General features: G+C 73.9%; 52 protein-coding genes, 1 tRNA gene and 2 pseudogenes (1 of these 55 only partly in view). 30 read left to right on the forward strand and 25 right to left on the reverse strand.

Annotated elements, in window-relative coordinates:
* Nucleotides 1–122 (reverse strand): annotated as a pseudogene (locus tag Ae505Ps2_RS33560) (IS5/IS1182 family transposase); the annotation flags it as partial.
* A 190-nt stretch (nt 123–312) separates the two neighbouring features.
* Here Ae505Ps2_RS33560 and Ae505Ps2_RS19455 point away from each other — a divergent pair.
* Entirely contained in the window at nt 313–1,089 is a 777-nt protein-coding gene (locus Ae505Ps2_RS19455) for an alpha/beta hydrolase (protein WP_212567649.1), read from the forward strand.
* 60 nt (nt 1,090–1,149) lie between these two features.
* Here the strand turns inward: Ae505Ps2_RS19455 and Ae505Ps2_RS19460 are convergent.
* A pseudogene (locus tag Ae505Ps2_RS19460) lies at nt 1,150–2,610 on the reverse strand (RNA polymerase sigma factor); the annotation flags it as partial.
* Nucleotides 2,611–2,840: 230 nt separating this feature from the next.
* On the opposite strand from Ae505Ps2_RS19460, the gene Ae505Ps2_RS19465 reads away from it, so the two are divergent.
* Nucleotides 2,841–3,671: an inositol monophosphatase family protein gene (locus Ae505Ps2_RS19465; RefSeq protein ID WP_075334219.1), complete on the forward strand. Its 831-nt coding sequence runs from the start codon at nt 2,841–2,843 to the stop codon at nt 3,669–3,671.
* An 18-nt stretch (nt 3,672–3,689) separates the two neighbouring features.
* Here the strand turns inward: Ae505Ps2_RS19465 and cei are convergent, their stop codons facing one another.
* A complete protein-coding gene (cei, locus tag Ae505Ps2_RS19470) occupies nt 3,690–4,319 on the reverse strand; it encodes an envelope integrity protein Cei (RefSeq protein ID WP_075305789.1) in 630 nt (209 codons plus the stop codon).
* Nucleotides 4,319–5,404, reverse strand: coding sequence for a phosphotransferase family protein (locus tag Ae505Ps2_RS19475; protein ID WP_075305790.1), 1,086 nt, complete (start codon nt 5,402–5,404; stop codon nt 4,319–4,321). Before Ae505Ps2_RS19475 ends, cei begins: the two co-directional genes overlap by 1 nt.
* Before the next feature lie 314 nt (nt 5,405–5,718).
* Here Ae505Ps2_RS19475 and Ae505Ps2_RS19480 point away from each other — a divergent pair, with 314 nt between their 5' ends.
* Nucleotides 5,719–6,021: a DUF4193 domain-containing protein gene (locus Ae505Ps2_RS19480; protein ID WP_020626973.1), complete on the forward strand. Its 303-nt coding sequence runs from the start codon at nt 5,719–5,721 to the stop codon at nt 6,019–6,021.
* Between the two features lie 146 nt (nt 6,022–6,167).
* Here Ae505Ps2_RS19480 and Ae505Ps2_RS19485 read toward each other — a convergent pair whose 3' ends face one another.
* A complete protein-coding gene (locus Ae505Ps2_RS19485; RefSeq protein ID WP_075305791.1) occupies nt 6,168–6,671 on the reverse strand; it encodes a DUF3093 domain-containing protein in 504 nt (167 codons plus the stop codon).
* Nucleotides 6,672–6,696: 25 nt separating this feature from the next.
* Here Ae505Ps2_RS19485 and dut point away from each other — a divergent pair, with 25 nt between their 5' ends.
* The 4 genes from dut to Ae505Ps2_RS19505 all read left to right on the forward strand — a co-directional run bounded on the left by dut (nt 6,697) and on the right by Ae505Ps2_RS19505 (nt 12,168).
* A complete protein-coding gene (gene dut, locus Ae505Ps2_RS19490; protein ID WP_083696037.1) occupies nt 6,697–7,212 on the forward strand; it encodes a dUTP diphosphatase in 516 nt (171 codons plus the stop codon).
* Nucleotides 7,213–10,725, forward strand: a complete 3,513-nt coding sequence (locus Ae505Ps2_RS19495) for a DUF3710 domain-containing protein (RefSeq protein WP_139320193.1) — start codon at nt 7,213–7,215, stop codon at nt 10,723–10,725. It begins immediately after the preceding gene.
* Nucleotides 10,726–10,974: 249 nt separating this feature from the next.
* Entirely contained in the window at nt 10,975–11,352 is a 378-nt protein-coding gene (locus Ae505Ps2_RS19500; RefSeq protein WP_020622832.1) for an OB-fold nucleic acid binding domain-containing protein, read from the forward strand.
* Between the two features lie 48 nt (nt 11,353–11,400).
* Nucleotides 11,401–12,168, forward strand: coding sequence for a DUF3159 domain-containing protein (locus tag Ae505Ps2_RS19505; RefSeq protein ID WP_020622833.1), 768 nt, complete (start codon nt 11,401–11,403; stop codon nt 12,166–12,168).
* A 60-nt stretch (nt 12,169–12,228) separates the two neighbouring features.
* Here Ae505Ps2_RS19505 and Ae505Ps2_RS19510 read toward each other — a convergent pair whose 3' ends face one another.
* Both Ae505Ps2_RS19510 and Ae505Ps2_RS19515 read right to left on the reverse strand, forming a co-directional pair.
* Nucleotides 12,229–12,882 carry a TrkA family potassium uptake protein gene (locus Ae505Ps2_RS19510; protein ID WP_020622834.1) on the reverse strand — a complete coding sequence of 218 codons (654 nt, stop codon included), beginning with the start codon at nt 12,880–12,882 and terminating at the stop codon, nt 12,229–12,231.
* Entirely contained in the window at nt 12,882–13,544 is a 663-nt protein-coding gene (locus Ae505Ps2_RS19515) for an NAD-binding protein (protein WP_020622835.1), read from the reverse strand. The genes Ae505Ps2_RS19510 and Ae505Ps2_RS19515 overlap by 1 nt, the downstream gene beginning before the upstream one ends.
* A 141-nt stretch (nt 13,545–13,685) precedes the next feature.
* Between Ae505Ps2_RS19515 and Ae505Ps2_RS19520 the strand changes: the two genes are divergently transcribed.
* The 5 genes from Ae505Ps2_RS19520 (at nt 13,686) to Ae505Ps2_RS19540 (ending at nt 18,123) form a co-directional block, all read left to right on the forward strand.
* Nucleotides 13,686–15,767, forward strand: a complete 2,082-nt coding sequence (locus Ae505Ps2_RS19520) for an APC family permease (RefSeq protein WP_075553844.1) — start codon at nt 13,686–13,688, stop codon at nt 15,765–15,767.
* A 32-nt stretch (nt 15,768–15,799) separates the two neighbouring features.
* A complete protein-coding gene (locus tag Ae505Ps2_RS19525) occupies nt 15,800–16,960 on the forward strand; it encodes a class I SAM-dependent RNA methyltransferase (RefSeq protein WP_043277099.1) in 1,161 nt (386 codons plus the stop codon).
* Nucleotides 16,957–17,667, forward strand: coding sequence for a metallophosphoesterase (locus Ae505Ps2_RS19530; protein ID WP_075305797.1), 711 nt, complete (start codon nt 16,957–16,959; stop codon nt 17,665–17,667). Before Ae505Ps2_RS19525 ends, Ae505Ps2_RS19530 begins: the two co-directional genes overlap by 4 nt.
* Before the next feature lie 73 nt (nt 17,668–17,740).
* A tRNA-Leu gene (locus Ae505Ps2_RS19535) sits at nt 17,741–17,817 on the forward strand.
* A gap of 39 nt (nt 17,818–17,856) precedes the next feature.
* Nucleotides 17,857–18,123: a hypothetical protein gene (locus tag Ae505Ps2_RS19540; protein ID WP_075305799.1), complete on the forward strand. Its 267-nt coding sequence runs from the start codon at nt 17,857–17,859 to the stop codon at nt 18,121–18,123.
* 36 nt (nt 18,124–18,159) lie between these two features.
* Here Ae505Ps2_RS19540 and Ae505Ps2_RS19545 read toward each other — a convergent pair whose 3' ends face one another.
* Nucleotides 18,160–18,984: a transposase family protein gene (locus tag Ae505Ps2_RS19545; protein ID WP_075553845.1), complete on the reverse strand. Its 825-nt coding sequence runs from the start codon at nt 18,982–18,984 to the stop codon at nt 18,160–18,162.
* 90 nt (nt 18,985–19,074) lie between these two features.
* Between Ae505Ps2_RS19545 and Ae505Ps2_RS31315 the strand changes: the two genes are divergently transcribed.
* The 3 genes from Ae505Ps2_RS31315 to Ae505Ps2_RS19560 all read left to right on the forward strand — a co-directional run bounded on the left by Ae505Ps2_RS31315 (nt 19,075) and on the right by Ae505Ps2_RS19560 (nt 22,085).
* On the forward strand, nt 19,075–19,617 hold the full coding sequence (locus tag Ae505Ps2_RS31315; protein ID WP_139318698.1) for a helix-turn-helix domain-containing protein: 543 nt from the start codon (nt 19,075–19,077) through the stop codon (nt 19,615–19,617).
* A 157-nt stretch (nt 19,618–19,774) separates the two neighbouring features.
* Nucleotides 19,775–20,407, forward strand: a complete 633-nt coding sequence (locus Ae505Ps2_RS19555; RefSeq protein ID WP_075305803.1) for a response regulator — start codon at nt 19,775–19,777, stop codon at nt 20,405–20,407.
* Between the two features lie 352 nt (nt 20,408–20,759).
* A complete protein-coding gene (locus Ae505Ps2_RS19560; protein ID WP_075553846.1) occupies nt 20,760–22,085 on the forward strand; it encodes an ABC transporter substrate-binding protein in 1,326 nt (441 codons plus the stop codon).
* 80 nt (nt 22,086–22,165) lie between these two features.
* Here the strand turns inward: Ae505Ps2_RS19560 and Ae505Ps2_RS19565 are convergent, their stop codons facing one another.
* From Ae505Ps2_RS19565 to Ae505Ps2_RS19585, 5 genes are all read right to left on the reverse strand, one after another.
* The gene (locus Ae505Ps2_RS19565; protein WP_020622842.1) at nt 22,166–22,981 is read right to left on the reverse strand and encodes an ABC transporter ATP-binding protein; all 816 of its coding nucleotides are present in this window, start codon (nt 22,979–22,981) and stop codon (nt 22,166–22,168) included.
* Complete coding sequence (locus Ae505Ps2_RS19570; RefSeq protein WP_083696035.1) at nt 22,978–23,973, reverse strand: ABC transporter ATP-binding protein; 996 nt, start codon at nt 23,971–23,973, stop codon at nt 22,978–22,980. The genes Ae505Ps2_RS19565 and Ae505Ps2_RS19570 overlap by 4 nt, the downstream gene beginning before the upstream one ends.
* Entirely contained in the window at nt 23,963–24,958 is a 996-nt protein-coding gene (locus Ae505Ps2_RS19575) for a branched-chain amino acid ABC transporter permease (RefSeq protein WP_020622844.1), read from the reverse strand. The genes Ae505Ps2_RS19570 and Ae505Ps2_RS19575 overlap by 11 nt, the downstream gene beginning before the upstream one ends.
* A 10-nt stretch (nt 24,959–24,968) precedes the next feature.
* Nucleotides 24,969–26,378, reverse strand: a complete 1,410-nt coding sequence (locus tag Ae505Ps2_RS19580) for a branched-chain amino acid ABC transporter permease (RefSeq protein ID WP_249265305.1) — start codon at nt 26,376–26,378, stop codon at nt 24,969–24,971.
* 169 nt (nt 26,379–26,547) lie between these two features.
* Nucleotides 26,548–26,976, reverse strand: coding sequence for a hotdog fold thioesterase (locus Ae505Ps2_RS19585; RefSeq protein WP_020622846.1), 429 nt, complete (start codon nt 26,974–26,976; stop codon nt 26,548–26,550).
* A gap of 186 nt (nt 26,977–27,162) precedes the next feature.
* Here Ae505Ps2_RS19585 and Ae505Ps2_RS19590 point away from each other — a divergent pair, with 186 nt between their 5' ends.
* Complete coding sequence (locus tag Ae505Ps2_RS19590) at nt 27,163–27,756, forward strand: carbonic anhydrase (protein WP_020622847.1); 594 nt, start codon at nt 27,163–27,165, stop codon at nt 27,754–27,756.
* A gap of 44 nt (nt 27,757–27,800) precedes the next feature.
* Here Ae505Ps2_RS19590 and Ae505Ps2_RS19595 read toward each other — a convergent pair whose 3' ends face one another.
* Nucleotides 27,801–28,649 carry a class I SAM-dependent methyltransferase gene (locus Ae505Ps2_RS19595; protein ID WP_075311654.1) on the reverse strand — a complete coding sequence of 283 codons (849 nt, stop codon included), beginning with the start codon at nt 28,647–28,649 and terminating at the stop codon, nt 27,801–27,803.
* Nucleotides 28,650–28,949: 300 nt separating this feature from the next.
* On the opposite strand from Ae505Ps2_RS19595, the gene rpsA reads away from it, so the two are divergent.
* From rpsA to Ae505Ps2_RS19620, 5 genes are all read left to right on the forward strand, one after another.
* Nucleotides 28,950–30,446, forward strand: a complete 1,497-nt coding sequence (rpsA, locus tag Ae505Ps2_RS19600) for a 30S ribosomal protein S1 (RefSeq protein ID WP_020622849.1) — start codon at nt 28,950–28,952, stop codon at nt 30,444–30,446.
* 239 nt (nt 30,447–30,685) lie between these two features.
* Nucleotides 30,686–31,489 carry a hypothetical protein gene (locus tag Ae505Ps2_RS19605; protein WP_075305807.1) on the forward strand — a complete coding sequence of 268 codons (804 nt, stop codon included), beginning with the start codon at nt 30,686–30,688 and terminating at the stop codon, nt 31,487–31,489.
* A gap of 42 nt (nt 31,490–31,531) precedes the next feature.
* Nucleotides 31,532–32,659 (forward strand): dephospho-CoA kinase, encoded by a 1,128-nt coding sequence (gene coaE / locus Ae505Ps2_RS19610; protein WP_075305809.1) that lies wholly within the window; start codon nt 31,532–31,534, stop codon nt 32,657–32,659.
* A 222-nt stretch (nt 32,660–32,881) separates the two neighbouring features.
* Nucleotides 32,882–33,679 (forward strand): sigma factor-like helix-turn-helix DNA-binding protein, encoded by a 798-nt coding sequence (locus tag Ae505Ps2_RS19615; RefSeq protein ID WP_075333257.1) that lies wholly within the window; start codon nt 32,882–32,884, stop codon nt 33,677–33,679.
* The gene (locus tag Ae505Ps2_RS19620) at nt 33,676–34,464 is read left to right on the forward strand and encodes a hypothetical protein (RefSeq protein WP_075333258.1); all 789 of its coding nucleotides are present in this window, start codon (nt 33,676–33,678) and stop codon (nt 34,462–34,464) included. The genes Ae505Ps2_RS19615 and Ae505Ps2_RS19620 overlap by 4 nt, the downstream gene beginning before the upstream one ends.
* A gap of 39 nt (nt 34,465–34,503) precedes the next feature.
* On the opposite strand, the gene Ae505Ps2_RS19625 is transcribed toward Ae505Ps2_RS19620, so the two are convergent.
* Nucleotides 34,504–35,028: a DUF402 domain-containing protein gene (locus Ae505Ps2_RS19625; protein WP_075553847.1), complete on the reverse strand. Its 525-nt coding sequence runs from the start codon at nt 35,026–35,028 to the stop codon at nt 34,504–34,506.
* 81 nt (nt 35,029–35,109) lie between these two features.
* Between Ae505Ps2_RS19625 and uvrB the strand changes: the two genes are divergently transcribed.
* The 4 genes from uvrB (at nt 35,110) to Ae505Ps2_RS19645 (ending at nt 40,643) form a co-directional block, all read left to right on the forward strand.
* Entirely contained in the window at nt 35,110–37,350 is a 2,241-nt protein-coding gene (uvrB, locus tag Ae505Ps2_RS19630; RefSeq protein ID WP_249265306.1) for an excinuclease ABC subunit UvrB, read from the forward strand.
* Nucleotides 37,351–37,489: 139 nt separating this feature from the next.
* Entirely contained in the window at nt 37,490–38,779 is a 1,290-nt protein-coding gene (locus tag Ae505Ps2_RS19635; RefSeq protein ID WP_075305816.1) for a glycosyltransferase 87 family protein, read from the forward strand.
* A gap of 86 nt (nt 38,780–38,865) precedes the next feature.
* The gene (locus tag Ae505Ps2_RS19640; protein ID WP_249265307.1) at nt 38,866–40,152 is read left to right on the forward strand and encodes a GAF domain-containing protein; all 1,287 of its coding nucleotides are present in this window, start codon (nt 38,866–38,868) and stop codon (nt 40,150–40,152) included.
* 200 nt (nt 40,153–40,352) lie between these two features.
* Nucleotides 40,353–40,643, forward strand: coding sequence for an SDR family NAD(P)-dependent oxidoreductase (locus tag Ae505Ps2_RS19645; RefSeq protein WP_233147513.1), 291 nt, complete (start codon nt 40,353–40,355; stop codon nt 40,641–40,643).
* Here Ae505Ps2_RS19645 and Ae505Ps2_RS19650 read toward each other — a convergent pair.
* Together Ae505Ps2_RS19650 and Ae505Ps2_RS19655 are read right to left on the reverse strand one after the other, a co-directional pair.
* Nucleotides 40,580–41,383, reverse strand: coding sequence for an ABC transporter permease (locus tag Ae505Ps2_RS19650; protein WP_233147748.1), 804 nt, complete (start codon nt 41,381–41,383; stop codon nt 40,580–40,582). The two genes, Ae505Ps2_RS19645 and Ae505Ps2_RS19650, sit on opposite strands and share 64 nt — an antisense overlap.
* An 89-nt stretch (nt 41,384–41,472) precedes the next feature.
* Nucleotides 41,473–44,631, reverse strand: a complete 3,159-nt coding sequence (locus Ae505Ps2_RS19655; RefSeq protein WP_083696030.1) for an alpha/beta fold hydrolase — start codon at nt 44,629–44,631, stop codon at nt 41,473–41,475.
* Nucleotides 44,632–44,865: 234 nt separating this feature from the next.
* Between Ae505Ps2_RS19655 and Ae505Ps2_RS19660 the strand changes: the two genes are divergently transcribed.
* The 4 genes from Ae505Ps2_RS19660 to Ae505Ps2_RS19675 all read left to right on the forward strand — a co-directional run bounded on the left by Ae505Ps2_RS19660 (nt 44,866) and on the right by Ae505Ps2_RS19675 (nt 49,458).
* Complete coding sequence (locus tag Ae505Ps2_RS19660; RefSeq protein ID WP_075305820.1) at nt 44,866–46,560, forward strand: metallophosphoesterase; 1,695 nt, start codon at nt 44,866–44,868, stop codon at nt 46,558–46,560.
* A gap of 260 nt (nt 46,561–46,820) precedes the next feature.
* Nucleotides 46,821–47,915, forward strand: coding sequence for a TerC family protein (locus tag Ae505Ps2_RS19665; RefSeq protein ID WP_020626757.1), 1,095 nt, complete (start codon nt 46,821–46,823; stop codon nt 47,913–47,915).
* Between the two features lie 192 nt (nt 47,916–48,107).
* A complete protein-coding gene (locus tag Ae505Ps2_RS19670; RefSeq protein ID WP_075553848.1) occupies nt 48,108–49,208 on the forward strand; it encodes a sodium:proton exchanger in 1,101 nt (366 codons plus the stop codon).
* Between the two features lie 19 nt (nt 49,209–49,227).
* Entirely contained in the window at nt 49,228–49,458 is a 231-nt protein-coding gene (locus Ae505Ps2_RS19675) for a hypothetical protein (protein WP_075305824.1), read from the forward strand.
* Between the two features lie 20 nt (nt 49,459–49,478).
* Here the strand turns inward: Ae505Ps2_RS19675 and Ae505Ps2_RS19680 are convergent, their stop codons facing one another.
* A complete protein-coding gene (locus tag Ae505Ps2_RS19680) occupies nt 49,479–49,982 on the reverse strand; it encodes a YfcE family phosphodiesterase (protein WP_075553849.1) in 504 nt (167 codons plus the stop codon).
* Nucleotides 49,979–50,356 (reverse strand): FKBP-type peptidyl-prolyl cis-trans isomerase, encoded by a 378-nt coding sequence (locus Ae505Ps2_RS19685; protein WP_020626759.1) that lies wholly within the window; start codon nt 50,354–50,356, stop codon nt 49,979–49,981. Before Ae505Ps2_RS19685 ends, Ae505Ps2_RS19680 begins: the two co-directional genes overlap by 4 nt.
* A gap of 119 nt (nt 50,357–50,475) precedes the next feature.
* On the opposite strand from Ae505Ps2_RS19685, the gene Ae505Ps2_RS19690 reads away from it, so the two are divergent.
* Nucleotides 50,476–51,132, forward strand: a complete 657-nt coding sequence (locus tag Ae505Ps2_RS19690) for an SMI1/KNR4 family protein (RefSeq protein WP_075305828.1) — start codon at nt 50,476–50,478, stop codon at nt 51,130–51,132.
* A gap of 11 nt (nt 51,133–51,143) precedes the next feature.
* Here the strand turns inward: Ae505Ps2_RS19690 and pqqE are convergent, their stop codons facing one another.
* The 6 genes from pqqE to Ae505Ps2_RS19720 form a co-directional block, all read right to left on the reverse strand.
* On the reverse strand, nt 51,144–52,226 hold the full coding sequence (gene pqqE / locus Ae505Ps2_RS19695; protein ID WP_075305830.1) for a pyrroloquinoline quinone biosynthesis protein PqqE: 1,083 nt from the start codon (nt 52,224–52,226) through the stop codon (nt 51,144–51,146).
* A complete protein-coding gene (pqqD, locus tag Ae505Ps2_RS19700; RefSeq protein WP_083696027.1) occupies nt 52,223–52,585 on the reverse strand; it encodes a pyrroloquinoline quinone biosynthesis peptide chaperone PqqD in 363 nt (120 codons plus the stop codon). The genes pqqE and pqqD overlap by 4 nt, the downstream gene beginning before the upstream one ends.
* Nucleotides 52,572–53,279: a pyrroloquinoline-quinone synthase PqqC gene (pqqC, locus tag Ae505Ps2_RS19705; protein WP_075305834.1), complete on the reverse strand. Its 708-nt coding sequence runs from the start codon at nt 53,277–53,279 to the stop codon at nt 52,572–52,574. The genes pqqD and pqqC overlap by 14 nt, the downstream gene beginning before the upstream one ends.
* Nucleotide 53,280: 1 nt before the next feature.
* On the reverse strand, nt 53,281–54,207 hold the full coding sequence (gene pqqB, locus Ae505Ps2_RS19710; RefSeq protein WP_075305836.1) for a pyrroloquinoline quinone biosynthesis protein PqqB: 927 nt from the start codon (nt 54,205–54,207) through the stop codon (nt 53,281–53,283).
* 67 nt (nt 54,208–54,274) lie between these two features.
* A complete protein-coding gene (pqqA, locus tag Ae505Ps2_RS19715; protein ID WP_075553850.1) occupies nt 54,275–54,367 on the reverse strand; it encodes a pyrroloquinoline quinone precursor peptide PqqA in 93 nt (30 codons plus the stop codon).
* Between the two features lie 49 nt (nt 54,368–54,416).
* Nucleotides 54,417–55,953, reverse strand: the 3' portion of a protein-coding gene (locus Ae505Ps2_RS19720; RefSeq protein WP_075553851.1) for a PQQ-dependent dehydrogenase, methanol/ethanol family. The gene runs 152 nt beyond the window's last position; 1,537 of the gene's 1,689 nt are visible here — the last part of the coding sequence; its start codon lies off the right edge, out of view; its stop codon occupies nt 54,417–54,419.

A 55,953-nucleotide genomic window follows, 5' to 3' on the forward strand; every position in this document is an offset into this window, starting at 1 on the left:
GGGGTCAACGCCCGCCGCCGGGTGCCACGTCGACGGCGTTGAAGGACCAGGAGCCGCGCCAGATAGGCCACGGTGCGCTCCCCGATCGGGAGGACAGCGGTGTAGGTGACAGGATCAGACATGCAGGACCTCGGTGACGGTGTCGATCTGTGCTGGACCGAACCGATCTACCGGGGTCCTGCCCCGTTCCCGCTCATCTCACCACCCTCGGCGTGTCGCCACGACCTGCCACCCCGCTACTGAGAACACCTCACTCTGTCGCCGTCCTCGGCCGGACACCTGCCGGTCAACGGCCTGGATCTGTACCACGAGGTGTACGGCGAGCTCGGGACCTCACCCCCGCTGCTCCTGCTGCCGGGCGCGTTCATGGCCACCGGCTCGATGGCGGCGTGGGTGGCCGGGTTCGCCGCCGACCGCACCGTCGTCGTCGCCGACATGCAGGGCCAGGGCCGGACCCCGGACGCGCCCCGTGCGCTGTCCTACGAGCAGTTCGCCGACGACGCCGCGGCGCTGCTCCGCGGCCTGGGCGTCGATCGGGCGGACGTGCTGGGCTACTCCCAGGGCGGTGGCGTGGCGCTGCAGCTCGCGCTCCGGCACCCGGACCTCGTCGGCAAGCTCGTCGTGATGGCCGCGACGTTCCGCCGCGACGGCTGGTACCCCGCCGTGCACTCCGCCGTCACGGGGATGGACGTGACGGTGCTGTCCGGCACGCCCGTCGAGACGGCGTTCCTGGAGCACACTCCGGACCCTGCCGCGTTCGCGGCGTGGGTGGAGAAGGTGAAGGTGCTCAACGCCGAGGACCAGCAGATCGACGACGCCCGGATGCGCGGCATCACCGCCCGCTCCATGGTGATCGTCGGGGACGCCGACGGCGTGCGACCCGAGCACGCGGTGGAGATGTTCCGGCTGCTCGGCGGCGGCAACGAACGGGCCGCCGCGACCGGGATGCTGCAGGAGGTCCCCCGGGCACGCCTGGTGGTGCTGCCCGCGACGTCGCACATCGGGCTGGTGGGGGAGACGGCGACCCTCGTGCCGGCGATCAGCGCGTTCCTCGACGACGCCGTGGCCCCCACCCCGACCCTGTTCTGACCGGACGACGAGGGCCCCGCCGGATGCTCCGGCGGGGCCCTCGTCGTGGAACGGTGGTGCTCAGTCCAGGTAGTCGCGCAGCACCTGGGACCGCGACGGGTGCCGCAGCTTCGACATCGTCTTCGACTCGATCTGGCGGATCCGCTCGCGGGTCACGCCGTAGACCTGGCCGATCTCGTCGAGGGTGCGCGGCTGGCCGTCGGTGAGACCGAAGCGCAGCCGGACGACGCCCGCCTCGCGCTCGGACAGCGTCGCCAGCACCGACTGCAGCTGGTCCTGCAGGAGGGTGAAGCTCACCGCGTCGACCGCGACGACCGCCTCGGAGTCCTCGATGAAGTCACCGAGCTGCGAGTCGCCCTCGTCGCCGATGGTCTGGTCCAGGGAGATGGGTTCCCGGGCGTACTGCTGGATCTCCAGCACCTTCTCCGGGGTGATGTCCATCTCCTTGGCGAGCTCCTCGGGAGTGGGCTCGCGCCCGAGATCCTGGAGCAGCTCACGCTGTATGCGGCCGAGCTTGTTGATGACCTCCACCATGTGCACCGGGATGCGGATGGTGCGGGCCTGGTCGGCCATCGCGCGGGTGATGGCCTGCCGGATCCACCACGTCGCGTAGGTCGAGAACTTGTAGCCCTTGGTGTAGTCGAACTTCTCGACCGCACGGATGAGGCCGAGGTTGCCCTCCTGGATCAGGTCCAGGAACGCCATGCCGCGGCCGGTGTAGCGCTTGGCCAGCGAGACCACGAGCCGGAGGTTCGCCTCGAGCAGGTGGTTCTTGGCGCGCTCGCCGTCCCGCACGATCCAGCGCAGGTCGCGCCGCATCTGCGGGGACAGCTTCTCGTTCGACTCGAAGACCTTGCGGATGCGCTCGGCGCCGTAGAGGCCGGCCTCGATGCGCTTCGCGAGCTCGACCTCCTCCTCGGCGTTGAGGAGCGCGACCTTGCCGATCTGCTTCAGGTACGCGCGGACCGAGTCGGCCGAGGCGGTGAGCTCGGCGTCCTTGCGCGCCTGGCGCAGGGCCTCGGACTCCTCCTCGTCCCAGACGAAGTCGGCCGACTTCTGCTGCGACGCCCGGGTGGTCGGCGCCACCCGGTTCTTGCCGGTGTTGGTCTCGTCCTCGGAGTCGTCGTCATCGTCGTCGTCGGACGAGTCGTCGGCGGTCTCCTCCTTCGCCGCCGCCTCGATGTCGGCCTCGACGTCCGAGGCGTCGATCTCGCCGTCCTCGAGGACGACCTCCTCGCCGTCGGCGTCCGGCTCGTCGCCGTCGGCCTTCTTGGTGGAGGCCTTCTTCGTGGCGGGCTTGCGCGGGCCGGTCTTCGGCGCGGCCTTGGTCGCCGTGCCACCCGCCGCGGCGGGCTTGCGGGTGCGTGCGGCCGGCTTCTTCACCGTGCCGGTCGCCGCCGACGCGGTGCTCGTGGTGCCGGAAGTACGGCGGCTGCGGGATGCGGTACCCGACGTCGGTTCGACGGTCGAGTCGCTGCGTGCTGCGGAGTCTGCGGCTGCCACCTGGGCCCTCTCGCTACGTGCGCTGGAGTCGTTACGCGGCCCGGTCGCGGCGCGCTCGTCGGGGGAGACGAGGCCACGACGGCCGGGATGTCCTGTCCTGCCACCGTCTCGGTCGCCGGCGTCGATGGTGGTCGCCGCGCGTCCCGGAGACGGGGTGTGCGTTCCATTGTAACTGCGTACCGGCCGGGGGGACGCACCTCACGCCGCCCCGCGCGTCCCGGCGGCTCCGCACGTGGTCGGATGGGGTGGTGAGCCCGCACGAGAGCAGCGATCCCGCCACCCTGCGCGCCGTCGCCGAGCAGGTCGCGGCCGAGGCCGCGGAGCACCTGCGCGGCCTGCCCGCCCCGCACGACGACGGCGTCACGACGAAGTCCTCGCCGACCGACGTCGTCACCGCCTCCGACGCCTCGGTGGAGCGGTTCGTCCGCGACCGGCTCGCGCAGCTGCGCCCCGGTGAGTCGGTGTACGGCGAGGAGGGCGCCGGCGACCCGGCTGTCGCGCGCTGGGTGGTCGACCCGATCGACGGCACCGTCAACTACCTCTACGGCCTGCCCTGGTACGGGATCTCGATCGCCGCCGTCGTCGACGGGGAGGGCGTGGCCGGTGCGGTGTCCGAGCCCGCCTCCGGGCGGCTCTGGTCGGCCGGACGCGGTCTCGGCGCGACCCTCGACGGGCGTCCGCTGTGGGCCGCGGCGACCACCGAACTCGGCCAGTCCCTGGTCGGCACCGGGTTCGCCTACCGCGCCGAACGGCGCGCCCGGCAGGCCGGGATGGTCGCGGCGATGCTCCCCGAGGTCCGCGACGTCCGGCGGGCCGGCGCGGCGTCGCTGGACCTGTGCGCCGTCGCGGCCGGCTGGCTCGACGGCTACCTCGAGCACGGCTGCAACTGGTGGGACTGGGCGGCCGGTGCGCTCATCGCGACCGAGGCCGGTGCCGTGGTGCACGTCTCGGGCAGCCCGGGCGTCCACGGCCTCGACGACGGCGACGCCCTGGGCGCCGACGTCACGCTCGCCGCCGCGCCCGGAGTCGCCGCCGCCCTCGCGGAACTGGCCCGCCGCAGCGGCGCCGACACCGTCTGAGCCGCCGGGGCGCTCCGCTCAGCAGGTCGCCGCGCGGGCCTGGGCCAGCAGGCCCGGGTCGGCCCGCGGACCGCCCTCGGTACCCGGCGCGGACAGCTGGTCCAGCACGTCGCGGGCCGCACGGCCCGGTGCGACGTCGGTGAACGCCGACCCGACGACGACGTCGACCACCGCCCCCTGACGATCGTCGCGGATCAGCTCGACGCAGGGCAGCGCCAGCGCGAGCGTCGACGCGGACGCCGCGCCGTCCGGGCCGAACCGCATCTGCCCGATGCAGTCCAGGTCGCCCTGCGGGAACGCGGGGTCGTTGCCCGGGGTCCCGGCCTCGCCGAACTGCAGGTCCTTGAGCTCGGCGGACACCAGGTTCGCCTGCCCGCGCTGACCGCCGGCGTTGAGGACGTGGAAGCGGACGTCGTCCGGGGCGGCCGGGGCGACCGAGGCCAGCTCGGCCCGGTCGATCTCGGTTCCGGCCAGGGCCCCCGACGACGGGGCCGGGCAGTTCGTCGACGCCGAGCCGTCCGAGGCGGTGCCGAGCACGACCGCCCACGTGGCGACGGCCAGCACGGCCAGCAACGCGGTGGTCACCAGGATCGGACGGGCCCGGCGCCGCTCGTAGGGGCGGTCGGTGCGGGTGCGGCCGGCCGGCATCAGATCGACCCTCCGTCCAGGACGTGGTGGCCCAGCGCGACGAGCGGGCCGACCGACCCGTCGAGGCCGTCGGCCATCTCCGCCGGCACCGACCCGGCCCGGGCCCGCGCCAGGATCCCCGCGAGCACGACGGCCAGCTTGAACGCGCCGAACCCGACGTACCAGGGCAGCGGTCCGGCGTCGAGGCCGGTGCGCGCGGTGTAGCCCTCGACGAGCTCGCGCCGCGTCGGGAAGCCGGGCAGGCCGGTCGGGCTCGCCAGCGGCTGGGCGGAGGACCAGACGGTGGCGTCGCCGTCCTGCTTCCAGTAGACGAGCAGCAGCCCGAGGTCGGCCAGCGGGTCGCCGAGGGTGGACATCTCCCAGTCCAGGACCGCGCGGATGCGGCCGGGGTCCCCGGCGTCGAAGACGCAGTTGTCGAGCCGGTAGTCGCCGTGCACCACGGTGTGGCGCTGCGCGGCCGGCACGTCGGCGGCCAGCCGCTCGGAGAGCCGGGTGAGCTCGGACTCGACCTCCGCGTCCACCGGGACGGGGTCGTCGCCGTCGCGGGCGGCTGCCCACTGCGTGCCCCAGCGCCGGATCTGGCGCTCCATGAAGCCCTCCGGGCGACCGAAGTCGCCCAGGCCCGCCGCGGCCGGGTCGACGGCGTGCAGCGCGGCCAGCACGTCCACCAGCTCCTCGCCCGCGGCGCGGCGCTGCTGCTCCGTGGCCGCCCAGCCCTCGGGCAGGTCGTCGAGCGGCACGACGCCGTCGACGAGCTCCATCACGAAGCAGGGGGCGCCGAGCACGTCGCCGTCGTCGGCGGCCAGCACCGCGGGGACGGGCACGGCGCTCGGCCCCAGCGCGGAGATCACCCGCTGCTCGCGGCCCATGTCGTGGGCGGTCGCGGCGACCTCGCCGACCGGCGGGCGACGCAGCACGACCGCCCCGGCGGGGGAGGAGACCCGGTAGGTCAGGTTGGACCGCCCGGCGCCGATCGGGGTGAGCCGCGCCTCGCGCCACCGTTCGTCGCCGAGGGCCGTGGACAGCCACGCGCCGACGGTGGCGGGGTCGGCACCGGGCGTGGGGGTGCGGGCGCTCGTCGTCACACCGGGCGACACTAGTGCGCCCGGCGGCGGTGGCGTCGGGGCGACACCCGGCATCATCGGGGGACTCGCTGCGACGCTCCGCGGACGCTGGGCTACCCTCCCCGCCGCCGGTGACGGATCGGCCGCGACAGGACTCACGACGGACGAGCCACCCGGTCCACCGGGCCAGGTGAGACCGGCGTCACTCATGGGGCCGGGCACAAACCCGCTCCCCGCGACGTTCTCCAGCGGCACGCGACGACCAACCGATGCGAAGTACCGCTGCTCGTGGGCCGGAATCGAGCAGCTCGGACGTAAGGCAAGGGTGAGACCTGATGGCGACCGACTACGACGCCCCGCGTCGCAATGAGGCCGACGAGATGGCCGAGGACTCGCTCGACGAGCTCAAGCAGCGCCGCAACGAGGCGCAGTCCGCGGTCGTCGACGTCGAGGAGACCGACACCGCGGAGAGCTACGAGCTCCCGGGCGCGGACCTGTCGGGCGAGGAACTGACGGTGAACGTCCTGCCGAAGCAGGCGGACGAGTTCACCTGTGCGAGCTGCTTCCTGGTGCACCACCGGAGCCGGCTCGCCAGCTCCTCGGGCGGACAGTTCCTCTGCCGCGACTGTGCCGCTTGATCGGGCAAGCCTGATCGGGCAGGCCTGACCGGGCGGGCCCGGCAGGGCCCGTCCGACGGGAGGACCACGACGGGGCCCCGGCGATCTCGCCGGGGCCCCGTCGTTTCTGCGCGTGGTTTCTGCGCGTGTCGGCGCTGTCAGTGCTGTCAGCGCTGCTGTTGCTGGGGGTGCGGCGCCTCGGCGGCGATCGCCGCCCGCAGCTCGTCGGGACGGCGCGTGCTGAGCACCCAGTAGGGCTCGTCGCGGCCGATCACCTGGACCCGTACCAGCGGCCCCACCCACGCCCGGTGCAGGACGTAGGCCTGCGGGTCGAGATCGGGGCCCATCGCCTGCTGCTTGTCGGCCCGCGCGACGGTGTCGGTGACGCCCGCCGCGGACAGCGGCAGCTCGCGGCCGTTCGAGACGAGCACGCCGTCGCGGACGGTGACGCGGCTGCGGCCCATCCACCACAGGACACCGACGCACAGCGGCACCATCGTCAGGTAGCCCAGCCACGCCCGCAGGCCGGGATAGCCCATGTGGATCTGCGCGCCCATCAGGACACCGAGCCCGACGGCGAGCAGGTACCACCACACCGGGACGGACAACCGCTCGTCGAACGCAGCAGGGCCAGCCGTCGCAGAGTCGGTCTCCGGATCCCGTTCGCTCACGAGGCCCAGGGTAGCGTCGCCCGCCGTGCCCGGTTCCGTGCCCGCTCCCCCGGACCAGCCGCCGGCAGCAGCGTCCGTCGACGTCCTGCTGACGCGGCTCGACCCCGACGTCCCCCCGCCCGCGTACGCGCGGCCCGGCGACGCCGGGGCCGACCTCGTGACGACCACCGACGTGGTCCTCCAGCCGGGGCGCCGGGCGCTCGTCGGGACCGGGGTGGCGATCGCGCTGCCCGAGGGCTACGCCGGGTTCGTGCACCCCCGGTCCGGCCTCGCGGCGCGGTGCGGGCTCTCGATCGTCAACGCACCCGGCACGATCGACGCCGGGTACCGCGGCGAGATCAAGGTCTGCCTGGTCAACACCGACCCGGACACGCCGGTGAAGCTGCACCGGGGGGACCGCATCGCGCAGCTGGTGGTGCAACGGGTCGAGACGGCCCGGTTCGTGGAGGTCACCGCGCTGCCCGCGTCGGTACGCGGCGCCGCCGGTCACGGCTCGACCGGCGGGAACGCCGCGCTCGTCGCCGGGGGAGGGGACCAGTAGATGCCCGGACGCACACGCGGTCGGATGTTCGACATCCGTCCGGAGGACGGGATCGAGGACACCGGGACAGGTGCCTACCCGGGCTATCCCGGCTACGGCGACTCCGACGTCGACGACTACGCCGACCACTACGCCGCGCAGGACGCCCGCCGCGGGGCGCCGCCGGCGAACGGCGTGGCCCCGCGCAACGGCTCCGGACCCGGTGCGCCGAACGGCAGGCCGCCCGCGCCGGGGCGCAACGGTTCCGCCCCCGCCACCGGCTCCCGCCCGGTGCCACCCGGCCCGCGGACCGGCGGCGCCGTCCCCGCACCCGCCGGCCCCGCCGCGGCGACGACGGCGGTGCGCGCGGTCGGCCGGGACACCACCGGCCGTGCCCCGGCCCCGGGCGCCTCCGGGCGCCTGCCCGCACCCGCACCCGCGGGGTACGACGACCGGGTCGCACCCGACGGCCGCTGGGACGACGAGGAGCCCCCGCTGCTGTCGCACCGCGTCGAGGACGACGAGCTCGCCTACGCCCGCGACCGCACCCCGCAGGGCTTCGACGGCGGCGACCCCGACGACCCGTCCTGGGGCCGGCGCCCGTCCCGGCCCGCCGGCGACGACCTCGACGACGAGCACGACGCCGAGTACGTCGGTGACCACGACGCCGAGTACGACGACGAGGCCGAGTACGACGCCGAGTACGACGAGGACGAGTACGGCGTCGGTGACGCCCCGCTGTCGGTCCCGCCGCCCGGCAGCGGCGGCCGCCCGCTGGGGCCGGCCGACGTCGAGGAGCTCGACCCGTCGATGACCGACGCGCTCGCCCGCGTCGACCTCGGTGCCCTGCAGGTCCCGGTGCCCTACGGTGCCGAGCTGAAGCTGGAGCCCGCCGGCGCCGAGCGTCCCCAGGCGGTGCACCTGCTGCTGGCCGAGGGCCGGATCGCGGTGAGTGCGCTCGCCGCGCCGCGGTCGTCCGGGCTGTGGGCGGACCTGTCCGCGGAGATCGAGCAGTCCCTGCGCACCGGCGGTGCCCGGGTCCGCAACGCCCGCGGCGACTGGGGCCGCGAGCTCCACGCCCGCACCGAGAACGCCGCATCGGTGTTCGTCGGCTGCGACGGCCCGCGCTGGATGGTCTACGGCGTGGCGACGGCGTCGCTGGAGACCGTCGAGGCCCTCGACGTGGAGCTCCGGCGCGTGCTGCGGGGGATCATCGTCGTCCGCGGGAAATCGCCGTACCCGCCGCGGACAGTCCTGCCCCTGGAGCTGCCCGAGCACCTGCGCGAGCGGCAGCCCGAGGCCGCGCCGCAGAAGCCCAGCATCACCGTGTCCGTCCCGGCCCCCGCCGGGGAGACGGGCGCGACCCCGGCGCCGTCCGGCCCCACGACCGGCGCCCGCCCGGTGCCGGCCGCCGCCTCCGCGGAACCGGCGACGCCGGTCGAGCCCGCCCGCCCGGCCCGCCCGCGCCGTACCGCGCCCGCCGCGGCGTCGGCGTCCGGGGTCCCGGCCGCGCGGCCCCCCGCGGGGCCGGTGGGCCCCCGCCCGTCCACCGACGACGCCGACTCGCGCACCCGCGCGCTGCCGCAGGTCCGCCGCCCCGCCGCGGCGGCCCCGGCCGATCCGGCCGCGGCGCGCACGCCGCTCGCCCCGGACGTGCGCACCGACGAGTCGCCCGCCGAGCGCACCGCGCTGACCGACGGTCCGCTGGTCGCCCCCGGGCCCGAGGCACGGCCCGGTCGCCGACGCGGGCGCCCGGCCCGGCCCGACCGGACCGGCGCGAACCGGCTCGGCGGCGCCCCGGCCGGTGCCACGACGTCCGCTGCCACACCGTCCGCTGCCACGCCCCTCGCCGCCCCACAGCCCGGGGGCATCCCCGGCAGTGCGACCCCGACCGGCGCGATCCCGACCGCGGGCGGCGTCGCCCCCGCGGCCGGGCCGGGCCGGGCCGGTCCCGACACCGGCGTGGGCCCGCTGCCCGGGCGCGGGTCGATCCACGCCCCGGCTCCGCTGCACGCCCCGGCTCCGCTGCACGCCCCGGCTCCGCTGCACGCGCCGGACCCGGCGCCGAGCGCGGTCGCCCCGCTCCGGGCCCCGGAGCCCGAATCGGCGGAGCCCCCGGCCCGCCGCGACCCGGCAGTGACCGCGCTGTCGGCCGCCGACCTGCTCGCCGGCGTCGAGGACGACCGGTCCGCGACCCCGCTCACCGGCTTCGGCCGGGGCGCGTCGGCCGGCGACATCCTGGACCGCAGCACCCCCGTCCCGGCCTCGGCCCTCGACCCCGGCACCGTGCTCGACGGCCCCGCGCTCGGGGACACCGCGCTCGGCGGCCCTGCGCTCGGGGACACCGCGCTCGACGGTACGGCGTTCGACGGCCGCACCGCCCTGGATCCCGGCACCGCTCCCGACGGCTCTGCCGACACCGCTGCCGACGGCTCTGTCGACGCTGCCGATGGCGCCGCCCACGGCCGGGACCCGTTCGGCACCCCGACCGCCTCCGGTGCCACGGCGGGGTCGACCCGGCCCGGCACCGGTGGGGCGGCGCGCCGCTCCCGGCGCGACCGCGCCGCCGACGCCGCCCGCGTCGACGCCGCGGACCTGCTCGCCGCGCGCACGCGGGACACCCCGGCCGGGCCGCCGGAGCCTGCGTCGCCGCCGACGGGGGCCATCGAGGACATCCCGTTGTCGGACGTGCCGCTCATGGAGGCCACGCTCGACCGGCTCCCGGCCCCGACCGAGCCCGCCGCACCGGCGTCCACCCGTCGTCGGCGGGGTGCCCGGCCCACCGCGGACGCGCCCGGCCACACGGCGCCCACCGACCCCACCCCGGACGACGACGGCTGGCTGTCCGCCGAGATCGCCGCCAGCCGCCGGTCCGGTCGGCACGGCGCCGGTGCGGGCACCTCGGTGGCGGACCTGCTCGCCGCCGTCGCCCTCGACGCCCCTGCAGGCGGTGGACGCCGCCGCGAACCCGGCGACGCGCCCTCCACGGGGAGCGGCACCGCCGGGAGCGACACCGCAGGTCCCGCGCCCACCGGCTCCACGTCGCGCGGCGTGGACCACGACCCGGCCCCGGCCGCGTACCCGGCGTCGCCGGGCCCGGGCGGGGACGATCTGTTCCGGGCCGCGGCCGATGCGGACCGCCCCTGGCACGGAGGCGGTCCCACCTCGGCCGACGAGGCACGCAGTGCCCTGCAGGACCTGCTGCGCAGCGCGTCGGCCGACCGCGGGCCGCACGCCGACGGACCGGGTGCCGACCGCACCAACGGGCACGGCGGTGTCACCGGGCTGGCGGACTACCGCGCGAGCCGGGCCGCCGCCGGACGGGCCGCGGCCCGCACCGACGACCCCGCGCCCGCGGACCCGGCCCGCACCGCGGGCGAGCGCACCGACGGCACCGACGACACCGAGGACGCCTCCGGCGGGCTCGACGCCGGGCGGGCAGCGGGCGGGTCCGGGCTCACCGGCCAGTGGCCCTCCGGTCGGCGCGCGGGCGGCACCGGTCCCCGCGACCTCGGACGGCACCGGCGGGACTGAGCGGCAGCGGGATGGGCACGGGTGTCCGGTACGCCCGGCCCGCACCCGCCCGTCGACCACCGGGCGCGGCCCGCGAGCCGGTCGCCGGGGCGGTGACCGGGAGGTCGGGGCCGCCGCGGGCACAAACCGGGGCATCCGCGCGTTACGCTCTCGGCGCCACCACGACACCCTGTCGTGTTGCCGCGCGAGTGCGGGTCACCGGAGGGTCCGGTGACCCCGGGCCGGTACCGGACACGGCCGAGGAGAGACATGGGCAGCACGGATGGCGGAGCGTTCCGCCGGATGCTCCGCAAACTCACCAGCGATGTCGACGAACTCGACGCGCGCGACCTCGCCGAGGACGTCGAGGAGACCGGTGCACGACCGGCCCGCGACTGTGCCTGCGGCGAAGAGGTCACGATGCTCGGCCGGATCCGCAGCGTCGACCTCTGTCCACAGAGTGCCGACGCCACCCTGAAGGCCGAGCTGTTCGACGGGACCGACGGCGTCACCCTGGTCTGGATGGGCCGGCGCAGCATCCCCGGTATCGAGGCCGGACGCACCATGCGGGTCCGTGGCCGGATCTCGGTCCGCGACGGCCGCAAGGTGCTCTACAACCCGTACTACGAGATCTGCCAGGCGCAGTGACCCGCGGGACCCTCGCGGCCTGCTCCTGAGCCGACGGATCGGACCGGCTTGAACGACCACCACCACGACGCCCCGACCACCCGGATCCCGCGTGTCACCGACGTCGACCCGCAGGACCGGACCGCGCCCCTCGGCCGGCCGGTGACGGCACCGGCGCACGCCGCCGCACCGGAACCGGACCGGACCGGGGGACCGGCGGAGTCCACCCCGGAGGCGCCCACCCCGACCCTGCTGGAACAGATGGGCGGGGTGACCGGGATCGTCGCCTCGACCATCCCGGTCGTGGTGTTCGTCCTCGTCAACATCCTGGCCGACCTGACGACCGCGCTGTACGCGGCCGTCGGAGCCGGTGTGCTGGTGCTGGTCTGGCGTCTGGTCCGTCGTGACCCGGTCATGCCCGCGATCTCCGGTCTGCTCGGGGTCGGGGTGTGTGCGCTCGTCGCGAGCCGGACCGGGGAGGCCCGCGGGTTCTACCTGCCCGGTCTGCTCTACAGCGGCGCCCTGGGCGTCGTCGCGCTGGTGTCGATCATCGCCCGCTGGCCGCTGGCCGGGGTGATCTGGCACGGCATCAACGGACACGGCACCGAGTGGCGCGCAGACCCCCACCTGGTCCGCGCCTACGGCTGGGCCACCGCGGTGTGGGCGGGGACCTTCCTCGCGAAGGTCGTCGTGCAGGGCGGGCTGTACCTCGCCGACTCCGAGACCTGGTTGGGTGTCGCGCGGCTCGCGATGGGCTACCCGCTCACCGGGGTCGCGATCCTGGCCACGATCCTCATCGTGCGCCGCGCCGAGCGCGCCCGCCCCGCGACCGCCTGAGCGGCACCGGCACGCGGGACACTCCGGGTGCCGGTCCCCGGCGGGGTGGGAGAGGCGGGGTCACAGGAGAGCGGCGCGGATGTCCTCCTCGACCGCCGTCGTCGCCACGAACAGCAGCTCGTCGCCGCCCTCCAGCGCGTCGTCGGGCTGCGGCACGATGACCCGGCCGCCGCGCAGGATCGTCACCAGCGCCGAGTCCGTCGGCAGCTCCAGCACCCGCACCGGCCGCCCGGCCAGCGGGGTGTCCTCGGGCAGCGTCACCTCGACGAGGTTCGCCTGCCCCTGACGCAGCGTCAGCAGCCGCACCAGGTCCCCGACGGCGACGGCCTCCTCGACCAGCGCCGCCAGCAGCCGCGGCGTCGACACCGCGACGTCGACGCCCCAGTTCTCCCCGAACAGCCACTCGTTGCGCGGGTCGTTCACCCTGGCCACCACCCGGCGGACCCCGAACTCGGTCTTCGCCAGCAGCGACACCACCAGGTTGACCTTGTCGTCGCCGGTCGCGGCGATCACGACGTCGCAGCCCTCGATGCCGGCGTCCTCCAGCGACGACAGCTCGCAGGCGTCGGCGTGCACCCACTCGGCCTCGGGGACCGAGTTCGGGTCGATGTGGGTCAGCTCGCGCTCGATCAGCATGACCCGGTGGTCGGACTCGACCAGCTCCAGCGCGATGGACCGCCCGACGGCGCCCGCACCCGCGATCGCGACCCGCATCAGTCCTCCTCGGGCGGCGCCGCGGCGGCCGCCGTCACGTCGCTGACCGTGCCCGAGACCGCCGCCACGTAGACGGTGTCCTCGTGCTGCACGGTGGTGTCCTTGGTCGGCAGCACCCCGGTGCCGAACCGCACGATGAACGCGACCCGCGAGCTCGTCGCCCGCTCCAGGTCGCGGATCGGGCGCCCCACCCAGTTCTCGTGCAGCGGCAGCGGCAGGACGGCCACGGTGCCGGTGGGCTCGCGCCAGGCGGTGGCGACGCCGTCGGGCAGCAGCATGCGCAGCAGCCGGTCGGTCGTCCACGGGACGGTCGCGACCGTCGGGATGCCGAGGCGCTCGTACACCGCGGCGCGCTTGGCGTCGTAGATCCGGGCGACGACCTTGCCGACGCCGTAGCTCTCGCGCGCCACGCGGGCGGCGATGATGTTGGAGTTGTCCCCGGAGGAGACGGCGGCGAACGCGTCGGCGGACTCCAGCCCCGCCTCGTCGAGCACGCTGCGGTGGAAGCCGAAGCCGACCACCTGGCGCCCGCGGAAGTCCGGGCCGAGCCGGCGGAAGGCCTGCGGGTCGCGGTCGATCACCGCGACCTCGTGGCCGAGCCGTTCCAGGCCCGAGGCCAGGGACGCGCCGACGCGGCCACATCCCATGATCACGACGTGCATGGCGTCTGGGGTCCTTCCGCCGGGTCGGGAGGCCCGGGATGTACGGTTCGTTCCTTCTGTACCGACGGCGACGGGGACGCCGACGACGCGCGGTGAACGCTATCGCGAAGCGGATCGGACCGGGGGCATAGGCTGCGCCCCGTGTCCAAGCTCGCCGTCGCTCTCAAGCGGCTCGTGGTCGGACGACCGCAGCGCAGCGACCGCCTGACCAGCACCCTGCTCCCGAAGCGGATCGCCCTCCCCGTGTTCGCCTCCGACGCCATGTCGTCGGTCGCCTACGCGCCGGAGGAGATCTTCCTGACCCTGTCGGTCGCCGGCGTCGCCTCCTACGCGATGTCGCCGTGGATCGGTCTCGCCGTCGTCGTCGTGCTGCTCACGGTCGTCGCCAGCTACCGGCAGAACGTCCACGCCTACCCCTCCGGCGGGGGTGACTACGAGGTCGCGACGGTCAACCTCGGCAAGAACGCCGGACTGACCGTCGCCAGCGCGCTGCTCGTCGACTACACCCTCACCGTCGCCGTCTCGATCTCCGCGGCCGCGGCCAACATCGGCGCGCTGGTGCCGTTCGTCGCCGAGCACAAGGTGCTGTTCGCCGTCTCGGCCATCGCCGTGCTCACCGCGATCAACCTGCGCGGCATCCGCGAGTCCGGCGCCGCCTTCGCGGTCCCGGTCTACGCCTTCGTCCTCGGCGTCGCGACGATGATCCTCTGGGGGCTGACCCGGGTGCTGATCCTCGGCGACCCCGTGCGCGCCGAGAGCGCCGACCTGCACCTGGTCGCGGAGGGCGACGCGTTCACCGGCCTCGCCCTGGTGCTGCTCGTGCTGCGCAGCTTCACCCAGGGCGCGGCCGCGCTGACCGGCGTCGAGGCGATCTCGAACGGCGTGCCGGCCTTCCGCAAGCCGAAGTCGAAGAACGCGGCCACCACGCTGCTGCTGCTCGGGGCGATGTCGGTGTCGCTGTTCATGGGGCTGATCGCGCTGGCCCAGCTGACTGGCGTCCAGATCGCCGAGGACCCGGCGCGCCAGTTCCCCGACGCCCCGCCCGGCTACGAGCAGCACACCATGATCGCCCAGCTCGCCGACGCGGTCTTCGACAACTTCCCGCCGGGCTACTTCTTCGTCATCGTGATGACGGCGCTGATCCTGGTCCTGGCCGCGAACACCGCGTTCAACGGCTTCCCGGTGCTCGGCTCGATCCTGTCCCAGGACCGCTACCTGCCCCGCCAGCTGCACACCCGCGGCGACCGGCTCGCGTTCTCCAACGGCATCGTCGCGCTCGCGCTGTTCGCGATCCTGCTGGTCGTCGGCTTCCAGGCCGAGGTCACCCGGCTCATCCCGCTCTACACCGTCGGCGTGTTCGTGTCGTTCACGCTGTCCCAGGCCGGCATGGTCCGGCACTGGAACCGGGAGCTCGCGCTGGGGCCGCCGGTGTCCGAGCGCCGCCGGATCCGTCGCGCTCAGTCGATCAACGGGTTCGGCGCCTGCATGACCGGCGTCGTGCTGATCACGGTGCTGATCACCAAGTTCACCCTCGGCGCCTGGATCGCGATCGTCGCGATGGGCGGGTTCTTCGTGCTCATGCGGCTGATCCAGCTGCACTACGACCGGGTCGCGGCCGCACTCGTCGCCGACGAGACCGACGACGTGCTGCCCTCGCGCAACCACGCCGTCGTGCTCGTCTCCACGCTGCACAAGCCGACGCTGCGGGCGCTGGCCTACGCCCGCGCGACCCGCCCGGACATCCTCGAGGCGGTCACGGTCAACGTCGACGACTCCGAGACCAAGAAGCTCGTCGAGCAGTGGCACAAGCGGAACCTCTCGGTCCCGCTGAAGGTCGTCGAGTCGCCCTACCGGGAGATCACCCGGCCCGTGCTGGACTACGTCAAGCGGATCCGCAGCGACTCCCCGCGCAACGTCGTGACCGTCTACATCCCGGAGTACGTCGTCGGGCACTGGTGGGAGCAGGTGCTGCACAACCAGAGCGCACTGCGGCTCAAGACGAGGCTGCTGTTCCAGCCGGGGGTGATGGTGACCAGCGTGCCGTGGCAGCTGCCGTCGTCCTCGCGCACGCGGGCGCTGTCGCCGCTGCAGGCGCCGGGGGCGTCCCGTCGCGGCTACCCGGGCACGGAGCAGCTGCCCGGCGAACTCCGCGACGGCGCGGGCGTCCGCACCGGTGGCGGCACCTCGCCCGCACCCCGTGTCCCGAAGGAGGAGGACCGGTGAACGCCGAGACGGCGACCGACTGGACCGACCGGATGCTGGAGCTGCGGGTCGGCCCCGTCGCGCACGGCGGACACTGCGTGGCCCGCGACGGTGACGGTGGCCGGGTCGTGTTCGTCCGGCACGCGCTGCCCGGTGAGCTGGTCCGTGCCGTGGTCACCGACGACCCGGGTGGGGCGTTCTGCCGCGCCGACGCCGTCGCCGTGCTGGAGGCGTCCCCGGACCGGGTCGAGCCCGCGTGCCCGTGGGCGGGGCCCGGCGGCTGCGGTGGCTGCGACTTCCAGCACACCGACCACGCCACCCAGCGCGTCCTGAAGACGACCGTCCTGCGCGAGCAGCTGGAGCGTCTCGGCGCCGGGGCCGCGGTCGTCGCCACCGCCGACCTCGCCGCGGTGGAGGTCGAGGAGCTCCCCGGCGGTCCGTTCGGCTGGCGCACCCGGGTGCGGCTGGCCGTCGACGACGCCGGCGTCCCCGGCCTGCGCGCCCACCGCAGCCACGACGTGTGCGAGATCGGGGACTGCCCGCTCGTCCCGGCGGGCGCGCTGCCCCCGGTGCTGGAGCGCCGCTTCCGGCCCGACTCCGAGCTCGACGTCACCGTCGTCGGCGACGGGGCGGCCCGGGTCGGCTCCGGCGCCACCGTGACCGCGGCGGGCCGCACCTGGGAGCTGTCGGCCGGCACGTTCTGGCAGGTCCACCCGGCGCTGCCGGACACCCTCGCGTCGGTCGTACGCGACTGGGCCGACGCCCCCGTGGGCGGTGTCGCCTGGGACCTCTACGGCGGCGTCGGGCTGCTCGGCTCGGTCCTCGCCGGCCAGGTGGGGGAGTCCGGGACCGTGCTGGTCGTCGAGTCCGCCGCGTCCGCGGTCGCCGACGGCGCCGCCGCGCTGGCCGACCTGCCGCAGGTCCAGTTCGTGCGGGGCCGCGCCGAGCGCGAGATCGCCCGGCTCCGGCCCGACCCCGACGTCGTGGTCACCGACCCGCCGCGGGCCGGGCTCGGGAAGGCCGCGGTGCGCGACCTGGCCGCCCGCGGCCCGCGGCGGATCGTGCACATCGCCTGCGACCCGGCCGCGCTGGCCCGGGACCTGTCCCTGTTCGCCACCGCCGGGTACCGCACCGCCGCGCTGCGGGCGTTCGACGCGTTCCCGATGACCCACCACATGGAGGCGGCCGCCCTGCTGGAGCGGATCCCGCGGTGACCACCGTCGTCCAGCTCTCGGACCTGCACCTCGGGCGTCCGGATCCGGAGGGCCGGGCCGCCCGCGCCGTCGCCGGGGTCCGGGCGCTGGATCCGGCGCCGGACGTCGTGGTCGTGACCGGGGACCTCGCCGACCACGGCGACCCCGCGGCCTACGCCGGGGCCGCCGCCCTGCTGGCCGGGCTCGACGCGCTGCACGTGCCCGGCAACCACGACGACCGCACCGCGATGGCCGCCGCCGTCGGCCCGGTGGGGGACCGGCTGCACCGCACCGGCGGCTGCACGGTGGCGCTGCTGGACACCCTGGTCCCCGGTGCGCCGCACGGTGCGCTGTCCGAGGGCGCCGTCGCCCTGCTCACCGAGGCCGTCCGGGACCCTGCGCCGCTGCTGGTCGCCCTGCACCACCCGCCGGTCGCGCTCGGGCACCCCGTGCTCGACGGGATGCGGCTGCGCGACCCCGGCCCGCTGGAGATGCTGCTCGCCGCCCGGTCCGACCCGACGCTGGTGGTGTGCGGGCACGTCCACACCCCGCTGGCGACGACGTTCGCCGGGCACCCGCTCGTCGTCGCCCCGTCGGTGGCGCCCGCCCTGCGCTGGCCGGACGTGCCCGGTGCCGGAGGCTCCGACCCGGTCCCGGCGCCGGGTGGGGTGCTGCACGTGCTCGGTGACGGGCCGCCGCGCAGCCGGTTCCTGAACTGGCCGGTGTGAGGCGGGTCGGATGTCGCGGGGGACTCGGAACCCGCTAAGCTCGCTTCAGAACTGAATACGCCGAAAGTAGCAAGCCCTCGTAGTCCAATCGGCAGAGACGATGCACTCAAAATGCATACAGTGTGGGTTCGAATCCCACCGAGGGCACCATTGTCCGGAATTGTCGGTGGCGCGTGCGACGGTTTCCGCATGCACCCGCCACACGTCGTCGACAGGGCCCGGTCGCTGTATCGCGGCGGCATGCCGGTTCGGTCGGTGGCCGCGGCCGTCGGCGTCCCCGAGCGGACCGTGCGCCACTGGTGCACCGGGACCCGTCGCACGGGGGACCCGCGGCGGACCCGGGCCCGCTGCTTCCGCTGCGCCCCCGGTATCGACGTCCCCGTCGCCGACTACGCCTATCTGCTCGGCATGTACCTCGGTGACGGACACCTCACCGCTGCGCAGCGCACCCACTGAGGTGTTCTCAGTGAGGTGTTCTCAGTAGCGGGTTGATCATGTCGTGCGGTCGTACTCGGTGTGGAGTAGTACGAGCGCAGCTGCGGTGATCGCGCCGGTGCGCCAGGGACATAGCGTGACTCGCCGCAACGCGGCGAAGGTGGTCTTGAGCAGGGCGTTTCCGCGTTCGGCCAGAGCACGAAGGGCTGAGTGCAGGGTGTTGACGGTGCGCTGGTTGACCGTCTGCCCGCGGCCGGGGGCGAGTTTGATGGGCACGGTGAGCCGGTCGGCTTCGCCTTCGTAGCCGAGGTCGCCCAGCGCGGCGTGGGTGTCGTCGGTGAACGCGGCCAGGCCCTCGAGCAGCCCGGGGTGGGTACGGGCGCAGCGGGTGTCGTGCTCGCGGCCCGGCCGCACGTCGCTGGTCCATAGCGGCCATCCATCAGGTGCGGTGAGGACCTGGATGTTCCCGCCGTGGCGGCGGTGCTTGCCCGACCACCACAGGTCGTCCCCGGGGGTGAGGCCGAGCGCGCGGCACCGGTCGGTGGCGATCAGGGTGCCGTCGAGATTCACGTGGGTGTGCCCGGCTGTGCGGGCGGCGAGCAGGGCTCCGTGCAGGCCGGGTGCGGCCGCGGCGAGGACGTCGATGCCTTCGTGCAGGTAACGGTAGGCCGTTGCAGTGCTGATCGCGTTGTCACCGGCCGAACATCGGACCCGGGTAGCATCACAGAACCAGCGGATCACCAGCACTGCCTGGGCGAACGGGGTCAACGCCCGCCGCCGGGTGCCACGTCGACGGCGTTGAAGGACCAGGAGCCGCGCCAGATAGGCCACGGTGCGCTCCCCGATCGGGAGGACAGCGGTGTAGGTGACAGGATCAGACATGCAGGACCTCGGTGACGGTGTCGATCTGTGCTGGACCGAACCGATCTACCGGGGTCCTGCCCCGTTCCCGCTCATCTCACCACCCTCGGCGTGTCGCCACGACCTGCCACCCCGCTACTGAGAACACCTCACTGTCTCTGGATCTACTGCGGCGACGACTGGCCCGGCATCATCGACGACGTCCGGGCCGCCACCGCGGCGGTCCTCCCGGGCGCCTCGGTCTCGACGACACCCAGGGCCGGGTCCACGGCGGTGAAATGCTTCTCGCGGCACTGGACCTGCCTGTTCCCCCAGCACGGCCCCGGAATGAAGCACACCCGCCCGATCCGACTCGAACCGTGGCAGCGCGCCGTCGTCGACACCCGTCCCGACCGCTTCCTGCGTGGCCTGTTCCATTCCGACGGCTGTCGCACCACGAACCGGGTCCGCGCCGTCCTCGCCGACGGTTCGGTACGTGAGTACTCCTACCCGCGCTGGTTCTTCGACAACACCTCCGAGGACATCATGCGGCTCGCCGAGGGGGCGCTCGACCTGCTGGGGATCGCGCACCGCCGGGCCCGGCGCACGTGTCTGTCGGTGGCCAGGGCCGACGCCGTCGCCGAGCTCGACGCCGCGATCGGACCGAAGACATGATCGGGTCGCACCTGCCCGATCGGACGGGTAACGCGGTCGACCGGGCGTGTTTCCGCACACGAAAGGCCGAAGTGGCTCGGCTGCTGCCCCGGACCGCCGGTAGCGTTGGCCGTCCGGACACCCCGGACACCCCACCGACCGATGAAGGAGTTCTCCGGTGACCGACAACGTTCCCGCAGAGACGCCGGCCGAGGACGGCCCGCAGCCCGGGTGGCGGGTGCTGGTCGTCGAGGACGAGGCCCTGATCCGGATGGACCTGGCCGAGATGCTCTCCGAGGAGGGCTACCGCATCGCAGGTGAGGCCGGCGACGGCGAGGCCGCCATCACCCAGGCCCGCGAGCTGAAGCCCGACCTGGTGATCATGGACGTCAAGATGCCCAAGAAGGACGGCATCGAGGCGGCGTCGACCATCGTCGAGGAGAAGATCGCGCCGGTCGTCATGCTGACCGCGTTCAGCCAGCGCGAGCTGATCGAGCGCGCCCGCGACGCCGGCGCCATGGCCTACCTGGTCAAGCCGTTCGCCCGGCACGAGCTGGTCCCGGCCATCGAGCTCGCCGTCTCCCGGTTCGCCGAGAAGAAGGCGCTCGAGGACGAGGTCGCGAGCCTGAACGAGCGCTTCGAGACCCGCAAGGTCGTCGACCGGGCCAAGGGCCTGCTCATGACCGCGCAGAAGATGTCCGAGCCCGAGGCCTTCCGCTGGATCCAGCGGACCGCCATGGACCGCCGCACCACGATGAAGGCCGTGGCCGCGGCCGTCGTCGAGGGACTCGCCCCGGCGAAGACCTCCTGAGGCCCGGCGGCGGTCGACCACCGCCGCCCGGCACCGTCGCACCGGCCCCGTCGCGCACCGCGCGACGGGGCCGTCGTCGTGCGTGCGGGCTCCCCGGCGCGGGCCCCGGTCCGGCCAGGACCGTCGTACGCCACGGGGTGTCGTTCCCCGTTTCGATGCACCACGACACGGTTCAGGTAACCGAAAGTGCCCGTCCGGGCACCCGAAAAGATCCACTTGTGTCACGCTGGTGTCGCCGCATCACATTCCTGTCACGAGTGGTGATGATGTCCCTTCTCCTGGTTCGGGCGTACTACTTTTCCGCCATCCTCCCGCGCTGCTTCGGGCGGGCGGAGAACCGAAGGGGACTCGAATGACGCGAACGACGTGGCGACTCGCCGCCCTTGCCGGGGCGGCGTCGCTGGTACTGGCCGGATGCGGTGGTGGTGGGGACACCGGTTCCGGCGGGGCCACCGGCGGCTCCGAGGAGCCTGCCGCCGCGGGGCCGGCATGCACCCCGCCGCAGGCCCAGGCGACCGGCAACCCGAGCACCGCGCCGCTGAAGATCGGCTCCCTGCTGCCGGAGACCGGCAGCCTGGCGTTCCTCGGCCCGCCCGAGTTCGCGGGGGTCGACGTGGCGGTCAAGGAGATCAACGGCGCCGGGGGAGTCCTCGGCAACCCGATCCAGCACCTGCGCGGTGACTCGGGCGACGACACCACCGACATCGCGAACCAGACCGTCGACCGGCAGCTCGGCGCCGGCACGCAGGTCATCGTCGGCGCGGTCGCGTCGGGCGTGTCCAAGCTGGTGATCGACAAGATCACCGGTGCCGGCGTGGTGCAGTTCTCGCCCGCCAACACCTCCGACGAGTTCACCTGCTGGCAGGACCGCGGACTGTACTTCCGGACGGCACCGCCGGACGTCCTGCAGGGCCAGGCACTCGCCCAGCTGATCACCTCCGACGGTGGCCAGCGGGTGGCGCTGCTCGCCCGGAACGACCCGTACGGGTCCGGTCTGGCCGACAGCACCGAGCGCAACCTGGTCTCGGCCGGCATTCCGCAGGACCAGATCACGAAGATCATCTACGACCCGAACGCCGCATCGTTCAACCCGGAGATCGACCAGGTCGCGCAGTTCAACCCGGATGCGATCGCGGTGATCGGCTTCGACGAGTCCAAGCGGATCCTGAGCCGGATGAGCGAGGTCCAGATCGGCCCGGCCCAGAAGTCCGTCTACGGCACCGACGGCAACATGGGCAACGCCCTGGGCGAGGGTCTGCCCGCCGGACTGCTGAACGGCATGAAGGGCACACTGCCCCTCACCGAGCTGTCCGGTGACTTCCGGCAGCGGCTCACCGCGCAGGACCCGAGCCTGACCGACTTCAACTACGCGGCCGAGTCCTACGACGCCGTGGTGGTCTCGGCGCTGGCCGCCGAGGCCGCGAAGTCGACCAACGGCGCGGACATCGCGACCCAGATCATCGGGATCACCAAGGACGGCGAGAAGTGCACCACCTTCGCCGCCTGCAAGGCGATCCTCGACCGGGGCGGTGACGTCGACTACGACGGCGCCACCGGCACGCTCGACTTCACCGCTGCGGGTGAGCCGGGCTCCGGTTCGTACGGTGTCCAGACCTTCGACGGTCAGAACAAGATCTCGGACAACGTCACCTACGTCCGGGTCGGCGCCCAGAGCTGATCCGCGGCACGACGGGCGAGGGGCGGACCGGCAACGGTCCGCCCCTCGTGTCGTGTCCGGGCCCGTGGTGACCGGTCAGGTCACTTCTTCTCGCTGCTCCCGGCCAGGGTGCCCAGGTAGAGCTCGATGACCTTCGGGTCGTTCAACAGGTCGCGACCACCGGCGGTGTAGGCGGCGCGGCCCTGGTCGAGCACGTAGCCGCGGTCGCAGATCTGCAGGCAGCGGCGGGCGTTCTGCTCCACCATGATGACCGAGACGCCGGCCGCGTTGATCTGCTTGCAGCGGACGAACACCTCGTCCTGCAGCATCGGGGACAGCCCTGCCGACGGCTCGTCGAGCAGCAGCACCGACGGTTCCATCATCAGCGCCCGCCCCATGGCGACCATCTGCCGCTCGCCGCCGGACAGCGACCCCGCCTTGATCTTGCGGCGCTGCCCCAGCATCGGGAACAGGTCCGCGACGACGTCGAAGCGCGCCGCGAACGACTTCGGCCGCAGGAACACCCCCATCTGCATGTTCTCCTCGATCGAGAGCGAGGGGAACACGTTGTCGCGCTGCGGGACGTAGCCCAGACCCCGGGTGACCAGCGCGTGCGCCTTGGCTCCGGTGATGTCGGCGTCGCGCAGCCGGACCGTGCCGCTGCGCACGGGGATGAGCCCGAACATGGCCTTGAGCAGCGTCGACTTCCCGGCGCCGTTCGGCCCGATGATCCCGACGATCTCACCGTCGCGCAGGAAGAAGTCGCTCCCGTTGAGGATGTCGACCCCCGGCACGTACCCGGCGACCAGCGAGTCGACCCGCAGGACGGCGCCCTCGGCGAGCCCGCGGTGGACCTCGGTGGTGGCCGCGCGCTCCGGTGTCATGACGTCCTCGGCGCCGGATTCCCGCTCGCTCATGTGCGCTTCCCCTCCTGGCCCTGGTGGGCCGGACCGGTGCCGTCCTCGCGCAGGCCGCCCTCGAGCTCGGCGGCCTCCATCTCGGCGACGATCTCCGCGGTCTCGCCGACCGGGTTGCCGTCCTCGTCGAATTCGAGGACCTGGTCGTGGTGCGAGCCGAGGTAGGCGTCGACGACGGCCTGGTTCGACGACAGCGCCGACGGCGGCCCCTCGGCGATGACCTGCCCCTGGGCCATGACGACGACCCAGTCGGAGATGTCGCGGATGACGTCCATGTCGTGCTCGACGAACACCACGCTCATGCCCTCGTCGCGGAGCGACTTCACGTGGCCCAGCAGGCTCTGGGTCAGCGCCGGGTTGACCCCGGCCATGGGCTCGTCGAGCATGACGACCTTGGGATCCATCATCAGGGCCCGTGCCATCTCGAGCAGCTTGCGCTGTCCGCCGGACAGCGAGCCCGCCAGGTCCTCGGACTTGGCGTCGAGCTTGAAGCGGGCCAGCAGCTCGCGGGCCTGCTCGGTGATCCGCCGCTCCTGGGCGCCCCAGCCGGTGAACAGCGCGCCGAGGAAGCTCTCGCCGCGCTGACCGACCGCGCCCAGCTTCATGTTCTCCAGCACCGTCATGCCCGCGAGGGCCTTGGTGAGCTGGAAGGTGCGGACGACGCCCTTGCGGGCCACCCGGTGCGGCGGCAGCTTCTGCAGCGGGCTGCCGTCGTAGACCCAGGAGCCAGTGTCGGCCCGGTCGAAGCCGGTCAACAGGTTGAACAGCGTGGTCTTGCCGGCGCCGTTCGGGCCGATGAGGCCGGTGATGGCGCCGCGCTGGAACTCGAGGTGGGCCACGTCGACGGCCTTGAGGCCGCCGAAGGTGCGGGTCACGCCGTCCACGGTGAGCACCGGGTCCGGCTTGGCGACGCCCGGTTCCGGGGCGACGCCGGTCAGTGTCCGGCCGGTCTCGGTCTCGGTCCGTCCGGCGGTCGGGTCGTCAGCGGCCATCGCTCAGCACCTCCCTGCGGCGTCCGAAGATGCCTTGTGGTCGGAACACCATCATGAGGCCCAGGAACAGGCCGACCAGCACGAAGCGGATCGCGCCGACGTCCTGGGAGGAGATGAACGGCAGCAGCGGTGCGTCCCCGGCCGTGGCCTGACGCAGGAACGCGTCGGCCACCGAGAGCAGGAACCAGAACACCATCGCGCCGATCACCGGCCCGAAGACCCGGCCCGCCCCGCCCAGGATCAGCGCGGCGTAGGCGAAGAAGGTCTGCGGCGGGGAGTAGAAGTCCGGCGTCAGCGACTGGGTCGCCAGGGCGAACACGATGCCGCCCAGCGCGCCGAAGACCCCGCCGAGGGCGAGCGCCTGCATCTTGTAGGCGAAGACGTTCTTGCCCAGCGCGCGGGCGGCGTCCTCGTCCTCGCGGATCGCCTTGAGCACCCGGCCCCACGGGCTGCGCACGAGCAGCCAGGTGAGGAGCACGCACAGCGCGACCACGGTCCAGCCGACGACGATCGCCCACAGGTCCGGCCCGCGCAGCGACAGCACCCCGAAGTCGTAGGTGCCGGTGCCGAACGGGTTGGCCCTGGCGAACGAGTCGGCGAACCCGGTCAGGCCCTGGGTACCGCCGGTGAAACCGGTCTGCGAGGTCGAGCGGGTGATCAGGCGCAGGATCTCCGACGCCGCGATCGTCACGATCGCGAGGTAGTCCGCGCGCAGGCGCAGGGTCGGGATGCCCAGTACGAGCGCGAGCGCGACACCGCAGGCCATGCCGATGATCACGCCCAGCCACAGCGGGGCGCCGTAGTTCGCCACCGAGATGCCCATGCCGTAGGCACCGACCAGCGCGAAGCCGATCTGGCCGAAGTTGAGCAGCCCGGTGTAGCCGAAGTGGATGTTGAGTCCGAGGGCCAGCAACGCGAAGAAGATGGCCGAGGGGCCGATCAGCTGTGAGAGCCCGACCGTGAGGAGCTGTCCGAAGTCGATCATGTCTGCCCCCTCAGCCGATCCGTGCCCGGGACCCGAGCAGGCCCTGCGGCCGGAACACGAGGATCACGATCAGCACGGCCAGTCCGCCCAGGTACTTGAGGTCCAGTGGCAGCACGAGTGTGGAGAGCTGCACGAGGATGCCGACGATCAGGCAGCCGAGCAGGGCGCCGTAGGCGGTGCCGAGCCCCCCGAGGATGACCCCGGCGAACATCAGCAGCAGCAGGCGGAAGCCCATCTCGTACTGGACGGTCGAGGACAGCTCCGACAGTGCGAAAAGCACACCGCCGAGCGTGGCCAGCGCACCGCCGAGCATCCAGACGAACAGCACCACCCGGTCGACGTTGATGCCCGACGAGGCGGCGAGGTCGCGGTTGTCGGAGACCGCGCGCATCGCCTTGCCGATCCGGGTCTTCTGCAGCAGCAGCGCGACCGCGACGAGGACGACGATCGCGATCACGATCGCCGACAGGTCCTTGTCGGTCAGCGCGATCGGGCCGTAGTTGCGCACCGTCTGGCCGGTGTAGTCGGCGAAGGACTCCGACCGGCCGCCGAAGATGATCAGCACGAGATAACGCAGCGCGATCGACAACCCGATGGAGACGACGAGCTGGGCGATCAGGCCGGCACCGCGCCGGCGCAGCCGTCGCCAGATCCCGAGCTCGTTCGCGGCGCCCAGCAGGGCACCGATGAGCATCGCGACGATCGTCGCGGGGATCAGTTGGACGCCGCCGCCGACGTTGATGAACCAGGCGATGACGGCGCCGATGGTGACCATCTCGCCGTGTGCGAAGTTCGTGAGGCCGGTGGTGCCGAAGATCAGCGACAGGCCGACCGCGGAGATGCCGATGACCAGGCCGAACCGGATGCCGTCGACGAGCAGCCGCAGGAAGGTCGCGAACCCGCCGGTGGCGGCGCCCTCGACCTCGGCGCCGAAGCGGAACACCACGGTGTTCAGCGATCCGGCGGTCACCTCGCGGGTGGTCTCGCCCTGCAGGACCTCGGTGCCGGGCGGCAGCGAGGCCTCGTCGAGCCGGAACAGGTAGGAACCGGCGCCGGGGACGGTCAGGGTCCAGCGGCCGTTCGCCTGGGAGCGGGTCTCACCGGCTGGCGCACCGTCGCGCTCGGCGGTGATGCGCACGTTCGGCAGCGGCTGGCCGTTCTGGTCCCGCAGCGTGCCGCTGACGTCGATGCCGTCCGCCTGCTGGAACGGGGCGACGGCGCCGGGGGAGGCCGGTGCGGGGTCGGTGGGAGCGGTCGCGGCGGCGGCCGTCCCGGACAGGGTGAGCGCGCCCAGCAGGGCGATGAGCAGGCCCACCAACCACCGGGCGGTCGTGGGGATCGGGGAGTGCCGCGACGCACCGACGGGCGGGGTGACCGCGCGGTCGGTGCGCGGTCGGCGCGGGAGCGGATGTGGTGACAACGTTCGTCCTCGTGGGTCGTCGGACACGACTCTGTGCGACACCCTGATGGGTGATTGAGGGCGAACGTAGCCGAGGAGAGAACTGGTACCTCCGTCTCGGACGAGGACGTAGCCGAGACGTAACGCGACGGGACCTGCCGGGCGCCCGTGGCGCCCCGCAGGGCGGAGGTCAGGCCACGGGCGGTCGGTTGTCGCGGTGCAGGCAGGTCAGCTTCGCGGTGCAGACGCGGCGGCCCTCGTCGTCGACGAGGACGATCTCGCTGGTCGAGGTGGTCCGCCCGATGTGGACCGGCCGGGCGGTGCCGGTGACCCAGCCCGAGGTGGCCGAACGGTGGTGGGTGCAGGCCAGCTCCAGCCCGACCGGGAACCGTTCGGGCAGCGCGTGCATCGCGGACAGGGTGGACCCGAGGGTCTCGGCGAGCACGCCGCTGGCGCCGCCGTGCAGCAGCCCGTAGGGCTGACGGTTGCCCGCGACCGGCATGCGGCCGACGACCTCGTCGAGGCCGACCGCGAGGATCTCGATGCCCATCCGGTCGTTGAGCTGTTCCAGGGCGTACTCGGAGCTCAGCTCCGGCAGCTGGTCGGGGGTGATCGGCACCCGTCGACCTTACGTCGGCCCGTGGCCGCGGACGACGGGGCCGCCGCGGGTGTCCCGGGCTGCGCGGACGGTGCCGCCCGGCCGTGCGGGCCTCGTCACACGGGAGGCGTGCGGCGGCGTGCATGCTTGTCCGTGCGGACCCGTTCACCGATCTTGGTCGGTGAGACGCCGACCGAGGGAGACCCTATGGCGAACGACAGCAGGCCGACCGCGGCCCAGGCGTGGCAGATGATGCTGGAGGGCAACGGCCGTTGGCAGCGCGACGAGCGCGAGGACCCGCGTCGGTCCGCCGAGGAGCGCGCCGCCGCGGTGGCGGGTCAGACCCCGGCCGCGATGATCCTGTCCTGCTCGGACTCGCGGGTGCCCGCCGAGCTGGTGTTCGACCTGGGTCTGGGGGACCTGTTCGTCGTCCGGACCGCGGGCCAGGTCGTCGACGACGCCGTGCTCGGCACGCTGGCGTTCGGCGCCGGGGCGCTGGGCATCCCACTGCTGGTGGTGCTCGGCCACTCCCAGTGCGGTGCGGTGAAGGCGGCCGTGTCGGTCGCCTCCGGGCAGCCCGCGCCGGCGCCGTCGACGCTGGGCGCCCTGGTCGGCGACATCGTCCCGGTGTGCGAGGGCTCCGGTGAGGCCGCGGTGGCCGGCGCGGTCGACGCGAACGTGCGCCGGGTGGTCGCCCAGCTGACGGCCGACCCGTCGCTGTCGGGGGCGGTCTGCAACCACCACCTCACGATCGTCGGCGCCCGCTACGACCTGGAGACCGGCGCGGTCCTGGAGGTCTGACGACCCGGCCGACCCTGACGACCGACTCGGCCGACTCGGCCGGCTCAGCCCGGTCGGTGGGTCACGAGGATCGCGGTGCCGGGGAACAGCGCGCCGCGCAGCGGCGACCACTGCCCCCACACCCGCTCGTGGCCCTCCGGCCACTCCGGCTCGACCAGGTCGTCGAGCACGAGCCCGGCGGCGACGACGTCGCGCACCCGGTCGCCGAGGGTGCGGTGGTGCTCGACGTAGGTGGCCCGGCCGTCGCCGTCGACCTCCAGGTAGGGGGTCCGGTCGAAGTAGGACTGGACGACGGTGAGCCCCTGCTCGCCGGGGTCGTCGGGGAAGACCCAGCGCATTGGGTGGTTCACCGCGAACACCCAGCGCCCACCGGGTCGCAGCACCCGGGCCACCTCCCGCATGACCCGACCCGGGTCCGCGACGAAGGGGATCGCCCCGAACGCCGAGCAGGCGTGGTCGAAGGTGGCGTCGGCGAACGGCAGGTGCTCGGCGCCGGCCTGCACGAGCGGCACGGGCAGTCCGAGCGCGGCGTTGAGCCGGGCCGCGTGCCGCAGCATCCCGCCGGAGACGTCGAGCGCCACCGGGTGCGCTCCGCGGCGGGCGAGCCACCGGCTGCACGGGGCCGAGCCGGCACCGACCTCCAGCACCCGCTTCCCGACGAGGTCGGCGGGCGGGCCCAGCAGGCCTGCCTCGTCCTCGTGCAGGTTCTCCGGGCACCAGACGAACGCCTCGTCGCCGATGTCGGAACCGTGCTCGGCCAGGTAGTCGTCGGCGTCGGCGTCCCACCAGCGGCGCCCGGCCGCTTCGGACTCGGCGCTGCCGACGCGGCGCCGGGCGACGCCCGTGGTGCCCACGGCGTCCTCGGCGGAGAAGTACTCGTCGCGGCTGCTCATGACCACCCGATCGTCGCAAGCGCGGGTGGTCCCGCAGATGGCGGACCCGCATTGCCGGGGGGTTCACGGGCCGCGTAGCATTCTTTCCGGACCGTGGTCAACGTGTCGGCCGACCGCGCGGCGCCACTCCAGCGCCGGTCTCGCGGACGTCCGTGCACCGATGTTCCCGACCACGGGAATCGACGCCAGAGGGTGACTGTTACAACGTCACAGCTACACGTACCAGAACCGGGGCGCACTGCTGCAGCAGAGCCGACCGGGCCGACCATGCCAGAGAAATCCATCGGAGCACCTCACTACATGTCCACCGACACCACCGCCGCCCCGACCACGCCGCAGGTCGCTATCAACGACATCGGGTCGGAGGAGGACTTCCTCGCCGCCATCGACCAGACGATCAAGTACTTCAACGATGGCGACATCGTCGAGGGCACCATCGTCAAGGTCGACCGCGACGAGGTCCTGCTCGACATCGGCTACAAGACCGAGGGCGTCATCCCCTCGCGCGAGCTGTCGATCAAGCACGACGTCGATCCCGCCGAGGTCGTCGAGGTCGGCGAGTTCGTCGAGGCCCTCGTCCTCCAGAAGGAGGACAAGGAGGGCCGGCTGATCCTGTCCAAGAAGCGCGCGCAGTACGAGCGCGCCTGGGGCACGATCGAGGCGCTCAAGGAGGCCGACGAGCCGGTCGAGGGCACCGTCATCGAGGTCGTCAAGGGCGGCCTGATCCTGGACATCGGGCTCCGCGGCTTCCTCCCGGCCTCGCTGGTCGAGATGCGCCGCGTGCGCGACCTGCAGCCGTACGTCGGCCGCAAGATCGAGGCCAAGATCATCGAGCTGGACAAGAACCGCAACAACGTGGTCCTGTCCCGCCGCGCCTGGCTCGAGCAGACCCAGTCCGAGGTCCGCAGCGAGTTCCTCAACCAGCTGCAGCGCGGTCAGGTCCGCAAGGGCGTCGTCTCCTCGGTGGTCAACTTCGGTGCGTTCGTCGACCTGGGCGGGGTCGACGGTCTGGTGCACGTCTCCGAGCTGTCCTGGAAGCACATCGACCACCCGAGCGAGGTCGTCGAGGTCGGCCAGGAGGTCACCGTCGAGGTTCTCGACGTCGACCTGGACCGCGAGCGCGTCTCCCTGTCGCTGAAGGCGACCCAGGAGGACCCGTGGCGGCTCTACGCCCGGACCCACGCGATCGGCCAGATCGTGCCGGGCAAGGTCACCAAGCTCGTCCCGTTCGGCGCGTTCGTCCGCGTCGAGGAGGGCATCGAGGGCCTGGTCCACATCTCCGAGCTGGCCGAGCGCCACGTCGAGATCCCCGAGCAGGTCGTCCAGGTCGGCGACGACGCGATGGTCAAGGTCATCGACATCGACCTCGACCGCCGTCGCATCTCGCTGTCGCTGAAGCAGGCCAACGAGGGCATGACGGTCGACACCGAGTTCGACCCGACCCGCTACGGCATGGCCGCCGAGTACGACGACCAGGGGAACTACATCTACCCCGAGGGCTTCGACGTCGACTCCGGCGACTGGAAGGAAGGCTTCGACGAGGCCCGCGCGGCCTGGGAGAAGCAGTACGCCGAGGCGCAGGCCCGCTACGAGCAGCACATGGCGCAGATCCGCAAGGCCGCCGAGGCCGAGGCGGAGGGCGGCAACGACATCGCGCCGGCGAACTACTCCTCCGGCGGCGACGACGACCGTCCGGCCGCCGGCAGCAGCGGCGGTGGCCAGGCCGAGTCGGGTGGCTCGCTCGCCAGCGACGAGCAGCTCGCCGCACTGCGCGAGAAGCTCTCCGGCGGGGCCTGACAGCCCCCTGCCGGTCCCACCCCGGACCGGCGCCAGCACCACACCGGGCCCCGGTGACCCTCACGGTCACCGGGGCCCGGCCCGTTTCACGGCGGCCCTACGGCGCGCGATGGACACCGGTTCATCTCGCTCGGCGTGTCAGGGTGGACACGCACGGTGGAGATCACGGTTCGGCTGCGGTTGGTCACGGCGCGCGCACCCGCTCTGAGTCGATCTTCGGGTCGGCCTAGATTGGATGCATGGTCGGCCGTACCGTCCGCCGGACGCGTTCCGGCGAGCTCCTGTCCCACACCCGCCCGTCCCGGCGTCGCGGACGGTCCGCGCTCGCGGGGATCCTGCTGACCGCGGTGCTCGCCGGGTGCGGCACGGCGTCCGGGGACACCGGGATCGCGGTCCCGACGTTCCCTGCCGAGCAGTCCGGCGCCGCCCAGGCCGGACGGGGCCCGGTTCCGATCGCGCTGCCCACCGACTGCGCGCAGCTGATGGACCCCGAGCAGGCCGGCGCGCTGTTCGGCCAGGTACTGGGGTCGGTGTCGGTCCAGTCGGTCCGCGGCGTCCCCGAGGCGGCGGTCAACCGCACCGAGCGCACCGCCTGCACCTACCGGGCGGGCGGCCAGACCCAGGCCTTCGGCGGGGCGCGCAACTCGGGTCCGGTGCTGTTCCAGCTCAACATCGGCCGCTACACCGACGCCGCGTCCGCGGCGCGGCAGTGGCAGCTCAACACCAACGCCGAGCGGGGCTCGGCCACCGCGTCGCGCGACATCACCGTCGGCTCGGTCCCCGGCGTCCTCGTCGAGCGGCCGGACGAGACCACCCTCGCGCTGGTCTACGGCGTCGACACGCTGACGTTCATTCTGCCGGTGGCGGCTCCGGGGCAGACCCGGTCCGCGGCCGAGACCCTGCCCGACCTGGCCCAGCGCATCATCCCGGCGTTGACGCCGACCCAGCCGCCGTCCGCGCGGCCGACCCCCACCACGCCGCCCGCGGCGCCCGCCCCGCGGGCCGGCGACGGCGGCGCGGGCAGCGCGCGCGGCACCACCTGAGCGCCGCCCGGGGTACCCGGTGCGGCCCGCTACGGTGATCACGTGCTGCGGACAGGGCTGACCGGCGGAATCGGTGCGGGCAAGTCGACGGTCGCGACGCGACTGGTCGAACGCGGGGCGGTGCTGGTCGACTCCGACGTCATCGCCCGCGAGGTCGTCGAACCGGGCACCGAGGGACTGGCGGCGATCGTCGAGGCGTTCGGCCGGGACGTCCTCGACGCCGACGGCCGCCTCGACCGGCCCGCTCTCGCCGCGGTCGTCTTCGCCGACGCCGGGGCCCGGCGCACCCTCGACGGCATCGTGCACCCGCTCGTGCGGGCCCGGTCCGACGAGATCGTCGCCGCCGCCGCGCCGGACGCGATCGTCGTGCAGGACATTCCGCTGCTCGTCGAGGGCGGGATGGCCCCGGCCTTCCCGTTGGTCGTCGTGGTGGGGGTGGACGCCGAGGAGCGGGTCCGGCGGCTGGTGTCCGCGCGGGGGATGGCCGAGCAGGACGCCCGGGCCCGGATCGCCGCCCAGGCCACCGACGAGCAGCGTCGCGCCGTCGCCGACGTCTGGCTGGACAACTCGGGCGACCCGGAGGACACCCGCCGCCGGGTGGACGCGCTGTGGGACGGGCGCCTGACCGGGTTCGAGGAGAACCTGCGGACCGGCCGCCCGGCCGTGGACGGGCCGCCCCTGCTCGTCGAGCACGACCCGGACTGGGCTGCCCAGGCCCGCCGGCTGGCCGAGCGGGTCGCGGTCGCCGCGGGCGGTCCCGGCCGCGGGGTCGAGCACATCGGGTCGACGGCCGTCCCGGGGCTCCCGGCCCGCGACGTCCTCGACCTGCAGCTCGCGGTCGAGTCCCCGGCCGACGCCGACCGGATCACCGATGCCCTGGTCACGGCCGGGTTCCCGGTCGACGCCGCCGCCCCGGGCGGCGACGCGGGCACGGTGCGGGTGCACGGCTCGGCCGACCCGGGACGGGCCGCGGTGCTGGCCGTGCGGGTGCACGGCTCGCCCGCGTGGCAGCACGCGGTCGAGCTGCGGGACCGGCTGCGCGCCGACGCGACCGCCCGTACCGACTACGCCGCGCACAAGCGCGCCGCGGCGGAGCGGCACGCCGACGACGCAGACCCACGTCACTACCGTGCGTGCACGGCGGAGTGGCGCTCTGATCCGGACGAGTGACCGGATCGGGATGTAGATCACGCGGAACGTGACGATCGGATCGCGCCGGGCCGTTTCTGTAACGCTGCACGCTCGTTGGTCGATCAGGCGGGGCAGAGGGTGCTCCTGCCCGGATCGGCGGCGGTACCTGCGGGTACCCGCCGATCGGACAGGGCACCACGGTGATCGGCACCGGGCCGCAGGGCCCGGTGGCGGCGACGAGAGGACACGGGGTTGAGCACAGTGGCCCAGCGTTTCGGGGCGGACGGCGAGTTCGCCGAGCCCGAGCGCGCGCCCGCGTTCCCCCACACGGACCAGTACGGCGGTGTGCCGGAACCCGGCGAGCCGGGCGCGGCCGACCGCGACGCGTGGACCGGCGCCGACTACGGAGCCGACTACGAGGCTCCGCCGATCAGCGGCGCCGTCGTCCAGCAGCACCGCACGCTCCCGCACGGTGAGCTCCGCGCGGACTTCGGGGCGCACCTGGAGACCCACTACCCGCGCCTGGTCGCGCAGCTCTACGCGATCACGCTCAATCCGTACGACGCACACGACGCGGTGCAGGACGCCTACTCGCGTGCCTGGCGCCGCTGGGCCGCGCTGCGTGCCGAACCCGCGGGCCCGGACCACGAGGACGCCGCCGTCGGCTGGGTCCGGCGGGTCGCGATCCGCACGTCGATGCGGCCGCGGATCCTGCGTCGCCGTCGCAGGCCGGCCCCGGAGGAGACCGACCCGCGCACCGGGGCGCTCCTGGAGGCGCTCGGGCGGCTCGCGCCCGTCGACCGCAGGGCCGTGGTGCTGCACCACATGGCGGGCCTGTCGACCGGCGCGGTCGCCGAGCTCGAGCGGGTCACCGTGCACGAGGTGCGGCGCCGGCTCGTCCGCGGTCGCGAGGTCGTGACCGAGGGCATGGCCGAGGTGCTGGAGGAGATCATCGGACCGGCGGGTGGCGCGGTCGGGGGACCGCCGCCGGGTCACCGGACGCCGCAGTACGACCTGCGTGGCGGATACCCACCCGCCACCGAGGGGGGACGGGCATGAACGGGTTCGCCGACATCGACCGGGAGTTCCACCGGCTCGACGACGTCCTCGCGGCGGCCGTGCGGCTGCCGGCCGTCGACGACGTGATCTCCCGCGCCGCCGGTGCGCGCCGCGCCACGTCGGCCGCGGCCGCGGCGGTGCTCACCGTCGGGTCGCTGGGCGGGATCACCGCCGTCGCGACCGCGGCCGCGCCCGACGGCAGCTTCGTCGGCCCGCCCTTCGCCATCGCCGCGCCGCAGGCGACCGGCCCGAGCCCGGACCCCGTCGAGACCGGTGCGCCGGGTGGCGCGGCCGCCGGCGGGGACGGCCTCCCGCCGGCGTTCGACCCGACCGTCGCGGCGACCCAGGGTGGCGCGCTGCCCGGTGGCGGCGGCTCGCCCGTCGCCCCCGCGCCCGGTTCGGCGCCCGCGCCCGGAACCCCCGGTGCGCCCGTGGTCCCGCCGCCGTTCACCGGTGGCCAGCCGACCCAGCCGCAGCCCACCACCCCGCCCGAGCCGACCGACGAGGGCTCGCCTGAGCCGACGACGCCTCCGCCGGCCACGACGAAGCCGCCGGTGACGACCACGCCTCCGCCGGTCACCACGACGCCGCCGACCTCGACGCCGGAGCCGACCGACGAGGGCACCCCGGAGCCGACGACGACCAACCCGGCCCCGACGACGTCCAACTCGGCCGCGCCGACCACCACCGCGTCGTCCGACCCGACCACGACCACCGGGACGACGACGCCGGAGACCTCGACCAGCGCCGTCGGCCTCGCCCCGGCGCAGTCCTCCGCGCTCTGACACACCCCGGGACACACCCCGGCCGGCCCCCGCGGCCGGTCAGTCCGGGCCGTCCTCCGGTCGGTCCCGCGGCCCCAGGTCGATCCCGAGCGACGCCAGCCAGGCCACGTGGTCGTGGTCGTGGCGGACCAGCCCGTCGAGCACCGCGTGCGACCGTTCCAGGGCGTACTCGGCCAGGTCGGTCCCGACCAGCCCCTGCGCCACGGCGGCGACGAACTCGTCGACGTCGATGACGTCGGTCCCGCGGCCGCGGCTCACGACGAGGTCCAGGTAGAGGTCCGTCATGTGCAGCCGCCTGCCCTCGCGGGAGATCGCGGCGACGTCGACGTACACGTCCTGGTCGCGCTCGTGCCCGGGCCGCCACCGCCAGTCCGACAGGCACACGCCCAGCTCCGGCAGCACCCAGGTCTCGATCCACCAGGCGTTCGGCCGGGCGACGACGGGCCGGGACAGGTACAGCCCCCAGTCCTCCTCGCGCAGCGTGGCGATCTCGCGGTGGGTCCCCTTGGTGTCGACCTGGACGCCCCGCTCGGGGTCGAAGGTCTGTGTCTTGGGCGGGTGCACGGTCGACCATCCTGCCCCCTCCGGCGGTCCCGGCGGGGCGTGCGACGGGAAAGTGTCGGGGGTCGCTCGTACCCTGGTGTCATGGCATTCGCGACCGAGGTCCCGGGCAGCGCGGCGGACTCCCGTGCCCGGGGGGACGCTGCGCACCCGGACGCGGGCACCACCCCGGCGGACACCCCGCGCGCGCACTCCGAGCACCGCCCGGTGGGCGCGGTCGAGCGCAGCACGGCCCCGTTCCGCGTGGTCAGCGACCACGTCCCGGCAGGTGACCAGCCGGCCGCGATCGCCGAGCTGGACCGTCGGCTGCGTGCCGGCGAGCAGGACGTCGTGCTGCTGGGCGCCACCGGTACCGGCAAGTCGGCCACCACCGCCTGGCTGATCGAGCAGCAGCAGCGGCCCACGCTGGTGATGGCGCCGAACAAGACCCTGGCGGCCCAGCTGGCGAACGAGCTGCGGGAGATGCTCCCGAACAACGCGGTCGAGTACTTCGTCTCGTACTACGACTACTACCAGCCCGAGGCCTACATCGCGCAGACCGACACCTACATCGAGAAGGACAGCTCGATCAACGACGACGTCGAGCGGCTGCGGCACTCGGCGACGATGAACCTGCTGTCCCGGCGCGACGTCGTCGTGGTCGCCTCGGTGTCGTGCATCTACGGCCTGGGCACCCCGCAGTCCTACCTCGACCGGTCGGTCTCGCTGCGGGTCGGCGAGGAGGTCGAGCGGGACCGGCTGCTGCGGCTGCTGGTCGACGTGCAGTACACCCGCAACGACATGTCCTTCACCCGCGGCACGTTCCGGGTCCGGGGCGACACCGTCGAGATCATCCCCGCCTACCAGGAGCTGGCGCTGCGGATCGAGTTCTTCGGCGACGAGATCGAGGCGCTGTACTACCTCAACCCGCTGACGGGGGAGGAGGTCGAGCCGGTCGACGAGATCAAGGTCTTCCCGGCGACGCACTACGTCGCGGGCCCGGAGGCGATGGAGCGCGCCGTGCGCGCCATCGAGGCGGAGCTGGAGGAGCGTCTCGCGCAGCTGGAGAACCAGGGCAAGCTGCTGGAGGCCCAGCGGCTGCGGATGCGGACCCAGTACGACATCGAGATGATCCGCCAGGTCGGGTTCTGCTCGGGCATCGAGAACTACTCCCGGCACATCGACGGCCGCGGTCCCGGCACTGCGCCGGCCACCCTGATCGACTACTTCCCGGACGACTTCCTGCTGGTCATCGACGAGTCGCACGTGACGGTGCCGCAGATCGGCGGCATGTACGAGGGCGACATGTCCCGCAAGCGCAACCTCGTCGAGTACGGCTTCCGCCTCCCCTCCGCGGTGGACAACCGGCCGCTGACCTGGGAGGAGTTCGCCGACCGGATCGGCCAGACCGTCTACCTGTCCGCGACCCCGGGCCCCTACGAGCTCAACCGCACCGGCGGCGAGTTCGTCGAGCAGGTCATCCGCCCCACCGGCCTGGTCGACCCCGAGGTCGTCGTGAAGCCGACCAAGGGCCAGATCGACGACCTGATCGCCGAGATCCGGGACCGGACCGCCAAGGACGAACGGGTCCTGGTCACCACCCTGACCAAGAAGATGGCCGAGGACCTCACCGACTACCTGCTCGAGCTCGGGATCAAGGTCCGGTACCTGCACTCCGAGGTCGACACCCTGCGCCGGGTGGAGCTGCTGCGGCAGCTGCGGTCGGGCGAGTACGACGTGCTGGTCGGCATCAACCTGCTCCGCGAGGGTCTCGACCTGCCCGAGGTGTCGCTGGTGGCGATCCTCGACGCGGACAAGGAGGGCTTCCTCCGTTCCGGCACTTCGCTGATCCAGACCATCGGCCGCGCGGCGCGCAACGTCTCCGGCCAGGTGCACATGTACGCCGACAAGATCACCGACTCGATGCGGTACGCGATCGACGAGACCGACCGGCGTCGCGCCAAACAGATCGCCTACAACACCGAGCGCGGGATCGACCCGCAGCCCCTGCGCAAGAAGATCGCCGACATCCTCGACCAGGTCTACCGGGAGGCCGAGGACACCGAGACCGTCCCGGTGGGCGGGTCGGGCCGCAACGCCTCGCGCGGCAAGCGCGCGGCGGGGGAGAAGGGTCGCGCCCCGGCCGCGGCCGGCAGCTCCGGGGTGGCGGCGAAGGACACGGCGGGCATGCCGCGCGCCGAGCTGGCCGACCTCATCCAGCAGATGAACGACCAGATGCTCACCGCGGCACGGGACCTTCAGTTCGAGCTGGCGGCCCGGCTGCGCGACGAGATCGCCGACCTGAAGAAGGAGCTGCGGGGGATGGACGCGGCCGGGGTGTCGTAGGCGGGTCCGCGGCGGGGCGGCCGGGCCTCCCCGCTACCGTGGACCACCGTCATCTCCCGTCCGGCCGCCGGGTCCGCCCGTCACGCGGCCGCATCCCCGTCCGGCCCGGGCGGCCCGGTCGTTCTCGGAGGAGCCCCGCGTGACCGTCATCCGCACCACGCCCGACCCGGACGTGCCCGCAGCCCCCGGCCGGGGCGGCGCCGCGCTGGTCGGCAGGCTGCGCGCGGCGGCGCTGACCCGGTGGACGCTGGTGGTCACCGTCCCGCTGCTGGTGGCCGCGCTGTACTGGTCCTGGTACCGGCTGCGGAACTACGCGCTCGACCTCGACGTGTACCGGATCGGCGTGCAGGCCTGGCTGGACGGCAGCGACATGTACGGCCGGCTCCCGCTGCCCCTGCACGGGCCCGAGCTGCCGTTCATCTACCCGCCGTTCGCCGCCATCACGATGGTGCCGCTGACCGTCGTGCCCTACGCCGTGGCGTTCACCGCGCAGTTCGTCGCCTCGGTGCTGTCGTTGGCGATCTGCATCGCGCTCACGATCCGCGTCGCCTGGCCCGCGGGCGGGTGGCGGGCGCCGTTCCTGCTGGGCGTGCCGGTGCTGGCCGCGGTCCTGCTGATGGAGCCGGTCGCGCAGACCTTCGCCTTCGGGCAGATCAACCTCGTGCTGATGCTGCTGGTGCTGGTCGACCTCCTCGCCCCGCGTACCTGGTGGCCGCGCGGGCTGCTGCTCGGCCTGGCCGCGGCGATCAAGCTGACCCCGGGCGGGTTCGTCCTGTACTTCCTGGTCCGGCGGGACTGGAAGGCCGCGGGGGTCGCCGTCGTCACCGGCATCCTCGCCACCGGGCTCGGGTTCGTCGTCGACCTCGACTCCTCGGTGCGGTACTGGTTCGTCGGCGGGCCGGCCGCCGGGGTGAGCGGCTCGACGTTCTTCTCCAACGAGACCGTGCAGGCCGTGCTCGCCCGCCAGGAGGTCCCCGAGCCCTGGTTCCACATCCTGTGGCTGGGCATCGTCGCGGTCCTGCTGGCGTTGGCCGTGCCGATCATCCGACGCTCCGAGCCGGTGATCGCGATGTCGGCGACGGCCGCCGTCGTGCTGATGGCGACCCCGACCGCCTGGTCGCACCACTGGGTGTGGGTCGTGCCCGCGCTGATCGGGATCGGTGCGCACGCCCTGCGGTACCGCAGTGCCGGGTGGGCGGTGGTCGGCGTGGTCATCGCCGCGATCTTCTACGTCGCTCCGTTCCGCTGGATGCCCAACGTGTGGGGCGTCGAGATGAAGTGGAGCCTCTGGGAGCAGGTCCTGGGGGCCAGCTACGTCATCCCCGCCGCGCTGACCCTCGGGCTCGGCTGCTGGTACGTCACCCGGGGCCCGGGGCGTCCCGGCGGTCCGCGGGCGCCGCGTCCGGAACGGCTGCGCGTCGGCTCCTGACCCTCCGGTGGGCCCCCGGGGCACGACGGCCCGCGACTATGGCGCGGGTCACGGGCGCCCGCCTACTGTGGGGGCCGGAGGTGCCGGTGGAGCCAGTCGACGACGACCGGAACCGGGCAGGCGTGTGTGCCGTCCGCCCGGGAACCGACCTCGGTCGGCACGCCCGGATGCTGTCCCGGCTGCACGACGCGGTGCTGTCCGGCGACGCCCGCCCCGTCGACACGGCCCGCGGCCGCCGGCTGGTCACCCGGTCCTGGGACCGGGTCCGGGCCCAGGGCGTGGACCCCGACGCCGGTGAGCCGCCCGGCCCGCTGGATGCCGCCGTCGTCGAGCAGCGGCGGGCGACCTCGCCGCTGGCCCCGGTGCTGCCCGCGCTGCGTGCCGCGCTGACCTCGGTCGCCGAGGACGCCCGGCACGTGATGGTCGTCTGCGACGCCGACGGGGTCCTGCTGTGGCGGGAGGGCTCGACCGCGGTCCGCCGCCGTGCCGACGCGCTCGGGTTCACCGAGGGCGCCGAGTGGTCCGAGCGGTCGGTCGGCACCAACGCGATCGGGACCGCGCTCGCCGAGGGCGGGCCGGTGCAGATCTTCTCCGCCGAGCACTTCGTGCGCAGCCACCACGGCTGGACCTGCACCGCGGCCCCCGTGCACGACCCGCGCAGCGGTGAGCTGCTCGGTGTCGTCGACCTGTCCGGGCCCGCCGAGACCGTCCACCCGACGACCGTGGCGCTCGTCGACACCGCGGTGCGGCTCGCCGAGGCCGGGCTGTGGCAGCGCCACGAGGCCCGCCTCGACGCGCTGCGCACCATCGGCGCCCCGATGCTCGCCGGTGACACCGGGCCCGGCCTGGTCGTCGACGACCACGGCTGGGTGGCCGCCGCGTCCGGGCTGCCCGGCGTCGAACGGGTCGCCGCGCCGGTGCCCGAACGCCTGATCGCCGTGCACGGGCTCGGACCGTGCCTGCCCGAGCCGGTGCCCGGCGGCTGGCTGCTGCGCCCGGCGTCGGGCGGGGGCAGACGGATGCGGCTGCGCCTGGACCTGGACGGCCGCCCGCCGCAGGCCGTGATCGAAGGCACGACCCGCTGGGTGCACCCGCTGTCGACCCGGCACGCCGAGGTCCTGGTGCTCCTCGCCCGGGCCGGGACGGGCGGGCTGGACGCGGCGACCCTGTCCCAGGGGCTCTACGGCGACCGGGCGCACCTGGTCACCGTCCGCGCGGAGATGTCCCGGCTGCGCCGGAACCTGGGCGGCATCCTGCTGGCCCGCCCCTACCGGATCGCTCCCGAGGTCGAGCTGGACCTGACCGGGCTGGCGGGCAGCCGGGTGGTGCGCGAGTCGGGCGCGCCCGGCGTCGCCGCCCTGCGCCGCGACTGACCGCCGCCCGGGCGGCGACGCCCGGCGCGGACCGGTCCCGCGTCGGCCGGGCACCCGCCCGGCCGACGGCGGGCGCTGCAACCGGCCTGCAACGCTGTCCCGGACCCGCGCCACCAGGGTGGACTGGCTGTCGCGGGAACGTCCCGCCGCGGCAGGGACGCCGCCCCCGGCGGCCCGCGCGAGCGAACTGGGAGGCCGACATGGGTGTCGCCGTGGTCACCGGAGCCGGACGCGGGATCGGGCGGGGCATCGCCCTGCGGCTGTCACGCGACGGGCACGCCGTCGCCGTCAACGACCGGGACGCCCACGGCGCCACCGCCGTCGCCGAGGAGATCCGGGCGGCGGGCGGGACCGCCGTGGCCTACCCGGCCGACGTCACCGACCCGGACGCGGGTGCCGGGCCACGCGGGGCGGCCCGGCACCGCGGTCAGCTGGTGATGTCCTTGGTGCGGAACCGCCACGCCGCGAGCCCCAGGAACACGGTCGCGTAGCAGACCGCGGAGAACGCGCCGTAGGTCATGTCCGACCAGTCGACGTCGGTGGCCAGAAGCGCCGACCAGGCGTCGCCGTAGTGGGTCGGGAGGAAGTCCCGGATGATCCCCAGGTCCTCGATCTGGTCGATGATCTGGGAGACGATCGAGGCCATCACCGCGCCGCCCACCGCGCCCAGCGGGGCGTCGGTGCTCACCGACAGCAGCAACGCCAGTCCGGCCACCCAGCTCAGCTGCACGGTCACGTACAGCGCGCCGAGCATCACCCGCCCGACCGCGCTCCAGAACGGCAGCGACTCCCCGATCGGCGAGACCAGGTCCCCGGTGCCGTAGGCGATCGCGCCGACCACCAGCGAGGCGACCGGGAGCAGCAGCAGCGCCGCCACCGACAGCACCCCCGCGACGACGGCCTTCTGCCGCAGCAGCCGCGCCCGCGGCACCGGGACGGCCAGCAGGTAGCGCAGCGACGACCACGACGCCTCCGAGGCCACGGTGTCGCCGAAGAACAGCGCGACCAGCACCACCAGCAGGAAGCTCGCCGAGGCGAACAACGTGAACACCGCGAAGTTCGCGGCGCTGCCCGACGCCAGGTCGACCAGGCTCGGGCCGCGGGCGCCGGGGTCGTCGTCGCCGAGGGAGAACGCCGCCCACAGGATGATCGGCATCGCCACGACCAGCGCGAACGCGACCTGGGTGCGACGGCGCTGCAGCTGGCGGACCAGCTCGGTGCGCAGCGGCATCGTGCGTCCCGGGACGGCGGGCGGCGCGGCCCGGCCGGTCACGAGGTCGCCGACGTGCCCGCGACGGGTCGAGAGCTGACGGTCGTCACTCACGGGGTACCTCCGGCGTCCTGCCCCCGCGGGGCTTCCACGTCCTGCCCCTGCGCGGCTTCCACGTCACGGCCCTCGGGGCCCACCAGTTCCAGGAACGCGTCCTCCAGCCGGCCGCGCGGCCCGGCCGCGCTGACCGCGACCCCGCCGGACACCAGCGCGGCGACGGCGTCGGCGCGGGCGGTGTCGCCCGTGTGGGCGTGTACGACGCCCGGCTCGTCCCCGGTGACGACGTCGGTGACGCCGTCGAGGGCGGCCAGCACCGCCGCGGCCCGGCCGGTGTCGTCCACGGTGAACGACGAGCCGCCCCCGGCCGCCATCAGCTCGGCGACCGTCCCTGCGGCGACGACCGTGCCGCGGTGCATGACCACGACCTCCGAGCAGGTCTGCTCGACCTCCGACAGCAGGTGGCTGGACACGAGCACCGTCCGGCCGCCCGCGGCGTAGCGGCGCAGCAGCTCGCGCATCGCGTGGATCTGGGGCGGGTCGAGCCCGTTGGTGGGCTCGTCGAGGATGAGCAGCTCGGGCAGGCCCAGCATCGCCTGCGCGATCGCGAGGCGCTGCCGCATGCCCTGGGAGTAGGTGCCGACGCGGCGGTGCACCGAGTCGCCGAGACCGGCGATCTCCAGCGTCTCGGCCATCCGGGCCTGCTCCGGTGGGCGTCCGGTGGCCTCCCAGTACAGGCGCAGGTTCTCCGCGCCTGACAGGTGCGGCAGGAACCCGGGGCCCTCGACGAACGCGCCGATCCGCGACAGCACCGCCGCGCCGGGCCGGATCGGGCGGCTGAACGCCGTCATCGTCCCGGCGGTGGGCGTGATCAGGCCCATGAGCATGCGCAGGACGGTCGTCTTGCCGGCGCCGTTCGGGCCGAGCAGGCCGAGCACCGCGCCGCGCGGCACCGTGAACGACACGTCGGACACCGCGGCGAACCCGTTGCGGTAGGTCTTCGCCAGCCCGCCGACGACCAGCGGCGCCGCGTCGTCGGGCACGTCGTCGTCGGCGGGGTCGGCGCGGCGCGACCGCAGCCGCGCCACCAGCCACGCCACGAGCGCCGCGGCCAGCACGGCGGCGATCCCGAGCACCGGCCACAGGGGGACCGTCCCCGCCGACTCGGTGCGGCCGGGCACCTGGGGCACCGACAGCGCGGTGTCCCCGGCGAGCCCGACCCGCCACACGGCCGGGTCGGCGCCGGAGTCGTAGCCCTGGTCGGTCGTCGACAGCTGCACCAGCAGGCGGCTGCCGCCCTGCACCGGTGCGACGACGCCGGGCAGCGTCACCGTGGTCTCGGCCGGGGACCCGTCGGCGGGGACGGCGATCCGCAGGGGCGCGACGGCGTTGCCCAGCAGCGTGCTGCGCCCGTCCGGGCCGAGCGTGGTGAGCGAGGCGAACAGCACCGCGGTGTCCGGGGCGGGCTGTCCGGCGACCCGCGCGACGCGCACCGTCACCCGCGGTGCCCCCGACGGCTGTATCGCGTCGGCGACGGGCGCGGTGAGGAACCGGGCGGACTGGCCCGGCGTCGTCAGGCCGGACAGGCCGCCCAGCGAGCCCAGCGACCCGAGCGCCGAGCCGAGCCCCGGCAGCGAGGTGAGCGCCGAGGGGTTCCCGCCCGGCGGGTGGACGACGGTCTGCTCGCCACCCTCCAACGGCAGCGCGGTGGTCGGTGCGGGAGCGGAGCCCGCCCTCAGGCCGGGGTAGGCGTCGGCCAGGACGGTCCGGCCGGTGGGGGTGTCGTCGCGGGCGCGGACGGAGCTGCGGACCTGGTAGGCGAAGGGGGCCTCGGCGAGGCCGCCGGTGGTGCCCTCCGCAGCGGGCAGGCCCCGCAGGTGCTGGTCGAACCAGTCGGCGATGCGGGCGCGGACCTCGGAGTCGGGGCCGCCGCCGTCGTGGCCGCCCGCGAACCACAGCACCGACACGGGAGTGCCGTTCGCGGCGATCTGGCGGGCGTTCGCGTCGGCCTGGTCGAGACCGAACAGGGTGTCCTGTTCGCCCTGGACGAGCAGCGTCGGCGCGGTGATCCGGTCGGTGACGGTCGCGGGGGAGGAGCGGCGCAGCAGCCGGGCCAGCTCCGGGGAGACGCGGCCGGTGCGGGCGGCCTCGCCGTAGGCGGCGCAGACGTCGCGGGCGAAGCGGCCGCAGACCGGGTCCGAGGGGGCGCCGGGCACCGCACCGGGGCTGCCCGCGGACGTGCCGGGGCCGGCCGGGCCGGAGCTCCCCGTCCCGCCTGCCGCGGGCCCGGCGTCGACGGCCCCATTCCCGGAGCCGACACCTCCGACACCGCCGCCTCCGTCGGCTCCGCCGCCGGTCGACCCACCGGTCCCGCCGGTCGCGTCCGACCCGCCGAAGCCGCCGCCGGACTCGTCGCCGGAGCCCGACCCGGCCCCGGACGCGGTGTCGCCGCCCGCGGGGACCCGGCCTCCGGAGCCGAAGAACACCCCGGCCCAGCCGCTCTTGAACACCCCGTCACCGGCGCCCGCTCCCGCGGCGGGGGTGCCGGGTGCGCTCGTGCCGGTGGGGACGGCGTTGTTCGGGAACAGCGCCTGCCCGAGGTCGTTCCAGGTGATCACCGGGACGATCGCGTCGATCCGCCGGTCGTAGCCGGCCAGCAGCAGGGCGAGGCCGCCGCCGTAGGAGCCGCCGGTCACCCCGACGCGGGGGTCACCGGGGCCGTCCTGCTGCACGTCCGCGCGCCGGGACAACCGGTCGACCAGCCGGGAGGCGTCGGCCACCTCGCGGTCCGGGTCGTCGAGCCCGATGCTGCCGCCGGAGGCGCCGAAACCGCGCGCGGTCCACGTCTGCACGACGTACCCGCGGGCGGCGAGCTCGCGGGCGTCGGAGTCGACCGAGTCCTTGCTCCCGCCGAAGCCGTGCGCGACCAGCACCGCGGGGGCGGGGGAGGCCGCGGTCGCCGAGGCGGGGACGTAGAGCGAGGTGTCCAGGTCGATCGTGCCCGGCTGTCCGGGGCCGGCCGGGACGGCGACCCGTTCGGCGGTGACGGCGACCGACCCGCCGTCGTCGGCGGCCGCCGCGGCGGGTGCCGCCGTCGCGCCCGGGACACCGGGGGCGGCCGCCGCGGCGGGGGCGAACGCCAGCACCAGAGCGGTGACCGTCGCCGCCACGATCGGGGTACGGACCCACCGGGCCCGGGGGAGCACGTGCACCTCGTCGAAACTACGCAGATCCCCGCGGCCGCGTCGCGGGGCGGTGCGTGCGCCCCACCACGTCCCGTCCGTTCCCGTCCACCGGACCGTCCCCGCGCCGGTGCCGCGGGAACCGGCCACCGCGGGATGAGCTCCGCACCAACGGCGCGCGACCCCCGGGTGTCGTCGCCCGTTCACCTTCTGTTCCGCCGTGCAACGCCGACCGGAAGCCGCGACCCGGCACCGTCACCGGGTGTGAGCGTCAACCCCACCGGAGAGACCCCCGGCGTCGGTGTCCCGCGGGCACTCGCCGTCGACATGACGATCGCCGACCAGCAGGACTGGCTGGCCGCGTTCCTGCGTCGGCACCCCGTCAGCCGGCGCACCGCGCTGCGCGGCGGCGCCGGCGTGCTGGCCACGCTCGCCGCGTCCGGGTCACCGTGGGCACGCGGGGTCGCCGCGGCCGCCGGACCCGCGCCGGTCACCGTCGTCGGACGGCACCTGGCCTACGGGCCGGACCCGGCCCGGTCGATGTCGTTCTCCGGGGAGCTGACCGCGGCACCGCCGCCCGGCCGGATGGTCGTCGACGTCGGTACCGACTCCGGGTTCGGCCTGACCCTCCCGGTGCAGGTCCGCCCGCTGGAGAGCCTGGTCCCGCAGGCCGACGGCGGCATCCGGGGCACCCGGCAGTGGTTCGTCCATGCCCGCGCCGACGGCCTGACCCCCGGCAGCCGCTACGTCTACCGGTTCCGGCTGGAGGGCGCGGACGGCACCGCGACGACCACCGCGACCAGCACGTTCCGCACGGCCGCGCCGCGCGGCACCCGGCACCGGTTCACCTTCACCGCGTTCGCCGACCAGGGTGTCAGCACCGGCGCCGAGCCGAATCTCTACAAGGCCGACGACACCCACCGCAGTCCGATGCCGTCGGAGGCGCTGACCGCGCTCGTCGCAGCGGAGCAGCCCGCGTTCCACCTGCTCGCCGGCGACATCTGCTACGCCGACCCCTCCGGTGCCGGGAAGCCCGCCCTCGACGGCGCGGGGCACGACGACGAGGCCCACGACAGCTTCGACCCCACGGTCTGGAGCACCTACTTCGCCGCGATCGAACGCTCGGCCGCGTCGACCCCGTGGATGTTCGCCACCGGCAACCACGACATGGAGGCGCTCTACGACCTGAACCGGGCCGACGGCCCCGCACACGGCTACGCCGGGCACGCCGCCCGGCTGTCGCTGCCCGGGACCGGCCCCCGCGGCTGCCCCTCGGTGTACGCGTTCACCCACGGCACCGTCGGGGTCGCCAGCGTCGACGCCAACGACCTGTCCACCGAGATCCCGACCAACGCCGGCTACTCCGGCGGCACCCAGCTGGCCTGGCTGGAGCGGACCCTGGCCGGCTGGCGCGCCGACCCGGACATCGAGTGGATCGTGTTGTTCTTCCACCACTGCGCCTTCGCCACCTCCGGCGCGCACGCCTCCGACGCCGGGGTGCGACGGGCGTTGGCGCCGCTGTGCGACCGCTACCGGGTCGACCTGTGCGTCCAGGGCCACAACCACCAGTACGAGCGCACCGACCCCATCCGCGACGGCCGCCCCACCCGCCCGGCCCCGGACCGCTCGACCGTCCACCCGGAGACCGACGGCACCACCTACGTCTGCGTCGGCTCCGGCGGACGGCCCCGCTACCGCTGGCAGCCCGGCGAGACCGACAGCCACCGTGGCCAGGAGACCGAGCAGGCGCCGGTCACGAGCTTCGTAGCGGGACCCGACGACCAGAAGCAGGCCGAGACCGTCACCTGGTCGCGGACCCGGTACCTCGGCTACGCCTATCTGCGCTGCTCGGTGGTGCCCGGCTCGCACGGCACCGACTCCGAGCTCGTCGTGCACGCGATCACCGACCTCGGTGAGGAGATCGACAAGGTCCGGCTCAGCCGTCCCGCGCGTCACTGAACCGGACACTACGGACGAAGTGGGTCACCGACCGGGTGCACTGGGTCACCCCGACTCGCCACGCAACGGTGCAGGGAGGACACTTCACCTACCGCAGGGGAGTATCCCTACCGCGGTGGTGTCGTCAGCACGGTGTCGTCGTGAGCGTGGCTCGCGCGCGGACCCGGCACCACCGGCCACGCTCGGCAGTCGCAGGACCAGGGTGCCGTGGCGGGAGAGACCTCGGGCTGTCTGATACTGCCCTGGTCTGGAGGAAGTCCGTGAACGTACCCCTGTGGGTCTGGTTGGTCACCATCGTCGGGTTCGTGCTGGTGATCGGCGCGGACCTGTGGCTCAACGACCACAAGCCGCACGCCGTGACCCTGGGCGAGGTCACCCGCTGGGTCGTCTTCTACGTGGCGCTGGCCGTCGCGTTCGGCTGCGGGGTCTGGTTCTTCTCCGGCGGCACCTACGCCGGCGAGTTCTTCGCCGGCTACCTGACCGAGTACTCGTTGTCGGTCGACAACCTGTTCGTCTTCCTCATCATCATGTCCGCGTTCAAGGTCCCGGTCCTCCACCAGCACCGGGTGCTGCTGGTCGGCATCGTGATCGCGCTGATCATGCGCAGCATCTTCATCGCCGCGGGCGCGGCGGTCATCGACCGCTTCAGCTGGGTGTTCTTCCTCTTCGCCGCGTTCCTCATCTACACCGCGGTCTCGCTGGTCAAGCAGGCCGCCGGCGGCGACGACGAGGAGTGGAAGGAGGGCCGGGTCCTGAAGTGGGTCCGCAAGGCCTTCCCGGTCACCGACGACTACCACGGCGCCAAGACCACGGTGAAGATCGACGGCAAGCGCTGGCTGACCCCGATGCTGATCGTGATGATCGCCATCGGCGTCACCGACATCATGTTCGCCCTGGACTCGATCCCGGCGATCTTCGGGCTCACCCAGGAGCCCTACCTCGTCTTCACCGCGAACGCGTTCGCGCTGATGGGGCTGCGCCAGCTCTACTTCCTGCTCGGCGGGCTGCTCAACAAGCTGGTCTTCCTGTCCTACGGCCTGGCGGTGCTGCTCGCCTTCATCGGCGTCAAGCTCGCCCTGCACGCCCTGCACGAGAACGAGCTGCCCTTCATCAACGGCGGGCAGCCGGTCCCGGTCCCCGAGGTCGGGATCGGGCTCTCGCTCGGCGTCATCGTCGGCGTCCTCGCGATCACCACGATCGCCAGCCTCGTCGCGGTCCGGATGAAGCCCGAGCTGGCCGAGCAGGGCAGCGGGATCACCGCGCCGCCGCTGGCCCGCACGAAGGAGGAGGCCGCGCAGATCGAGGCCCGCGACGAGCAGGCCGACCACCGCGTCAGCGCGCCCCCGCGCGACTGAGACCCACCGTCCCCGACGGCCTCCCTCCGCCCCGGCGTCCGCATCGGACACCGGGGCGGCTCCGTGTCCGCCCCCGTCGACGGCGCCGCCCCTGACCTGCCGAGACATCGCGCTCGCGGTGTCAAGTGTTGCATCGGCACGTGGCCCAGGTCACCATCGAGTGATCCTGGCAGCGTAGCGAGGGGCTGACGCATGATCCCGGTGATCGAGTTCGTCCTGGGCGTCGCCGTGCTGGTCTACAGCGCGGAGAAGCTCATCGGTTACCTGGTCGGGGTGGCGAGCCGCTGGGCGATCTCGCTGTTCCTGATCGCCGTCGTCTTCACCGGCATCGAGTTCGACGACCTCGCGTTCGGCGTCGTCCTCAACGTGGAGGACCTCAGCGACGTCGCGCTCGGCACCGTCATCGGCACCACGATCGCGCTGACCGGCATCGTGCTGGCTCTCGCCGCGATCATCGCGCCGACCCGGGTCGAGGTCCCGCGCGACTACCTCGCGCTCTACGTCGCCGCTCCGGTGGTGATGTTCCTGCTGGCGCTCGGCGGCCTGCTCACCGCCGGGACCGGCGTCGTGCTGATCCTGCTGTTCGTCGCCTTCGTCGGCTGGATCGCCTACCGCGAGTACTCCGCCCGACGGCCCGTCTGGCGCAACGCCGAGGTCTACGAGCAGCTGGAGCGGGCCGGGGTCGGCGCGGGCGGGAGCACGACGGCGACGGTCGCGACGAGCGGCCCGCTCCGGACCGGGACGGCGGACGGCAGCAGCCCCGGGTTCCGGCTGCCCGAGGACCTGCGCGTCGACGACGGGTTCCTGAAGGCACGGTCCCAGCCGCCCGGGCGGACCGTCCTGTTCGCCGTCATCGCGCTGATCGGGCTCGTCGTCGGCGCACTCGTCGCCGGGCAGGGCACCGAGGGCATCCTCGAGACCTGGGCGATCAGCGGGACGGTCTTCGGGGTCACCATCGCGACGCTCGCACTGTCGCTCGAGGACATCCTCATCACCGTCGAGCCGGCCCGGCGCGGCGCACCCGAGATCGCCGTCGCGAACGTGCTCGGCAGCGTCGTGTTCTCGGTCACCGGCAAGCTCGGCGTGATCCTGCTGGTCGGCGGGTCGATCGTGGTCGACCCGACGGCCCTGGTCTGGCACCTGCCGGTGCTGCTCGGGCTGACGGTGCTCTCCGCAGTGTTCCTCGGCACCGGGCGGATCCGCCGCTGGCACGGCGTGGTGCTGCTCGTGCTCTACGCCGCCTACTTCGTCGTCAGCCTCACCGTCTTCGGCGGCGTCCCCGTCGACGACTGAGCACCCGCAGGGAGACCCGATGCCCACGAAGGACCGGCTCACGAAGGACCGGATGGCCGCGGCGCTCGCGGTCGTGGCCGCGCTGATCGGCCTGGTGCTGGTGTTCGGCACGGGCGAGGGCGCCCGCGACGACGACTCCCCGGCCGGCGGCCCGTCGTCGGCGACCCGGGTGGACGACGACCGGCAGGCCCCGGCGGCTCCGGTCCCGCAGGACCGGGGCCAGCAGCCCGACGACGATGACGACGGCTGACGACGACGGCTGACGGGACGTCAGAGGTGGTGCAGCACGACGTCGTCGATCCGGCCGTCGTGCAGGGTCAGCGTCATCCAGGTGTGGGTCGGCATCCGGCGCCGGTCGGTCGGCGACCCCGGGTCCAGCAGGCGCAGCCCGTCGGCGACGGAGTCCCACGGGATGTGCGAGTGCCCGAACACCAGCAGGTCGGTGTCGGGGTGCGCGGCGAGTGCCCGGCGTTCGCGGCCCTGCTTCGGGCCGGTCTCGTGGGTCACCGCGACCCGGACCCCGTCGATCCTCGCCCGGGCCGTCTCCGGCAGCCGGGCGCGCACGTCGTCGCCGTCGTTGTTGCCCCAGCAGGCGAGCAGCCGGGCCGCGCGGCCCGCGACCCGGTCGAGCAGTTCCACCGAGCACCAGTCACCGGCGTGCACCACGACGTCGGCGGCGTCGACGGCGTCCCACACCGGCCCGGAGAGCCCACCGGAGTGGGCGGCCCCGCGGCTCGGGTGGTGGGTGTCGGAGATCAGCAGGAGTGCGGTCAGCGCACGCCCACCAGGTCGCAGACGAAGATCAGGGTCTCGTTCGGGGCGATGACGCCGCCCGCGCCCTGGGCGCCGTAGCCCAGGTGCGGCGGGATCACGAGCCGGCGGCGGCCGCCGACCTTCATCCCGGCGACGCCGTTGTCCCAGCCGGAGATGACCTGCCCGGCGCCGAGCCCGAACTGCAGCGGCTGGCCGCGGTCGTAGGAGTTGTCGAACTCGCGGCCGGTGGACTGCGAGACCCCGACGTAGTGCACGGCGACGGTGTCACCGGGCTTGGCCTCCTGGCCGTCGCCGACGGAGAGGTCCTCGGTCACGAGGTCGGTGGGCAGCGGGCCGTCGACGATCTCGACGGCGGGCTTCTGCGGTGCGGACACGGACGTGCTCCTCACGGACGGGGACGGCCCACGGGGGGCGGGCCTGGGGTGTGCGACGACCCTGCCAGAACCCGTCGGCGGGTGCGTCCCGGGCCCGCCCGTCGTGGCAGGGTGCACACGTGACCGGTGACCGTGACCTCTCCGGCGGGGCTCCCGACGACGGCGTCGCGACCGACTGGCCCCGCTGGCTCGACGTGCTGGAACGGGCCGGGATCCCGGCCTCGTCCAACCTCCGCGCGCCCGCGGAGCCGGGCGCGGTCGCCGACGCCGAGGCCGTGTTCGGCCGGGAGTTCCCGGCCGCGCTGCGGGCGCTCTACACGCTCGCCGACGGCCAGCTGGCCGACCACCCGCGAGCCCCCGGTCCGCACCCGGAGGTCGCGACGAGCCTGTTCCCCGCGACCTACCGCTTCGTCCCGCTGGCCGAGGCGACCCGCGAGTACCGCGTCTGGGTCGACGCCGTCGCCACCGTGGGGAGCGACTTCGTGACCGTGCGCGCGGGCGACCCCGTGCGCGCCCATTACTGGGACGTGGGCTGGTGGCCACTGGCCGTCGACGGCGGCGGGAACGCCCTGGTCGTCGACACCGTCCCGGAGCCGGGCGGCACCGTGGGGCAGATCGTCGTCGCCGGGCCGGACGAGGACGAGCGCCGCGTGGTCGGGACGGGTGTGGGGGACTACCTGCGTCGGCTGATCGCCGCCGGACCGCAGGTCGACGACGCGGTCGTCGACCCCGCGGACCGGTCGTACCGCTTCTGGGACGCCGCGCACCTGCGCTGACCCGGTCGGGCTCAGCGGTGCGGGCGGGGGGCGAGCTCCAGGTCGACCCGCCCCGGCCGGTTGGCCTCGCCCACCACGTCCTCGACGAGTCCGTGCTCGGGCGACAGGTGGCACACCGGGTCGGTGGCCGCGGCGTCGCCGGTGAGCTGGAACGCCTGGCAGCGGCACCCGCCCAGGTCGATCTCGCGCCGGTCGCAGGTCCGGCACGGCTCCTGCATCCAGTCCTCGCCGCGGTAGGCGGTGAACAGCGGCGCCGACGTCCAGATCTCGGCCAGGCCCGTGTCGTGGACCGAGGCCCGCGGCAGCGGCAGGGTCTGCGCCGCCGGGCAGGGCAGCGCGTCGCCGTTCGGGGCGACGGTGAGCTGGCGCTGCGCCCAGCCCCCCATGCACGGCTTGGGGTGGCGGGAGTAGTAGTCGGGCAGCACGTGCACGACCTCCATCGACCCGGCCAGCCGCGCCCGGGCGGCGGAGACGACCTCCTCGGCCCGGTCGAGCTGCGCAGCCGTCGGCAGCAGCGACGACCGGTTGCGCCACGCCCAGCCGTAGTACTGGGTGTTGGCGAGCTCCACCCGGTCGGCGCCGAGGCGCTCCACGAGGTCGACGATCGCGCCGACCCGGTCGATGTTGCCGCGGTGCAGGACCACGTTGACCGTGAGCGGCCAGCCCAGCTCGCGCACCAGCGCGCACGCCTCCAGCTTCCGCTCGAACGACCGGATCCCGGCGATCCGGTCGGAGGTGGCGGGCTCGTCGGCCTGCACGCTGACCTGTACGTGGTCCAGGCCCGCCGCGCGCAGCGCCTCGGCCCGCGGGCGGGACAGGCCCATCGCGCTGGTCACCAGGTTGGTGTACATGCCCAGCTCGGCGGCGGTGCGGACCAGCTCGGGCAGGTCCCGGCGCAGCAGCGGCTCCCCGCCGGACAGGTGGCACTGCAGCACGCCCATGGCCGCGGCCTCGCCGAACACGCGCTGCCAGTCGGCGGTGGACAGCTCGTCGTCGTAGCGGGACAGCTCGATCGGGTTCGAACAGTAGGCGCACGCCAGCGGGCAGCGGTAGGTGAGCTCGGCGAGCAGCCCGAACGGGCGCGGGTCGCTCATCCGAGCGCCACCAGGTTCCGGTCGACGAGCCGGGCCAGGTAGTGCCGCACCTGCTCCCCGACGACCAGCTCGTCGGCCTCGTCGAAGTCCGCGACCAGCGCGGCGACGATGTCGTCGACGGTGCGCTCGCCGTCGCACAGGCGCAGCACCGCGTGCCCGGTCCGGTTCAGCACGACGACGGTCTCCGGCCCGAGCAGCACCCAGCCGTCGGTCGGGCGGTCCGGGCGCATCCGCACGTGCCGGCCCAGCCGGGGCCGGGAGCCCCCGGTCACCGTGGCCGCGCGGGCGGCCCGCTCGCCGCGCCGCGGTGCCGGCACCCGCGCCGCACCGGCGGCCGTCGACCCGTCACGCGTAGGCATGGTCGATCGCATCCATGATCGCCCACAGCACGTCGCACTTGAACGACAGCGCGGCCTCGGCGGCGTCCTGCTCGGCGGGCGTGCGGCAGTGCGCGACGACGACCTCCAGCGCGTGCTCGGAGTCCCGCGGGGCCTGGACCAGGCGGTTGCGGAAGTACTGCAGCCCGTCCGGGTCGATCCAGGTGTAGTACTTCTCGAACGCCGCCAGCCGCTCGGCCATCAGGTCCGGGGCGAACAGCTCGGTCAGCGACGACGCGACCGCCTCGACCCACGGCCTCGTGCGGGCGAAGCCGACGTAGGCGTCGACGGCGAACCGCACCCCGGGCCGGACGTGCCGGTGGTCGAGGATCTCCGACCGGCTCAGCCCGCACGCCTCGCCGAGCCGCAGCCACGCCTCGATACCCCCCTGTCCGGAGTTCCCGCTGCCCGGTTCCCGGCCGTCGTGGACCCCATCATGGTCAGTGATCCGGCGGATCCACCGCCGACGGACCCCGACGTCGGGGCAGTTCGACAGGATCGCCGCGTCCTTGACCGGGATGGCCTCCTGGTAGGCGAACCGGTTCGCGACCCATCCGCGGATCTGGTCGGGGGTCAGGGTGCCGTCGTTCATGCGGACGTGGAACGGGTGCGCCGAGTGGTACTGCGTGGCGTGCGCCCGCAGGCGTCGCACCAGCGCGGTGTCCGGAGCGGTCATGTCAGACCTCCAGTTCCAGTCCGTCGAACCCGACGACGACCCCGGCGGCGGTGACCGCGGCGCGTTCGGCGGAGTCCTCCAGCAGGACGGGGTTGGTGTTGTTGACGTGCACGTAGACGATCCGGGGCACACCGAGGGCGGTGAGCACCTCCAGGCTGCCACCACGGCCGCCGATGTGCAGGTGTCCCATGTCGTGCGCGGTCTTCGCGGCCAGCCCGAGCCGCACCAGCTCGTCGTCGTGCCAGGTCGTGCCGTCGACGAGCAGCAGGTCCGCGCCGTCGATCTCGTCCTGCACCGCGGGGGTCAGCTCCTGGACACCGGGCAGGTACACGGCGTACCGGCCGGACGCGGTGTCGGTGAACCGGTACCCGACGACGCGCCCGGGCAGGCCCTCGGCGGTACCGATGCCCGCTCCGCCTGCGCTGCGCGGGGACGCGAACCGGTCGTGCTTGCCGGTCGGCGCGTCGAACGCGCGGTAGGCCAGGCCGCCGAGGTCGTGGTCGGAGCCGGGGACGACCTCGGTCCAGGTCACCGGGCAGAACCGCTCCAGGGTGCCCAGCAGCCCGGACCCCTCGCGCAGGGTCCGCTCGGTCGCCGCGGTGGCGTGGAGCGACACCCCGCGGCCCTCGCGCAGCAGCACCAGCCCGAGGGTGTGGTCGATCTCGGCGTCGGTGAGCAGCACCCCCTGCAGCGGGGTCGTCCGGTCGCCGGTGGGGTGCAGCGCGGGCGTGTCGGCGAGCTGGGTGCGGATGTCGGGGGAGGCGTTGACCAGCCACCACCGCCTGCCGTCGGGGGAGACGGCGATCGAGGACTGGGTGCGCGGCGTCGCCGGCCGTGAGCCGTCGCGCACCGCCCGGCAGCCCGGACAGCCGCAGTTCCACTGCGGGAACCCGCCACCCGCCGCCGAGCCGAGGACCCGGATCCTCATGGCACCCCCTTGTTCCACGGCGACGGCCGGGGGCGCGCCGTTCGCGCACCCCCGGCCGTCGGCCGTCTCACACCTCGGTACGGGCGATGTACATCGTCACCTCGGGCGCGCAGCCGATCTCCTCGAACTCCGGCGCCTCCCACTCGGTGGTCGACTCCATGCGATCACCTCCCTCCTCACGACGTCCGGGTTCCCGGGAACGGCGGGTCCTACTGCTCGGGCAGCGCGAAGCAGAACAACGCGTCACCCGCGGCCGCGCCGAGCAGACCCGGCAGGAACCCCTCGACCCAGCCGCCCCACCCGGTCGGCACGGCGACGAACTGCCTGCCGTCGACCTCGAAGGTGGTCGGGCTGGAGTGGTGCCCGCTCCCGCACTGGAACGACCAGAGCTTCTCCCCGGTCGAGGCGTCGAGCGCGACGAACTCACCGGTCGGGGTGCCCTGGAAGACCAGGCCGCCCGCGGTGGTCAGCGTCGACGCGCACATCGGGTACTCGTTGTTCCAGCGCCACTTCTCCTCGCCGGTGAGCGGGTCGATGGCGGCGACGAACCCGTAGAAGTCCTCGATGTCGACGGCGACGCCGGCGCCCCAGTAGGGGATGGACTCCTTGAACTCGCGGCGGCGCCGGGTGGCGGTCGCCCCGACCTCCTGGACGGGCACGTACATCAACCCGGTCTGCGGGTTGTAGGACATGTGCGTCCATTCCTTGCCGCCCGCCGGGCCCGGCCAGAAGTGCACCGGGACGCCCTCCTCGTCGGGGTAGATCTTCGGCGTCACCGTGCCGTCCGGCGTGATCTCGCCCCAGGTGATCCGGTCGACGAACGGGAACACGCGCACGAGCTCGCCGTTGGTCCGGTCGAGCACGAAGAAGTAGCCGTTCTTGTCCGCGTGGGCGAGCAGCTTGCGCCCGTCCGGTGCGTCGAACAGGACGTTCTCCATCGTGGAGTCGTAGTCCCACAGGTCGTGCGGGGTGAACTGGTAGTGCCACCGGATCTCGCCGGTGTTGACGTCCACCGCGATCGTCGAGTCGGTGTAGAGGTTGTCGCCCGGCCGGACGCCGCCGTCGAAGTCCGGCGCGGGGTTCCCGGTGCCCTGGAACAGCAGCTCCAGCTCCGGGTCGTAGGTGGGTGTCACCCAGCAGTTCCCGCCGCCGCGCTGCCAGGCCTCGCCGTCGTCGGGCCAGGTCTCCGAGCCGGGCTCGCCCGGCTTCGGGACGGTGTAGCAGCGCCAGCGCCGCTCACCGGTGTGCGCGTCGAACGCGTCGAGGTGTCCGCGGACGCCGAACTCCCCGCCGGCGCTCCCGACGATCACCAGGTCCTTGACGATCAGCGTCGCGACGGAGCCGCTCTCCCCGGCGCGGACGTCACCGTTGACGGTGTCCCACACGACCTTCCCGGTCGTCGCGTCGAGCGCGACGATGTGCGCGTTGAGGGTGTACAGGTAGACCTTGCCGTGCCCGACGGCGAGACCGCGGTTGACGTTGCCGCAGCACAGGGACACGTCGTAGGGCGAGGCGTGCTTGTAGCGCCACAGCTCCTCGCCGGTCCTCGCGTCGATCGCCCAGGCGCGGCCGTCCGGGCCCGAGACGTACATGACGCCCTCGACGACGATCGGTGATGCCTCGAACGAGTAGGTCGACGCACCGGACTGCATGCCGACGGCCCCGGCCTGGAAGACCCAGGCGGGGGACAACCGGCGGACGGAGTCCCTGTCGATCTGGTCGAGCTCGCTGTAGCGCTGGCCGTCG

It is taken from the genome of Pseudonocardia sp. Ae505_Ps2 (assembly GCF_001932425.1).
Lineage (GTDB): Bacteria > Actinomycetota > Actinomycetes > Mycobacteriales > Pseudonocardiaceae > Pseudonocardia.

What these genes read in the sequence shown, in the direction of transcription:
- cei (WP_075305789.1), bottom strand. Translation starts at nt 4,319, where the DNA reads ATGCCGGCCGGCCGCACCCGCACCGACCGCCCCTACGAGCGGCGCCGG.
- Ae505Ps2_RS19480 (WP_020626973.1), top strand. Translation starts at nt 5,719, where the DNA reads ATGGCGACCGACTACGACGCCCCGCGTCGCAATGAGGCCGACGAGATG.
- Ae505Ps2_RS19495 (WP_139320193.1), top strand. Translation starts at nt 7,213, where the DNA reads ATGCCCGGACGCACACGCGGTCGGATGTTCGACATCCGTCCGGAGGAC.
- Ae505Ps2_RS19500 (WP_020622832.1), top strand. Translation starts at nt 10,975, where the DNA reads ATGGGCAGCACGGATGGCGGAGCGTTCCGCCGGATGCTCCGCAAACTC.
- Ae505Ps2_RS19510 (WP_020622834.1), bottom strand. Translation starts at nt 12,882, where the DNA reads ATGCGGGTCGCGATCGCGGGTGCGGGCGCCGTCGGGCGGTCCATCGCG.
- Ae505Ps2_RS19515 (WP_020622835.1), bottom strand. Translation starts at nt 13,544, where the DNA reads ATGCACGTCGTGATCATGGGATGTGGCCGCGTCGGCGCGTCCCTGGCC.
- Ae505Ps2_RS19525 (WP_043277099.1), top strand. Translation starts at nt 15,800, where the DNA reads ATGCTGGAGCTGCGGGTCGGCCCCGTCGCGCACGGCGGACACTGCGTG.
- Ae505Ps2_RS19540 (WP_075305799.1), top strand. Translation starts at nt 17,857, where the DNA reads ATGCACCCGCCACACGTCGTCGACAGGGCCCGGTCGCTGTATCGCGGC.
- Ae505Ps2_RS19545 (WP_075553845.1), bottom strand. Translation starts at nt 18,984, where the DNA reads ATGTCTGATCCTGTCACCTACACCGCTGTCCTCCCGATCGGGGAGCGC.
- Ae505Ps2_RS19560 (WP_075553846.1), top strand. Translation starts at nt 20,760, where the DNA reads ATGACGCGAACGACGTGGCGACTCGCCGCCCTTGCCGGGGCGGCGTCG.
- Ae505Ps2_RS19565 (WP_020622842.1), bottom strand. Translation starts at nt 22,981, where the DNA reads ATGAGCGAGCGGGAATCCGGCGCCGAGGACGTCATGACACCGGAGCGC.
- Ae505Ps2_RS19570 (WP_083696035.1), bottom strand. Translation starts at nt 23,973, where the DNA reads ATGGCCGCTGACGACCCGACCGCCGGACGGACCGAGACCGAGACCGGC.
- Ae505Ps2_RS19575 (WP_020622844.1), bottom strand. Translation starts at nt 24,958, where the DNA reads ATGATCGACTTCGGACAGCTCCTCACGGTCGGGCTCTCACAGCTGATC.
- Ae505Ps2_RS19590 (WP_020622847.1), top strand. Translation starts at nt 27,163, where the DNA reads ATGGCGAACGACAGCAGGCCGACCGCGGCCCAGGCGTGGCAGATGATG.
- Ae505Ps2_RS19595 (WP_075311654.1), bottom strand. Translation starts at nt 28,649, where the DNA reads ATGAGCAGCCGCGACGAGTACTTCTCCGCCGAGGACGCCGTGGGCACC.
- rpsA (WP_020622849.1), top strand. Translation starts at nt 28,950, where the DNA reads ATGTCCACCGACACCACCGCCGCCCCGACCACGCCGCAGGTCGCTATC.
- Ae505Ps2_RS19605 (WP_075305807.1), top strand. Translation starts at nt 30,686, where the DNA reads ATGGTCGGCCGTACCGTCCGCCGGACGCGTTCCGGCGAGCTCCTGTCC.
- Ae505Ps2_RS19620 (WP_075333258.1), top strand. Translation starts at nt 33,676, where the DNA reads ATGAACGGGTTCGCCGACATCGACCGGGAGTTCCACCGGCTCGACGAC.
- uvrB (WP_249265306.1), top strand. Translation starts at nt 35,110, where the DNA reads ATGGCATTCGCGACCGAGGTCCCGGGCAGCGCGGCGGACTCCCGTGCC.
- Ae505Ps2_RS19645 (WP_233147513.1), top strand. Translation starts at nt 40,353, where the DNA reads ATGGGTGTCGCCGTGGTCACCGGAGCCGGACGCGGGATCGGGCGGGGC.
- Ae505Ps2_RS19650 (WP_233147748.1), bottom strand. Translation starts at nt 41,383, where the DNA reads ATGCCGCTGCGCACCGAGCTGGTCCGCCAGCTGCAGCGCCGTCGCACC.
- Ae505Ps2_RS19670 (WP_075553848.1), top strand. Translation starts at nt 48,108, where the DNA reads ATGATCCCGGTGATCGAGTTCGTCCTGGGCGTCGCCGTGCTGGTCTAC.
- Ae505Ps2_RS19675 (WP_075305824.1), top strand. Translation starts at nt 49,228, where the DNA reads ATGCCCACGAAGGACCGGCTCACGAAGGACCGGATGGCCGCGGCGCTC.
- pqqE (WP_075305830.1), bottom strand. Translation starts at nt 52,226, where the DNA reads ATGAGCGACCCGCGCCCGTTCGGGCTGCTCGCCGAGCTCACCTACCGC.
- pqqD (WP_083696027.1), bottom strand. Translation starts at nt 52,585, where the DNA reads ATGCCTACGCGTGACGGGTCGACGGCCGCCGGTGCGGCGCGGGTGCCG.
- pqqC (WP_075305834.1), bottom strand. Translation starts at nt 53,279, where the DNA reads ATGACCGCTCCGGACACCGCGCTGGTGCGACGCCTGCGGGCGCACGCC.
- pqqB (WP_075305836.1), bottom strand. Translation starts at nt 54,207, where the DNA reads ATGAGGATCCGGGTCCTCGGCTCGGCGGCGGGTGGCGGGTTCCCGCAG.
- pqqA (WP_075553850.1), bottom strand. Translation starts at nt 54,367, where the DNA reads ATGGAGTCGACCACCGAGTGGGAGGCGCCGGAGTTCGAGGAGATCGGC.